Source organism: Nocardiopsis terrae (assembly GCF_014651695.1).
GTDB classification, from domain to species: domain Bacteria; phylum Actinomycetota; class Actinomycetes; order Streptosporangiales; family Streptosporangiaceae; genus Nocardiopsis; species Nocardiopsis terrae.
In genome coordinates this window covers 344,412-400,607 of the sequence record NZ_BMXJ01000006.1, presented here as the reverse complement: position 1 = coordinate 400,607, position 56,196 = coordinate 344,412, and the positions used below count along the sequence as shown (strand labels likewise).

52 protein-coding genes, 5 tRNA genes and 1 pseudogene (1 of these 58 cut by a window edge) are annotated in these 56,196 nt (G+C 71.3%); 26 read left to right on the top strand and 32 right to left on the bottom strand.

Features of this window, described 5'->3' with window-relative positions:
- The 6 genes from IE195_RS18960 to IE195_RS18935 form a co-directional block, all read right to left on the bottom strand.
- Positions 1-1,232, bottom strand: partial view of an ABC transporter ATP-binding protein gene (locus IE195_RS18960; protein ID WP_191273312.1) — the 5' portion only. Its footprint begins 376 nt before the window's first position; 1,232 of the gene's 1,608 nt are visible here — the first part of the coding sequence; the start codon lies at positions 1,230-1,232; its stop codon lies beyond the left edge, outside the window.
- 190 nt (positions 1,233-1,422) lie between these two features.
- Positions 1,423-2,478: a BMP family lipoprotein gene (locus tag IE195_RS18955; protein WP_191273310.1), complete on the bottom strand. Its 1,056-nt coding sequence runs from the start codon at positions 2,476-2,478 to the stop codon at positions 1,423-1,425.
- 313 nt (positions 2,479-2,791) lie between these two features.
- Positions 2,792-3,544 carry an alpha/beta fold hydrolase gene (locus IE195_RS18950; RefSeq protein ID WP_191273308.1) on the bottom strand — a complete coding sequence of 251 codons (753 nt, stop codon included), beginning with the start codon at positions 3,542-3,544 and terminating at the stop codon, positions 2,792-2,794.
- 148 nt (positions 3,545-3,692) lie between these two features.
- On the bottom strand, positions 3,693-4,037 hold the full coding sequence (locus IE195_RS18945; protein ID WP_191273306.1) for a biotin/lipoyl-containing protein: 345 nt from the start codon (positions 4,035-4,037) through the stop codon (positions 3,693-3,695).
- 5 nt (positions 4,038-4,042) lie between these two features.
- Positions 4,043-5,062, bottom strand: a complete 1,020-nt coding sequence (locus tag IE195_RS18940; protein ID WP_191273304.1) for an alpha-ketoacid dehydrogenase subunit beta — start codon at positions 5,060-5,062, stop codon at positions 4,043-4,045.
- The gene (locus IE195_RS18935; RefSeq protein WP_191273302.1) at positions 5,059-6,096 is read right to left on the bottom strand and encodes a thiamine pyrophosphate-dependent dehydrogenase E1 component subunit alpha; all 1,038 of its coding nucleotides are present in this window, start codon (positions 6,094-6,096) and stop codon (positions 5,059-5,061) included. The genes IE195_RS18940 and IE195_RS18935 overlap by 4 nt, the downstream gene beginning before the upstream one ends.
- Before the next feature lie 747 nt (positions 6,097-6,843).
- On the opposite strand from IE195_RS18935, the gene IE195_RS18930 reads away from it, so the two are divergent.
- Complete coding sequence (locus IE195_RS18930; protein ID WP_191273300.1) at positions 6,844-7,338, top strand: Lrp/AsnC family transcriptional regulator; 495 nt, start codon at positions 6,844-6,846, stop codon at positions 7,336-7,338.
- Between the two features lie 18 nt (positions 7,339-7,356).
- Here IE195_RS18930 and IE195_RS18925 read toward each other — a convergent pair whose 3' ends face one another.
- The 7 genes from IE195_RS18925 to deoC form a co-directional block, all read right to left on the bottom strand.
- Positions 7,357-9,030, bottom strand: a complete 1,674-nt coding sequence (locus tag IE195_RS18925) for a phospho-sugar mutase (RefSeq protein WP_191273298.1) — start codon at positions 9,028-9,030, stop codon at positions 7,357-7,359.
- Positions 9,031-9,352: 322 nt separating this feature from the next.
- On the bottom strand, positions 9,353-10,150 hold the full coding sequence (locus tag IE195_RS18920; RefSeq protein WP_191273296.1) for a purine-nucleoside phosphorylase: 798 nt from the start codon (positions 10,148-10,150) through the stop codon (positions 9,353-9,355).
- Positions 10,147-10,785 carry a GNAT family N-acetyltransferase gene (locus IE195_RS18915; protein WP_191273294.1) on the bottom strand — a complete coding sequence of 213 codons (639 nt, stop codon included), beginning with the start codon at positions 10,783-10,785 and terminating at the stop codon, positions 10,147-10,149. Before IE195_RS18915 ends, IE195_RS18920 begins: the two co-directional genes overlap by 4 nt.
- Positions 10,782-11,432 carry a GNAT family N-acetyltransferase gene (locus IE195_RS18910; RefSeq protein ID WP_191273292.1) on the bottom strand — a complete coding sequence of 217 codons (651 nt, stop codon included), beginning with the start codon at positions 11,430-11,432 and terminating at the stop codon, positions 10,782-10,784. Before IE195_RS18910 ends, IE195_RS18915 begins: the two co-directional genes overlap by 4 nt.
- Before the next feature lie 63 nt (positions 11,433-11,495).
- Positions 11,496-12,488: an aldehyde dehydrogenase family protein gene (locus IE195_RS18905; RefSeq protein ID WP_373295669.1), complete on the bottom strand. Its 993-nt coding sequence runs from the start codon at positions 12,486-12,488 to the stop codon at positions 11,496-11,498.
- Complete coding sequence (locus tag IE195_RS18900) at positions 12,481-13,911, bottom strand: aldehyde dehydrogenase family protein (RefSeq protein WP_191273290.1); 1,431 nt, start codon at positions 13,909-13,911, stop codon at positions 12,481-12,483. Before IE195_RS18900 ends, IE195_RS18905 begins: the two co-directional genes overlap by 8 nt.
- 3 nt (positions 13,912-13,914) lie before the next feature.
- A complete protein-coding gene (deoC, locus tag IE195_RS18895) occupies positions 13,915-14,862 on the bottom strand; it encodes a deoxyribose-phosphate aldolase (protein ID WP_191273288.1) in 948 nt (315 codons plus the stop codon).
- Positions 14,863-15,209: 347 nt separating this feature from the next.
- Here deoC and IE195_RS18890 point away from each other — a divergent pair, with 347 nt between their 5' ends.
- On the top strand, positions 15,210-15,908 hold the full coding sequence (locus tag IE195_RS18890) for a hypothetical protein (protein ID WP_191273285.1): 699 nt from the start codon (positions 15,210-15,212) through the stop codon (positions 15,906-15,908).
- A gap of 12 nt (positions 15,909-15,920) precedes the next feature.
- Here IE195_RS18890 and IE195_RS18885 read toward each other — a convergent pair whose 3' ends face one another.
- From IE195_RS18885 to IE195_RS18865, 5 genes are all read right to left on the bottom strand, one after another.
- Positions 15,921-17,183 carry a heparan-alpha-glucosaminide N-acetyltransferase domain-containing protein gene (locus tag IE195_RS18885; protein WP_191273283.1) on the bottom strand — a complete coding sequence of 421 codons (1,263 nt, stop codon included), beginning with the start codon at positions 17,181-17,183 and terminating at the stop codon, positions 15,921-15,923.
- Positions 17,184-17,299: 116 nt separating this feature from the next.
- Entirely contained in the window at positions 17,300-19,357 is a 2,058-nt protein-coding gene (locus tag IE195_RS18880) for an acetoacetate--CoA ligase (RefSeq protein WP_191273281.1), read from the bottom strand.
- A 310-nt stretch (positions 19,358-19,667) separates the two neighbouring features.
- Positions 19,668-20,345 (bottom strand): HAD family hydrolase, encoded by a 678-nt coding sequence (locus IE195_RS18875; protein WP_191273279.1) that lies wholly within the window; start codon positions 20,343-20,345, stop codon positions 19,668-19,670.
- 45 nt (positions 20,346-20,390) lie between these two features.
- On the bottom strand, positions 20,391-21,080 hold the full coding sequence (locus tag IE195_RS18870; protein ID WP_191273277.1) for a DUF4126 domain-containing protein: 690 nt from the start codon (positions 21,078-21,080) through the stop codon (positions 20,391-20,393).
- 131 nt (positions 21,081-21,211) lie between these two features.
- Complete coding sequence (locus tag IE195_RS18865; protein ID WP_191273275.1) at positions 21,212-21,457, bottom strand: DUF2630 family protein; 246 nt, start codon at positions 21,455-21,457, stop codon at positions 21,212-21,214.
- 305 nt (positions 21,458-21,762) lie between these two features.
- Here IE195_RS18865 and IE195_RS18860 point away from each other — a divergent pair, with 305 nt between their 5' ends.
- On the top strand, positions 21,763-22,053 hold the full coding sequence (locus IE195_RS18860) for a metal-sensitive transcriptional regulator (protein WP_191273738.1): 291 nt from the start codon (positions 21,763-21,765) through the stop codon (positions 22,051-22,053).
- A gap of 260 nt (positions 22,054-22,313) precedes the next feature.
- Positions 22,314-22,742, top strand: coding sequence for a hypothetical protein (locus IE195_RS18855; protein WP_308428440.1), 429 nt, complete (start codon positions 22,314-22,316; stop codon positions 22,740-22,742).
- Here IE195_RS18855 and IE195_RS18850 read toward each other — a convergent pair.
- Positions 22,727-24,103 (bottom strand): NAD(P)/FAD-dependent oxidoreductase, encoded by a 1,377-nt coding sequence (locus IE195_RS18850; protein WP_191273273.1) that lies wholly within the window; start codon positions 24,101-24,103, stop codon positions 22,727-22,729. The two genes, IE195_RS18855 and IE195_RS18850, sit on opposite strands and share 16 nt — an antisense overlap.
- A gap of 305 nt (positions 24,104-24,408) precedes the next feature.
- Between IE195_RS18850 and IE195_RS18845 the strand changes: the two genes are divergently transcribed.
- Positions 24,409-24,837 (top strand): hypothetical protein, encoded by a 429-nt coding sequence (locus tag IE195_RS18845; RefSeq protein ID WP_191273271.1) that lies wholly within the window; start codon positions 24,409-24,411, stop codon positions 24,835-24,837.
- Between the two features lie 108 nt (positions 24,838-24,945).
- On the opposite strand, the gene IE195_RS18840 is transcribed toward IE195_RS18845, so the two are convergent.
- A complete protein-coding gene (locus IE195_RS18840; RefSeq protein WP_191273269.1) occupies positions 24,946-25,572 on the bottom strand; it encodes an SACE_7040 family transcriptional regulator in 627 nt (208 codons plus the stop codon).
- A gap of 138 nt (positions 25,573-25,710) precedes the next feature.
- On the opposite strand from IE195_RS18840, the gene IE195_RS18835 reads away from it, so the two are divergent.
- The 6 genes from IE195_RS18835 (at position 25,711) to IE195_RS18810 (ending at position 33,358) form a co-directional block, all read left to right on the top strand.
- The gene (locus IE195_RS18835) at positions 25,711-27,321 is read left to right on the top strand and encodes a carboxyl transferase domain-containing protein (protein ID WP_191273735.1); all 1,611 of its coding nucleotides are present in this window, start codon (positions 25,711-25,713) and stop codon (positions 27,319-27,321) included.
- Between the two features lie 7 nt (positions 27,322-27,328).
- Positions 27,329-29,470, top strand: a complete 2,142-nt coding sequence (locus IE195_RS18830; protein ID WP_191273267.1) for an acetyl/propionyl/methylcrotonyl-CoA carboxylase subunit alpha — start codon at positions 27,329-27,331, stop codon at positions 29,468-29,470.
- Complete coding sequence (locus IE195_RS18825; RefSeq protein WP_191273265.1) at positions 29,470-30,627, top strand: acyl-CoA dehydrogenase family protein; 1,158 nt, start codon at positions 29,470-29,472, stop codon at positions 30,625-30,627. The genes IE195_RS18830 and IE195_RS18825 overlap by 1 nt, the downstream gene beginning before the upstream one ends.
- A gap of 580 nt (positions 30,628-31,207) precedes the next feature.
- Positions 31,208-32,149: a serine/threonine-protein kinase gene (locus IE195_RS18820; protein ID WP_191273262.1), complete on the top strand. Its 942-nt coding sequence runs from the start codon at positions 31,208-31,210 to the stop codon at positions 32,147-32,149.
- A gap of 240 nt (positions 32,150-32,389) precedes the next feature.
- The gene (locus IE195_RS18815) at positions 32,390-33,079 is read left to right on the top strand and encodes a hypothetical protein (protein WP_191273260.1); all 690 of its coding nucleotides are present in this window, start codon (positions 32,390-32,392) and stop codon (positions 33,077-33,079) included.
- A gap of 120 nt (positions 33,080-33,199) precedes the next feature.
- Positions 33,200-33,358, top strand: a complete 159-nt coding sequence (locus IE195_RS18810; RefSeq protein WP_191273258.1) for a hypothetical protein — start codon at positions 33,200-33,202, stop codon at positions 33,356-33,358.
- 116 nt (positions 33,359-33,474) lie between these two features.
- On the opposite strand, the gene thrS is transcribed toward IE195_RS18810, so the two are convergent.
- The gene (gene thrS / locus IE195_RS18805) at positions 33,475-35,448 is read right to left on the bottom strand and encodes a threonine--tRNA ligase (protein ID WP_191273256.1); all 1,974 of its coding nucleotides are present in this window, start codon (positions 35,446-35,448) and stop codon (positions 33,475-33,477) included.
- 578 nt (positions 35,449-36,026) lie between these two features.
- Here thrS and IE195_RS18800 point away from each other — a divergent pair.
- A complete protein-coding gene (locus IE195_RS18800) occupies positions 36,027-36,344 on the top strand; it encodes a PGPGW domain-containing protein (protein ID WP_191273254.1) in 318 nt (105 codons plus the stop codon).
- A gap of 137 nt (positions 36,345-36,481) precedes the next feature.
- Here the strand turns inward: IE195_RS18800 and IE195_RS18795 are convergent.
- Positions 36,482-36,555, bottom strand: a tRNA-Val gene (locus tag IE195_RS18795).
- A 477-nt stretch (positions 36,556-37,032) separates the two neighbouring features.
- Here IE195_RS18795 and IE195_RS18790 point away from each other — a divergent pair.
- Complete coding sequence (locus IE195_RS18790; RefSeq protein ID WP_191273252.1) at positions 37,033-37,455, top strand: SsgA family sporulation/cell division regulator; 423 nt, start codon at positions 37,033-37,035, stop codon at positions 37,453-37,455.
- A 138-nt stretch (positions 37,456-37,593) separates the two neighbouring features.
- Here IE195_RS18790 and IE195_RS18785 read toward each other — a convergent pair whose 3' ends face one another.
- A complete protein-coding gene (locus IE195_RS18785; protein ID WP_191273250.1) occupies positions 37,594-38,436 on the bottom strand; it encodes an aminotransferase class IV in 843 nt (280 codons plus the stop codon).
- A 400-nt stretch (positions 38,437-38,836) separates the two neighbouring features.
- Between IE195_RS18785 and IE195_RS18780 the strand changes: the two genes are divergently transcribed.
- The 9 genes and pseudogenes from IE195_RS18780 (at position 38,837) to IE195_RS18740 (ending at position 44,644) form a co-directional block, all read left to right on the top strand.
- Positions 38,837-39,268: a roadblock/LC7 domain-containing protein gene (locus IE195_RS18780; protein ID WP_191273248.1), complete on the top strand. Its 432-nt coding sequence runs from the start codon at positions 38,837-38,839 to the stop codon at positions 39,266-39,268.
- A gap of 159 nt (positions 39,269-39,427) precedes the next feature.
- A tRNA-Gly gene (locus tag IE195_RS18775) sits at positions 39,428-39,500 on the top strand.
- Between the two features lie 71 nt (positions 39,501-39,571).
- A tRNA-Gly gene (locus IE195_RS18770) sits at positions 39,572-39,644 on the top strand.
- A gap of 51 nt (positions 39,645-39,695) precedes the next feature.
- Positions 39,696-39,770 (top strand) — tRNA-Cys (locus tag IE195_RS18765).
- A 20-nt stretch (positions 39,771-39,790) separates the two neighbouring features.
- Positions 39,791-39,864, top strand: a tRNA-Val gene (locus IE195_RS18760).
- Positions 39,865-40,517: 653 nt separating this feature from the next.
- On the top strand, positions 40,518-42,101 hold the full coding sequence (locus tag IE195_RS18755; protein ID WP_191273246.1) for a BCCT family transporter: 1,584 nt from the start codon (positions 40,518-40,520) through the stop codon (positions 42,099-42,101).
- A gap of 100 nt (positions 42,102-42,201) precedes the next feature.
- Positions 42,202-43,317, top strand: a complete 1,116-nt coding sequence (locus IE195_RS18750; protein WP_191273244.1) for a winged helix DNA-binding domain-containing protein — start codon at positions 42,202-42,204, stop codon at positions 43,315-43,317.
- A 102-nt stretch (positions 43,318-43,419) separates the two neighbouring features.
- Positions 43,420-43,713, top strand: a complete 294-nt coding sequence (locus IE195_RS18745) for an Rdx family protein (RefSeq protein ID WP_191273242.1) — start codon at positions 43,420-43,422, stop codon at positions 43,711-43,713.
- Between the two features lie 134 nt (positions 43,714-43,847).
- Positions 43,848-44,644: pseudogene (locus tag IE195_RS18740) on the top strand (SAM-dependent methyltransferase).
- A 36-nt stretch (positions 44,645-44,680) separates the two neighbouring features.
- On the opposite strand, the gene IE195_RS18735 reads toward IE195_RS18740, so the two are convergent.
- Positions 44,681-45,448: an enoyl-CoA hydratase/isomerase family protein gene (locus IE195_RS18735; RefSeq protein ID WP_191273240.1), complete on the bottom strand. Its 768-nt coding sequence runs from the start codon at positions 45,446-45,448 to the stop codon at positions 44,681-44,683.
- A 137-nt stretch (positions 45,449-45,585) separates the two neighbouring features.
- Between IE195_RS18735 and IE195_RS18730 the strand changes: the two genes are divergently transcribed.
- Both IE195_RS18730 and IE195_RS18725 read left to right on the top strand, forming a co-directional pair.
- Positions 45,586-45,927, top strand: coding sequence for a UBP-type zinc finger domain-containing protein (locus IE195_RS18730; RefSeq protein ID WP_191273238.1), 342 nt, complete (start codon positions 45,586-45,588; stop codon positions 45,925-45,927).
- A gap of 173 nt (positions 45,928-46,100) precedes the next feature.
- Complete coding sequence (locus tag IE195_RS18725) at positions 46,101-47,342, top strand: cytochrome P450 (RefSeq protein ID WP_191273236.1); 1,242 nt, start codon at positions 46,101-46,103, stop codon at positions 47,340-47,342.
- A 45-nt stretch (positions 47,343-47,387) separates the two neighbouring features.
- On the opposite strand, the gene IE195_RS18720 is transcribed toward IE195_RS18725, so the two are convergent.
- From IE195_RS18720 to IE195_RS18695, 6 genes are all read right to left on the bottom strand, one after another.
- Complete coding sequence (locus tag IE195_RS18720) at positions 47,388-48,662, bottom strand: cytochrome P450 (protein WP_191273234.1); 1,275 nt, start codon at positions 48,660-48,662, stop codon at positions 47,388-47,390.
- Complete coding sequence (locus IE195_RS18715) at positions 48,659-49,333, bottom strand: GTP-binding protein (protein ID WP_191273232.1); 675 nt, start codon at positions 49,331-49,333, stop codon at positions 48,659-48,661. Before IE195_RS18715 ends, IE195_RS18720 begins: the two co-directional genes overlap by 4 nt.
- The gene (locus tag IE195_RS18710) at positions 49,314-49,685 is read right to left on the bottom strand and encodes a DUF742 domain-containing protein (protein WP_191273230.1); all 372 of its coding nucleotides are present in this window, start codon (positions 49,683-49,685) and stop codon (positions 49,314-49,316) included. Before IE195_RS18710 ends, IE195_RS18715 begins: the two co-directional genes overlap by 20 nt.
- On the bottom strand, positions 49,682-50,101 hold the full coding sequence (locus IE195_RS18705; RefSeq protein WP_191273228.1) for a roadblock/LC7 domain-containing protein: 420 nt from the start codon (positions 50,099-50,101) through the stop codon (positions 49,682-49,684). Before IE195_RS18705 ends, IE195_RS18710 begins: the two co-directional genes overlap by 4 nt.
- Before the next feature lie 98 nt (positions 50,102-50,199).
- On the bottom strand, positions 50,200-52,005 hold the full coding sequence (locus IE195_RS18700; protein ID WP_191273226.1) for a sensor histidine kinase: 1,806 nt from the start codon (positions 52,003-52,005) through the stop codon (positions 50,200-50,202).
- A 339-nt stretch (positions 52,006-52,344) separates the two neighbouring features.
- Positions 52,345-52,854, bottom strand: coding sequence for an ArsR/SmtB family transcription factor (locus tag IE195_RS18695; protein WP_191273224.1), 510 nt, complete (start codon positions 52,852-52,854; stop codon positions 52,345-52,347).
- 309 nt (positions 52,855-53,163) lie between these two features.
- On the opposite strand from IE195_RS18695, the gene IE195_RS18690 reads away from it, so the two are divergent.
- Positions 53,164-53,700: a DUF7144 family membrane protein gene (locus IE195_RS18690; RefSeq protein WP_191273222.1), complete on the top strand. Its 537-nt coding sequence runs from the start codon at positions 53,164-53,166 to the stop codon at positions 53,698-53,700.
- Between the two features lie 114 nt (positions 53,701-53,814).
- On the opposite strand, the gene IE195_RS18685 is transcribed toward IE195_RS18690, so the two are convergent.
- Positions 53,815-54,261 (bottom strand): carboxymuconolactone decarboxylase family protein, encoded by a 447-nt coding sequence (locus IE195_RS18685; RefSeq protein WP_191273220.1) that lies wholly within the window; start codon positions 54,259-54,261, stop codon positions 53,815-53,817.
- Between the two features lie 225 nt (positions 54,262-54,486).
- Between IE195_RS18685 and IE195_RS18680 the strand changes: the two genes are divergently transcribed.
- A complete protein-coding gene (locus tag IE195_RS18680; RefSeq protein ID WP_191273218.1) occupies positions 54,487-55,452 on the top strand; it encodes an SDR family NAD(P)-dependent oxidoreductase in 966 nt (321 codons plus the stop codon).
- Between the two features lie 45 nt (positions 55,453-55,497).
- On the opposite strand, the gene IE195_RS18675 is transcribed toward IE195_RS18680, so the two are convergent.
- Positions 55,498-56,115, bottom strand: a complete 618-nt coding sequence (locus tag IE195_RS18675) for a TetR/AcrR family transcriptional regulator (RefSeq protein WP_191273216.1) — start codon at positions 56,113-56,115, stop codon at positions 55,498-55,500.
- Between the last annotated feature and the right edge of the window lie 81 nt (positions 56,116-56,196).

Genomic DNA, 56,196 nt, shown 5'->3' with positions numbered 1-56,196 from the left:
GACAGCGCGTCGGCGATGACGTCGATGTTGGGGGTGCGCACGTCGTACTCGGTGACGATGCGCTCGGAGTCGGCGCGCGCCCCGGACCGGTTGATCCAGGGGCCGCGGACACTGGGTTCCCGGGTCTGGTGTCCCAGGATCCGGTTCTCCCACAGCGGGGAGTCCAGCAGCATGCCGTGCCGGTGCCGGTCCTCGGGGATGTAGCCGACCCCGGCCTCGCGGATGCGCAGCGTGGGCCAGTCGGTGATGTCCTGGCCCTCCAGGGCGATGCTGCCGGAGGCGGCCCGGCGCATGCCCATGATCGCCTCGATCAGCTCGGACTGGCCGTTGCCCTCGACCCCGGCGATACCGACGATCTCGCCCCTGCGGATGTCGAGGGTGACGTCGTCGACGACGGGCCGACCCTCCGACGAGAGCACGGTCACCCCGTTCAGGGACAGGATGACGTGGTCGGTGACGGTGGACTCGCGCAGCTCCGGTACGGGCAGTTCGCCGCCCACCATGAGGGTGGCCAGCTCCCGTGCGGTGGTGGTGCGCGGGTCGGCGGTGGCCACCGTGGTGCCGCGGCGGATCACGGTGATCTCGTCGGCGACGGACAGGACCTCGTCGAGCTTGTGCGAGATGAAGATGACCGTGAGGCCCTCGCGCTTGAGCTCGCGCAGGTTGTCGAAGAGCTCGTCGACCTCCTGCGGGACCAGGACGGCGGTGGGCTCGTCCAGGATGATCGTCTCGGCGCCGCGGTAGAGCACCTTGAGGATCTCCACGCGCTGGCGGTCTCCGACGCCCAGTTCCTCCATGAGGCGGTCCGGGTCGACGCCGAGCCCGTACTGGGCGGACAGCTCCTGGATACGGGCCCTGGCCCTGCGGCCGATGCCGTGCCTGCGCTCCGCGCCCAGGACCACGTTCTCCAGCACGGTGAGGTTGTCGGCGAGCATGAAGTGCTGGTGCACCATGCCGATGCCGTGCCTGATGGCGTCGGAGGGCGAGTGGAAGCGCACCTCCTCACCGCGGATACGGATATGGCCCTCGTCCGGCCGGTGCATGCCGTACAGGGTCTTCATCAGCGTGGACTTGCCCGCGCCGTTCTCGCCGACGATGGCGTGCACGGTACCGGGAGCCACGGTGATGTCGATGTCGTGGTTGGCCACGACGCCGGGAAAACGTTTGGTGATCCCGCGCAGCTCAACGGCGAAGGGCCCTGCGGCCCCTTCGCCCGATGGCGTGCTGCTCATCTTTCTCCTCGTGGAAACAGCAACGTGGCGCACGGGCCCCGAAGGGTTCGTGTCCGGACGCCATCGTCGCGGAAAACGGCAACCGGGGCGGCACCGGAAGGGGACTGCTCCCCCTGTCACCGGTGCCGCCCTGGGGCACTGTCACCGCGGGCCGTGCCCGCGGCGGGGCGAACCGTGTGGACCCGGCCGACTAGGGCTGGGTCGGAACCTCGATCTCGCCGTCGATGATCTCCTGCTTGAGTGCGTCGAGCTCCTCCTGGATCGGCTCGATGGCCTCCTCGTTGGACAGGGTGTAGTCCACACCGCCGTCGGCGAGCTCGAAGCGCTGGATGCCGGTCTGCGGGTCGCCCTCGACCACGGACTTGATCATCTCGAAGACGGCGACGTCGACCTGCTTGATGGCGGAGGTCAGCACGTACGGCTTCTGCTGCTCCTCGGCGTTCTCGTACTGGTCGCTGTCGACGCCGATGAAGGTGAACTCGTTGTCGACGGCGGACTGGAGGACACCGTTGCCGGAGGCGCCGGCGGCGTGGTAGATCACGTCGGCACCGCGGTCGTACTGGGCCTGGGCGGCCTCACGGCCCTGTGCCGGGTCGCTGAAGCCGCTCATGTCCGGCGGCTGGCTGAGGTAGTCGACCTCGACGTTGATGTCCTCGTTGACGTGCTCGACACCGGCGACGTACCCGGCCTCGAACTTGTGGATCAGCGGGGTCTCGACACCGCCGACGAAGCCGACGTGGTCCTCCTCGGTGGTCAGCGCCGCGGCGGCACCGGCCAGGAAGGAGGCCTGCTCCTCGGCGAAGACGAGGCTGGTGATGTTGTCGTGGCCCTCGACCTCGGAGTCGACGATCGCGAAGTTGGTGTCCGGGTAGTTCTCGGCGACGGCCTCCATCGGCTCCTGGTAGGCGAAGCCGACACCGATGACGACGTCGAAGCCCTCCTCGGCCATGTTGGCGAGGCGGTCCTGCTTGTCGGAGTCGGCCTCCCCGTCGGCCGGCTCGAAGTCGGCGGTCTCGACGCCGAGCTCGTCGGCGGCCTGCTGCAGGCCCCGGTAGGCGGAGTCGTTGAACGAGCGGTCGCCGCGACCGCCCACGTCGAAGGCCAGGCCGACCCGGATCTCGGAAGCCTCTTCGCCGCCGCCGTTTCCGCTGTCGCCGGTGTCTTCGGCCGCGTTGTCACACGCGGTGAGTGCCAACACGCCCGCCGCGGCGACCGCGGCGAACTTGGCTGCGTTGCTGCGCTTCACTTGAGTAACTCTCCCCTTCGCCCTCTCAGCGGCCCGCATTCAGCGCGGATCCGACCTGAGTTCTGTTGCCGGACGATATCCGCTGGTCGAAAGTACACCTAACCAACGGACGGAGTTGTTATGAAGGCGAGAGCAGAGCGACACGGCACCTTACCTGGAAGTTACCAAGAGCACACCGAACCGTGGCAACCAACGGCCTATTCCCCGTTTTTGACCTCCCGTTCCTCCGGAGGGGCCGTGCGCACGACCGGTTGTACCGTGACCTTCACCGGTGGTCACAGCCGCATGTCCGAGCCAACCGGTCTAGACCGGACTAACCCCCTGACCCGGACCCCCGGGCGCCGAGGAAGTCCGCCACGGCCTGCTTGAAGACCCTGGAGGAGACCGCGTTGGCGTGGTCCCGGCCGGGGATCTCCACGTACGAGCCGCCGCAGCGCCCGGCGAACGCCGCGGCACCCTCGGCGACCGCGTCCTTGGCCCCGGCGGCCACGAGCAGGGGGACGCCCTCGGGTCGCGGCTCCTCCCGGAAGGGGCGTGCGGCCTGACCGCGGACACAGGCGGCGAGCGCCTCCGCGTCGTTGCCCGGCAGACCGGCGACGGTGCGGTAGACGTGGTCGAAGGGGCTGTCGCCCTCTCCCGGGCGGGCCGTGTCCAGGCCGGCCAGGGCGTTGACCGGACCGAAGCCGCCCAGGACGAGGCTGCGGACCCGCTCCGGCGCGGTCAGGGCGAGCTCCCAGGCCAGCCGGGACCCCATGGAGTACCCGACGGCGTCCACGGCCCGGACGTCCAGCTCGTCGAGCATCGCCAGGATGTCGGCGACGAAGTGTTCGGGCAGGTAGAGCTGGGGGTCCGTGGGCTTGTCGCTGGCCCCGTGGCCGCGCAGGTCCGGGCCGATCGCCCGGCGCCCGGCCTCCTCGAGCACGCGCGGCCACCCCGTGGCGCGCCAATTCATGTCGAAGTCGGTGCCGAAACCGTGCAGCAGGAGCACCGGTACGTCGTCGGTCGGGTCCTGCGAAGGCAAATCCGCATAGCGCATTGTCACGTCTTCGACGGGATTCACGGTCATGAATCCTTCCTTCTTATGTCCGGGGCCGGATTTGGCCGGGAGAGCGAGGGCCAATTCAGATGTTTGCATAAACGGCCATCCCGGATCGGGTATGTCACTTGTGCTGACATCCGAACTGGCCCTCGGCGGAGATGGGACCTTTGACGCGTCAGTCCGTCGGGGGCTTCAGCCTCACTCTGCGTTTCGGTTTGGCTTCCTCCTCGGGGACCCGCCCGACGATGCCGGCCTGGGGGGCGCTCTCCTCGACCTCGACGGCGAAGGTCACCAGGGGCTCCCCGACCGGGACGACGTCCTCCTCCCGGGCGTGCAGCTCGACCACCCGGCCGGCCTTGGGCGAGGGGATGACCACGGCCGACTTGGTCGTCTCCACCTCGACCAGCGGATCGTTGCGGCCGATGGTGTCCCCGACCGCGACCTGCCACTCCAGCACGGTCGCCTCGACGAGCCCTTCGCCCAGGTCGGGGAGGGTGAAGGTGATGTTCTCTTCTGCCATGTCGGCTAGTACTCCAGGGTTCGCTGGACCGCGAGCAGGACGCGGTCGATCGTCGGCAGGTACTGCGGTTCCAGGGGGCCGGCCGGATAGGGGACGTCGAACCCGGTGACCCGCTGGACCGGGGCTGCCAGCTCACGGAAGCAGTTCTCGGTGATCAGCGCGGCCACCTCGGCGCCGAGTCCGGCGGTGAGCGGGGCCTCGTGGACGACCACGGCCCGCTTGGTGCGGGCGACGGAGGCGGCGAGCCCGGCGGCGTCGATGGGTTTGAGCCAGCGCAGGTCCAGCACCTCCAACTCGACGCCGTCCTCCGCGGCCAGCTCGGCCACCTGGACGCACCTGTGCACCATCGCACCCCAGGCGACGAGCGTGGCGTGGCGTCCGGGGCGGACGATTCGGCTGGTGCCGATGGGGTCGGTGGGTTCACTCAGCCGGACCGGTCGGCGGTCCCAGTAGCGGGCCTTGGGCTCCATGTAGACGACCGGGTCGTCGGAACGGACCGACTGCAACAGCAGGCTGTAGGCCTCGGCCGGGTCGGAGGGCGCGACGACCTTCAGTCCGGGGGTGTGCGCGAAGAGGGCCTCGAGGCTCTCCCCGTGGTGCTCGGGGGCCTGGATACCGCCGAAGGAGGGCAGGCGCAGGGTGATCGGCATGGGTGCGGCGCCGCGGGTGCGGTAGTTCATGCGTGCCACCTGGTTGACGATCTGGTCGACGGCCGGGTACGCGAAGCCGTCGAACTGGAGCTCGGGGACGGGCCGCCAGCCGTTCATGGCCAGTCCGACCGCCATGCCCATGATGGCGGACTCGGCGAGCGGGGTGTCGAAGACCCGCTGGTCGCCGAACTCCTTCTGGAGGCCGTCGGTGACCCGGAAGACCCCGCCGAGGGCACCGACGTCCTCACCGAAGACGAGGACGTCGGGGTCCTCGGTGAGCAGGACGCGCAGGGCCCGGTTGATGGCCTGCTGCATGGACAGCTCCACCACTGCGGACTCCACCGTCGTGTCGGCGCGTTCGATCAGCTCGGTCACAGCTCGACCTCTTCCTGCCAGGTGCGGTGCTGCCGGGTCAGCTCCTCGGTGGTCTCCCGGAAGACGTGGGTGAACAGTTCGGAGCCGTCGGGTTCGGGGGCGTCGGCGACGCCGTCCCTGACCTGTTCGGCCCGCCGCGCGGCCTCGGCGTCGACGGCGGCGAAGTGCTCCTCGTCGGCGTGCCCGGCTTCGAGCATGGCGGCGCGCAGCAGCACGACGGGGTCCCGCCGCCGCCAGTGCTCGGTGTCGGCCTCGTCCCGGTAGCGGCCGGGGTCGTCGGAGGTGGAGTGGGGTTCGATGCGGTAGGTGAGCGCCTCGATGACGGTGGGGCCGCCGCCGTTCCGGGCGCGTTCGACCGCTTCGGCGGTGGCGGTGTGCACGGCGCCGGCGTCGTTGCCGTCGACGAGGACCCCGGGCATGCCGTAGCCCTCGGCGCGCGCGGCGACGGATCCGCCGGCGACCTGGCGCTCGTTGGGCACCGACAGGGCCCACTGGTTGTTCTGGCAGAAGAAGATGACGGGCGCCGCGAGGACCCCGGCGAAGTTCATGGCCTCGTGGACGTCTCCCTCGGAGCTGGCCCCGTCCCCGAAGTAGGCCATGGCGACGCCGTCGTCACCGCGGAGCCGCTCACCGAGGGCCCACCCCACGGCGTGCGGGACGGGGCCGCCGACGACCGCGTTGATGGCGCCGAAGCGCGAGTCCATGACGTCGTAGAGGCCGCCGTGCCACAGGGCGCGGTGGGTGGCCATGTAGCCGACCATCTCGACGCCGTAGGCGAGGGCCGAGGCCATTTCCCGGTAGGTGGGGAAGACGAAGTCCCGGGCGGGGTCGAGCGCGGTGGCGCTGCCGACCTGTGCCGCCTCCTGGCCGCGGACGGAGACGTAGGCGGGGAAGACGCCCTGGCGCTGGAGGGCGATGGCCTCCGTGTCCAGGTCGCGCGCGGTGCGCATGTCGCGGTAGAGCCGGCGGGTGAGTTCGGGCGGCAGGTGCTCCACGGTGATGGCGCCCTGGCCCTTCGACTCTTGGGGTGGCATGTCGAGAGGCTCCCAACGTGGCCCTGCGCGCGTGGTGGCGCGACCGGGGCTCGGGGTGGTCACGGTCTGCCCTTGATTCTCCGGACAACTGGACAGTTACGCTAGATATGGCCGAATAGTCGATACACCTGAGAACGAATGTCCCGAGTACGTTCTTATGCGTCTAAGATTCAGCATCCCCAACACAGGAAAACGACACATCGTGCCAAACATCACGAATCACCATCGCCGCCCCGCATCCGGGGGTGACGCCCCCGCACCCGCGGGAGCCCCGCACGGAACACCCCCGAGGCGGACCGGCGAACACGGAGGGAGCACGCTCACACACGAAGAGCCATTGGTCCAGAGATGCGTCCACCCCGGAGCCACACCCAACGAGTTGTTGTCTGTACTTGCAGATACGACAGATATGGCCGAAATGAGACGATAGGTAAGAATTTCTGGCTGATTCCAGCCAGTTCGTTGTGGTTACTGGCCAGTCAGGGAAACCCTCGCCCCACTCCGTGCGTCAACCATGAGTACAGTCGGACTTCCCCGCCAGGCCCCCGCTTGGCGGTTCGCACAAGAGGTCGCCGCGCGAACCCCCGATCCCCCGCCCCCGACTCCGCCGCCCGGACGCGCGCCGTATCTCGCCGGCTGAGATTTCTATGGACGAAAACAACGTTTACCTGGTATTTCCTTAGCTCCCTGTCAACGATGACAGCAAGGAGTTGAGCACTGCGACAAGAGCACACGAGGAGCACGCACATGGCCATGGGCGACCAGCGTAGGAACGGCCGGCGGCCGGACACGACCGACCAGACCATCCTGAGTGCGCTCGCCAAGGACGCTCGAACCGGCATCACGGAGATCGCCGCACTGGCCAACGTCTCCCGGGCCACGGCCTACAACCGGATCAAGCGGCTCACCGACGAGGGCGTCATCCGCGGCTACTCCGTGGTGACCGACCACTCCAAGATGGGACTGGGCGTGACCGCGCTCGTACTCATCTCGGGGAGCCAACCCGACTGGCGGGCCAACCGGGAGATCCTCTCCTCCTACCCCGAGATCGAGTACTGCTGGTACGTGGTGGGGTCGGCGGACATCGTCCTGCTGGTCCGCGTCGCCAACACCAACCAGCTGCGCGACCTGATCCTGAGCCGTCTCCAATCGCTTCCCGGTGTGACGTCCACCCAGACGCTCACCGTCATCGACGAGGTCGTACACCGACCGGTCGTGGAGCCGAACGAGGAAGGCGGGTGAGCCCGCCCCGCCCCCGGATCATTCCGTGACCATCTCGGCGACCGAGGCCATCAGCTCGGACAGCAGCTCCGAGCCCCGCGCGCGGGCGGCCGCGACGTCGCCGTCGACCCCCGACACCACCTCGGCGTAGGCTTTCAGCTTGGGCTCGGTCCCCGAGGGGCGTAGCGTCACGCGCCCCCGCATCCCGCCCGTCAGTTCGAAGCGCAGTGCGTCGGTCGGCGGCAGCCCTGCGTGCCCGCCGGCGAAGTCGACGACCCCCGACACCCTCAGGGGGCCGAACGCGGCGGGCGGTTCGGCGCGCAACCGCCGCATCGCCGCGGAGATCTCCGCCAGGTCCTCCACCCGCACCGACAGCTGGTCGCTGAGGTGCAGGCCGTACTTCCTCGCCTGATCATCGAGGAGGTCGACCAGGGTGCGCCCGGTCCGCTTCGCGGCCGCGGCCAGGGAGAGCGCCATCAGCGCCGCGCTGATCCCGTCCTTGTCCGCCACCGGCCGCACCTCGTCACCGCCCACGCAGTACCCCAGGGCCTCCTCGTAGGAGAACACCCGGCGCTGCCCTGGTGCTCCCGCGCGGGCCAGCCACTTGAACCCCGTCAGGGTCTCCTCGTAGTGCACGCCCCGGTCCCGGGCGATCCTGCCGAGCAGGCTGGAGGAGACGATCGAGGTGGCGACCACCCGGTCCGCACCGCTCGTGTGGTCGAGCACGTACTCGGCGAGCAGCCCGCCCACCTCGTTCCCGGTGAGCAGCCCGTGCCCGGGGACCGCGAGCGCCAACCGGTCGGCGTCGGGGTCGTTGGCCACCACCAGGTCGGCCCCGAGGGCCTCACCCGCCGCGACGGCCAGGTCCATCGCCCCGGGCTCCTCCGGGTTGGGGAAGTCCACCGTGGGGAAGTCGGGGTCGGGGTCGAACTGTTCGGCGACCACCGCCGGACGGGCGAATCCGGCCCGTTCCACCGCCTCGACCAGTACCCGGCCGCCCACCCCGTGCATGGGGGTGTAGACCACCGACAGGTCCCGGTCCGCCTCCAACGGCAGCGCGGTGACGGCGGCCAGGTACCGCTCCACCGCCTCCTCGCCGAGCACGGTCCAGCCCTCACCCGAGGCAAGCGCCCCGACCGGGCCCACCGCGTCGATCGCGGCGGAGATCTCGGCGTCCACCGGGGAGACGATCTGGGTGCCCGCGTCGTCACCGGTCCCGCCGACGTACACCTTGTAGCCGTTGTCCTGGGGCGGGTTGTGGCTGGCGGTCACCACGATCCCGGCGTCCGCGCCCAGATCGCGCAGGGTGTACGCCAGGACCGGGGTGGGCAGGGGGCCGGGCAGCAGGGACACCCGGTGTCCGGCCCCGGTGAGGACCGCGGCGCTGTCCCGGGCGAAGTCGGCGGAGCGGTGCCGGGCGTCGTACCCGATGACCACGTGCTTGCCGCCCGCCCCGAGCCACGCACCGATCCCCGCGGCCGCACGCATGACCACGACCCGGTTCATCCGGTTGGGCCCGGCGCCCAGGGCTCCGCGCAGACCGGCCGTACCGAACTCCAGGCCGGTGGCGAACCTGTCGGTGAGGTCGGCCAGGGCGGCCGCCTCCCCGGTCTCCGCGCGGGCCAGCAGCGCACCCAGCTCTTCCCGCGTCACGGGATCGGGGTCCTGGTCGAGCCAGGCCCGCGCCCGGGTGAGGAGTTCGGTGTCGGTCATGCTGATCTCCTGTCTGGACGAATGACCACAGGGGTGTGTCGGCCCCCGGAGCAAGCGCTCAACCCCAGGGGTGTGCTGCCCACTTGCCTCCACCCCAAGGGGTGCCCCTGCCCACCCACCGTCACCTCAGGGGGTGTTCTTTCGTTCGGGCGCGGGAGTCTGGGTTTCAGCAAACACAGTGCAAGACGAGTCAAGCCGCCAGCGAGGAACGAGCAAGGCGCGGACGAGGATGCTGTGCCTGCTACAACCCGAACATCTCCCCTCAGGCGCCCGAACACGGTCCGAAGCGAAGCGGAGGACCCAAGCAAACACAGAGCAAGCACTAGAACCGCCTGACGATGTCCGCGAGCAGGCGGCCCACCGCGGCAGCGGAGTCGCGGCCGGTGGCGAGGACGTCCTCGTGGTCGAGGTTGGCGTCCTGGAGGCCCGCGGCGATGTTGGTGACCAGGGACATGCCCAGGACGCGCGCTCCGGCCGCGCGGGCGGCGATGGCCTCCAGCACGGTGGACATGCCGACGAGGTCGGCACCCATGGCTCGGAGCATGCGGATCTCGGCGGGGGTCTCGAAGTGCGGTCCGGGCATGGCCGCGTAGACGCCTTCGCGCAGGCCGGGGTCGACCTCGCGGGCGATCGCGCGCAGCTCGGGACTGTAGGTCTCGGTGAGGTCCACGAAGGTCGCCCCGGTCAGCGGCGACTTCGCGGTCATGTTGATGTGGTCGGCGATGAGCACGGGCGAGCCCACCGCGTAGTCGGCGTTGATGCCGCCCGCGGCGTTGGTGAGTACGACGGTCCGTGCGCCCGCGGCGACGGCGGTGCGCACGCCGTGCACGACCGCGTCGGTGCCGTGCCCCTCGTACAGGTGGGTGCGGCCGAGGAAGGCGAGCACGTTCCGGTCGCCGTCGGCGATACTGCGGACGGTACCGCTGTGGCCCTCCACCGCGGGGGGAAGGAAACCGGGCAGTTCGGCCGAGGCCAGCTCGTGTTGGGCGTCGCCGATCAGGTCGGCGGCGGGCGCCCAGCCCGAGCCCATCACCAGGGCGACGTCATAGCTGTCCACACCGGTGCGCGAACGCAGTTCGGTTGCGGCCTCCTCGGCGGCGGCCTGGGGTGTGCGAGTCACTGCGAGTTCTCCGTTCGTCGGTACCGCGGGTGCGGTTCGGGGTGGATCCCGGTGTACAGGGGGCGTGACATGACGTCCTGGGGGCCCGCCTCTCCGGGGACGGTGTTCCCGGTGAAGCCGAAACCGGCGGCCCGGTAGACGCGCTGAGCCGGGAGGTTGGACTGGTTGACGCAGAGCACGATCTCCTCGGCGTGCGGCGCGACCTCCGCGGCCAGGCGGTCCAGCAGGGGCGGTGAGCAGGAGGTCCGGCCGACCCCCCGGCCCTGCCATTGTGGCGTGACGTAGTAGGCGCGCAGCAGCACCGCGCGCTCCGGCGCGTCGACCAGCTGGGAGCGGACGGCCCGGTCCAGGACCCCGAAACCGGCGCAGGCGGCCCGGGCCGTGGCCGGGTCGGTCAGCGCCCCGGCCAGGGCCACGACCGCGTACGGGAACCGTTCGGGGTCCGAGTCCGCGTCGGGGAGCGTCTGCGCGGGAAGACCGGTGAAGCGCAGCTGCTCGGACGGCAGGCGGTGTTCGGGCAGGACCCGCCTGAGCAGGGCGCTCTCGCCGGTCTCCTCGTCCAGTCGGACCAGGCGTACCTGCGCGGCGTCCCAGCTCGCGGCGGCCCGCCTGCCCGAGCCTCGCCATCGGGTCATCGGGCCTCCGGCAACCGTGGGACGGGGCGGGACCCGGTGTCCACCGGGCGCGCGAAGACGCTCTGCACACCGTGTTCTCCCGCGTCGTACCTGCGGCCGGTGGGGACGAATCCGGCGGAGCGGTAGGTGCGCTCACCCGCGTCGTTGCCGTCGTTGACGCACAGCACGATCTCGGCGGCCCCGGGCGCGATCGCCGCGACCAGGAGGTCGAGCAGCGGCGCGGAGCAGGCGGCACGGCCGATCCCCCGGCCCTGGTGTTCGGGGGTGACGTAGAAGGCACGCAGCAGCACGGCGTGTTCGGGGTCCTCGACCAGGTCGCGCAGCGGGCCGACCCGGTCGATGATCCCGAAGCCGAGGCAGGCTTCGAGGACGGCCGCCCGGTCCGTCAGCGGGACGTCGTTGCGGACGACGGCGTAGGGGAAGCGGTGCGGGTCGTCGTCGGCGCGCGGCAGGGTGTGCACCGCCTCGTCGACGAAGCGGCGCTGTCCGGGGGCCACGCGCTGGCGCGGAAGGACCTCACGCAGCAGGGCCACCTCGGGGGTGGTGCGGTCCAGGCGCACGAGGCGCAGGCTGGGGACGCGCTGGTGTTCGGAAGCGCGGGGCTCCGGGATCCGGGGGTCGGCCTGTTCGGGGGTGTTCGCTGGCACCGTTCCTCCACTCGGCTGTCGGACCGGGCCGCCCCGGGGGCGGGACGGACCGGTCCGCCAGTCTTACACCCCGACCGGGTGCCAGACCGTCTTGGTCTCCAGGAAAGGGGTCATTCGGGAGGTACCGGGATCGGTGTCGAGCCAGGCTTCCTCTCCGTCCCCGCCACCGGGCCCGGGACGCAGCACCCGGGTGAGGGTGGTCGCCGCGGCCCTCTCGAACTCGACCGCCAGCCCGCCGGCTCCGGCCAGGTCCAGGGCGTTGACGTCGGCGTGCGACGCCAGGTGCGGACCGATCTCCTCGGCCCTGCCGGTGAGCAGGTTGACCACTCCTCCGGGCAGGTCGGAGGTGGCGAGCACCTCGGCGAGGTCGATCGCGGCCAGTGGCGCCCGCTCGGAGGTGACCACCACCGCGGTGTTACCGGTCGCGATGACCGGGGCGATGACCGAGGTGAGCCCGAGCAGCGGGGCGTCCTGGGGCGCGAACACCGCGACCACCCCGGTGGGTTCGGGCGCGGAGTGGTTGTAGAACGGTCCGGACACGGGGTTGGCCCCGCCCAGGACCTGGGCGAACTTGTCGGTCCATCCGGCGTAGTACACCCAGCGGTCCACGGCGGCGGACACGATCCGGTCGGCCTGGGCCCGGGGCAGTCCCTGGGCGTCCGCGATCTGGGCGGCGAACTGCTCGCGGCGCCCCTCCATGACCTCGGCGACCCGGTAGAGGATCTGGCCGCGGTTGTAGGCGGTGCGCCCGGACCAGCCGCCGAAGGCCTTGCGGGCCGCGGTGACGGCGTCGCGCGCGTCCTTTCGGGAGGCGAGCGAGGCGTTGGCCAGGTGGGTGCCGTCCGCTGAGGCCACGGGGTAACTCCTGCCCGATTCCGAACGCGGGAAGGCCCCGCCCAGGTAGAGCTTGTAGGTCTTGCGGACCGCCAGCCGTGCGGGGGGCCGGGGTTCGGTGGTGCCGTCCCGGGCCGTGCCCCCGTCGGCGCCCTCCGCTCCGGCCCCGCCGGTGGTGTCCGTGTTCTTCCTGCTCTTCTTGGTGCCGCGCCGCTCAGCCAAGGTAGGCCTCCAAACCGTGTCGCCCGCCCTCGCGGCCGTATCCCGACTCCTTGTAGCCGCCGAAGGGGCTCGTCGGATCGAACTTGTTGAACGTGTTGGACCAGATCACGCCGGCGCGCAGGCGCTCGGCGGTCCACAGCATGCGGGACCCCTTCTCGGTCCACACACCGGCGGACAGCCCGTAGGGGGTGTTGTTGGCCTTGGCGACGGCCTCCTCCGGGGTTCGGAAGGTCAGGACCGAGAGCACGGGGCCGAAGATCTCCTCGCGGGCCACCCGGTGCGCCTGGCTGACGCCGGTGAGCACGGTGGGCGCGAACCAGTAGCCGTGCTCGGGCAGCTCGCAGGCGGGCGACCAGCGCTCCACGTTCTCCTCGTCGGCGGTGGCGGTGAGCTCGCGGACCCGCTCCAGCTGGGCCGCGGAGTTGATCGCGCCGATGTCGGTGTTCTTGTCCAGCGGGTCGCCCAGGCGCAGCTTGGCGATGCGCTCCTTGAGCCGGGGCAGGAACTCGTCGGCTACGGACTCCTGGACGAGCAGCCGCGAACCGGCGCAGCAGACGTGGCCCTGGTTGAAGAAGATGCCCGAGACCACGCCCTCGACGGCCTGGTCGAGCGCGGCGTCGTCGTAGACGATGTTGGCGCCCTTGCCGCCCAGCTCCAGGGTGAGGCGTTTGTCGGTCCCCGCGACCGCGCGGGCGATCTGGCGGCCGACCTCGGTGGAGCCGGTGAAGGCGACCTTGTCGGTGCCCGGGTGCCCGACCAGGGCCCGGCCGGTCTCCCCCGCACCGGTGAGGATGTTGACCACGCCCGGGGGCAGGTCGGCCTCCTGGCAGATCTGCGCGAAGACCAGCGCGGTCAGCGGTGTGGTCTCGGCGGGTTTGAGCACGACGGTGTTGCCGGTGGCCAGGGCCGGGGCGATCTTCCACGCGAGCATGAGCAGCGGGAAGTTCCACGGGATGACCTGGGCGGCCACGCCGAGCGGCTTCGGGTCGGGGCCGAACCCGGCGTGGGCGAGCTTGTCGGCCCAACCCGCGTAGTAGAAGAAGTGCGCGGCGACCAGCGGCAGGTCGACGTCGCGGGTCTCCTTGACGGGCTTACCGTTGTCCATCGACTCCAGGACGGCCAGTTCGCGCGAGCGCTCCTGGATGATCCGGGCGATGCGGAACAGGTACTTGCCGCGTTCGGCGCCGCTCATGCGGCTCCACACGGTCTCGTGTGCGCGGCGGGCGGCGGTGACGGCGCGGTCGACGTCGGCCTCTCCGGCCACGGCCACCCGGGCGAGTTCGGTCTCGTCGGCCGGGTTGAGCACGGTGAGGTGGTCACCGCTCCGGGCCGGGGTGAACTCGCCGTCAATGAAGAGGTCGTAGGTCTCGCGCAGGCTGACGACGGAGCGGGACTCCGGTGCGGGCGCGTACTCGAAGATCACGGCTCAGTCCTGCGTGTAGTAGTCGGGGCCCGGGTAGGTGCCGGTGGACAGCCTGGTGCGCTGCATGAGCAGGTCGTTCAGGAGGCTGGAGGCACCGATCCGGAACAGGTCGGGGGTCAGCCAGTCGGGGCCGGCCGTCTCGTTGACCAGGACCAGGTTGCGGATGGCGTCCTTGGTGGTGCGGATGCCCCCGGCGGGTTTGACGCCCACGTGGCGGCCGGTGGCGGCGTGGTGGTCGCGCACCGCCTCCAGCATGACCAGGGTGACCGGCAGCGTGGCGGCCGGGGAGACCTTGCCGGTGGAGGTCTTGATGAAGTCTCCGCCGGCCTGGATGGCCAGGTGGGAGGCGCGGCGCACGTTGTCGTACGTGACGAGTTCGCCGGTCTCCAGGATGACTTTCAGGTGTGCGTCGCCGCAGGCCTCCTTGACCGCGACGATCTCGTCGAAGACCTTGCGGTAGTCCCCGGACAGGAAGGCGCCCCGGTCGATGACCATGTCGATCTCGCTGGCCCCGTCGGCGACGGCGCGCCTGGTGTCGGCCAGCTTGACCTCCATCGGCGCGCGCCCGGACGGGAAGGCGGTGGCGACCGAGGCCACGCCGATCCCGGTGCCCTGCAGCGCCCCGACGGCGGTGGCGACCATGTCGGGGTAGACGCACACGGCGCCCACGCGGGGCACGGTGCGGTCGGTCGGGTCGGGCAGGGCGGCCTTGGCGCACAGGGACCGGACCTTGCCGGGTGTGTCGGCGCCCTCCAGGGTGGTCAGGTCCACCATGGAGATGGCCAGGTCGATGGCGTTCGCCTTGGCGGTGGTCTTGATCGACCGGGTGGAGAGGTCCTGGGCGCGGGCCCGGGCTCCGACCTCGTCGACCCCGGGAAGGCCGTGCAGGTAGGCCCGGAGCGCGTGGTTGGTCCTCGCCTCGGGCTCGAATGCGGTGTGGGGCACGGGCACCTACAGCTCGTCGGTTCAACTGGGCCGTCCGCTGCGGCCAGCGGAAACGGCGTGTCCTGGGCTCGGCGCGGGGTGGATGTCCCCGCCGTCAGGCAGTCACCATAACCCCGGGCCGGGCCGGCGTCAGTCCCCCGCGGGTTCGTGCCACCCAAGGTTGGAGAAGACTCCAAGGCCAGAGCGGTCGGCGTGTCGTCCTTTCATCCAATCAGGGGGTGGGAAGGCCGGAAAAACACGGTTCTCCCCCGGTGGGCCGACCCTGCCGGGACGTGTGCGGTCTAGACCGGACTCGGCCTCTGCGGAGGCCGGCCCCTCCCCGCGCCACCGTTCGGGGGCCGTAACCTGGACCCATGGCGGAGTTCCGGATCAGTAGTGACGACAGGCAGGTCGACCTGCGCAGACTGGCCACCGCCCTGGCCGAGTCACAGGGGTGGGCGCGCGAGGACGTGAGCATCTGGGACAACCGGCAGGGCGAGGTGATCGTGACGATCGACGACGCCCTGCTGCGCAGACCCGACGCCGACCCGCTGCACCGGCCCCGGCACACCCCGCACGCGGTGCACGAGGCCTGCGAGCTGCTGCGCCGGGAGGACACGTCGCTGCGCGGGGTGGACTTCGCCTACCTCAAGGACGAGAGCGCCCGGTTCTTCTCCGCCGGGTGGACCCTGGCCGACCTCCAGCACGCGCTGGGCCACCGCCCGGACGGGGTGGCCTGGGAACGGGGCCCCGAGTACCGGGGCAGCGGATGGCTCGCCCACCGGCTGTCGGCGTGGAAGACCCCCGACGGCGACATCCGCCCCTCCCAGTCCCAGGAGTCGGCGCAGCTGCGGGTGATCGGCAGGGCCGGGCTGCCCATGCACATCGGCCTGCCCCAGGACACCGAACTGTCCGAGCGCCCGGTGGCCAGCCCCGCGGTGGCGCGCTCGGCCGCCGACGACGCCCGGCGCCTCATCCGGCAGAACACGCGCACCACCACGGACACGCTGGCGCACCGGGACCGCACCTCGGCGCACATCACCCGGCCCGACGAGCGTCCCGACCACCCCTGAACCGGCCCCGTGTCAGTCCGCGGCGCGCTCCCGGTTCTCCCGGGGCACCCCGACCAGGGAGACCACGCCGTCGGCGAAGGCCCCCAGCCCGGTCTCGAACGGCCCCCGGCCCACCCCGAAGCGCCACAGGCTCGCGAAGACCAGTGCCCCCAGGATGAACAGCTCCAGGTACCAGGGGCCGCCCGCTGCGTTCTCCGGGTGCAGGGCGACGATCACCGCCAGGACCAGGACGTGCCCGGAGTAGACGGTCAGGGGCATCCGGCCCACCGAGGTCAGCGGGTACGTCAGGCGCGGCAGCCGTTCGGCGAGCAGCATGCACACCACCAGTACCAGGAGCGCCTGGCCCACCGCCTCGAGGATCTCGAAGGTGGTGCCCGTGTGCGGCGTGTTCACGGCCAGCCACCACCAGGAGTCCGTGGGCACCTGGCCGCTGATGCTGTGCGCGGCGTCCGTCGTGTTGTAGCGCAACTCCTCGGCGGTCCGGGCGTCGACCGAGCTCAGCGGGGCGCCGTCGAGGAAGGTGCTGTGCGCCTCGGTCAGCCGGTCCAGCCCGCCCAGGGGGTTGAGCAGCACCCAGGACCCCAGGTAGCCGACCGCGGCCATGAGCGCCCCGGCGACCGCCGTCCGGACCCGTACCGCGGCGGCGGTCAGGTCGGTCCGGCCGACCGCCATACCCGCGAACACGAACGCCATGAACGTGATCGCCGGGTAGTAACCCGTCAGGAAGAACTCGGTGAACGAGGAGAGCGCGCTGGTCCGCACGCCCCCCGGGAACAGGTCCTGGCGCAGCAGGAAGGACACGGCCGGTCCCACGAGGGCCAGCGTCCCCGCGGCCGTCCACAGCAGGGCGGCACGGGCCCGGAGCAGTGGCAGGGCCAGGACGAAGAAACCGGCGTAGTAGGTGAGGATGATCGCGACCGGGACGGCGAGGGCGTCCAGGACGAAGCCCAGCAGCCCGATCAGGAACGAACGGGCCAGGATACGGACGGCGGCCCTGTGCAGGGAGTCGCCCCGGACGGGCCGGGTGCGTCCGGTCATCAGCGACAGGGACACGCCGGCGAGGAAGGCGAAGAGGGCCGAGGAGTTGCCGCGCACCAGGCTGTGCAGCTCCCAGCCCTGCTCCTCGGGCAACAGCCCGAAGGAGACCACCCCGAGGTGGACGGCGAACATCCCGAACACCGCGAGCGCACGCGCGGCGTCGACACCGTCGATCCGGCGTGCGGCGGGAGCGGCCCCGGCGGCGGAGGGCGTGTTGTCGGATCGGTTCTGTGGCACGTTGTCAGGCTACGCCCGGCTCTGTGCGCGGGCGAGCCGCGGCCGCACCCGGCCACCCGCCGGCCGGGCCCGCCCCCGGTGGGGTTCGGGGCGCGGGCCCGGAGGGTCCGAACGGGTCAGGAACCGTCGTCGGCCAGGTCGCTGAAGTAGTCCAGCGCCTCCGGGTTGGCGAGGGAGTCGCGGCTGGCCACCTTCTGCGGGCTCTCCCCCATGAGGATGCGCTTGACCGGGACCTCCAGCACCTTGCCGGACAGGGTGCGGGGTACGGCCCGGATGGCGCGGACCCGGTCGGGGACGTGCCGGGGCGAGCAGTCGGTGCGGATCCGGCGGGCGATCTCCTTGGGCAGGTCGCCCTCCAGGTCGGAGCCCTCGCGCAGCACGGTGAAGAGTTCGATCTTCGAGGATCCGTCGCCCTGGGGGACGTCCACGACCAGGGCGTCGATCACCTCGTCCAGGGCCAGGACCGCGCGGTAGATCTCGCTGGTGCCCATGCGCACTCCGCCGCGGTTGATGGTGGAGTCCGAGCGGCCGTAGATGATCGCGGTGCCGCGGTCGGTGATCTCGATCCAGTCGCCGTGCCGCCAGATCCCCGGATAGACGGAGAAGTAGCTGTCGCGCAGGCGTTCACCGTCGGTGTCGCCCCACAGGAACACCGGCATGGACGGGGCCGGTTCGGTGACGACGAGTTCGCCGACCTCACCGACGAGTTCCCTGCCTTCGGGGTCCCAGGCGGCCACGGCCATACCCAGGCCGCGGGACTGGATCTCGCCCTCGTACACCGGCAGGGTGGGGGTGCCGCCGACCAGGCAACTGCAGATGTCGGTGCCGCCGCTGGTGGAGAACAGCCACAGGTCGGATCCGAACTCCTCGTACACCCACGCGAACGCCTCGGGGCTGAGCGGGGAGCCGGTGGAGCCGATGGCCTTGAGCGCGGACAGGTCCCGTCCCTCGCGCGGGTGGACGCCCTCCTTCATGCAGGAGGACAGGTACCCGGCGCTGGTGCCGAACACGGTGACCCCGGCCTCGGCGGCCAGGTCCCACAGGGACCCGAGGTCCGGTGCGGGGGGCTCCGCGGACGGGGCCCGGTCGTCGGGGGCGGTGGAGGGCGAGGGGTGGGCGGGGCTTCCGTCGTACAGCACGATGGAGGCCTTGGTCAGCAGGACGCTGACCAGGAAGTTCCACATCATCCAGCCGGTGGTGGTGAACCACAGGACCCGGTCGTGCGCCTGGGCGTCCAGGTGCAGGTTCAGGTTCTTGAGCTGTTCGAGGAGGATGCCGCCGTGGCCCTGGACGATCGCCTTGGGCAGGCCGGTGGTGCCCGAGGAGTAGAGCACCCACAGGGGGTGGTCGAAGGGCACGGGGGTGAAGGCGAGTTCGGCCCCCGATCCGGAGGCGACGAACTCGTCCCAGGGCAGGGTGCCGTCGAGGGCGGCGCCGGGGGTGAGGTGGTCGAGGAGGACCGTGCGCTCGACGGTGGGCAGCGCGGCGCGCAGCTCCTCCACCACCGGACGACGGTCGAAGTCCTTGCCGGCGTAGCGGTAGCCGTCGACGGCGAGGAGGACCTTGGGTTCGATCTGCGCGAAGCGGTCGATCACGCTGCGCACGCCGAAGTCGGGAGAGCAGGAGGACCAGATCGCACCGAGGGAGGCGACGGCGTAGAAGGCGGCCGCCGTCTCGGGGAGGTTGGGCAGGTACGCGGCGACCCGGTCGCCCTCGCCCACCCCGAGTTCACGCAGCCCGGCAGCGATCGCGGCGGTGCGCTCGCGCAGGTCGCCCCAGGTCCAGGCGCCGAGCTCGCGGAGCTCGGTGGCGTGCCGGATGGCCACCTCGTCGGCGTCGCGGCCCTCGAACACGTGCTCGGCGTAGTTGAGGGTCGCTCCGGGGAACCACTGTGCGCCCGGCATGCTCCGGTCGGCGAGGACCTGCTCGTAGGGGGTCTGGGCCCGGACCCCGTGGTACTCCCAGATCGACGCCCAGAAGCCGTCGACGTCGGTTACCGACCAGCGCCACAGGGCGTCGTAGTCGAAGTCCGCGGCGGCGGTGGCTCCGCTTCCGCCGAAGGCCTCCACCCCCCTGTTCCGTGCGGCCCATCGGGCGAACGCGACGATGTTGGAGGACTCGATCCGTGCTTCGTCGGGCTCCCAGAGCACACGGGGCACGCTGCTCTCCGTCATTGGCCCGCCTTCCCAATCGCGTGGCTGTGTGTGGCTGTGCGACCCATCTAACAACACCGCATGATCGGGCCCACGGTCCGGTCCGGCGTAACGGTGCGCGGAGTCGGCTGGGAAGTGCGCAGGTCACCGTCGGACCGCGCGTACGTGGAACACCCGCCCCGGTCCGGATCCTCGGGGCGGGTGTGCGGCGCTGACCGCGACGGAGCGTCATGTTCCGCCTCGGCCAGACGGGATCAGCCCACCTCTCGGTCGGCAACGGACACCTGACGGTTGGTCGGCGGGCCCGGCCGCCGACCGGGCGGACCGGCTCTCAGCCCAGCCGGCGGACGGCGTCGACCGCCGCCACCGGTGAGTCCACGACAGGGGCGCCGGTGGCCTCCAGGCGCTCGCGGGCCATCAGGCCGCTGGTGACCAGGACGGCCTGGGCCCCGGCCTCGCGTGCCGCGCGCGCGTCGTCGTCGATGTCGCCGATGAGCACGACGCGGGAGGGGTCCAGCCCCTGGTTCTCCAGGTGGTGGACCAGGTGCTCGGCCTTGGAGTCGTGCTCGGTGTCGAACCTGCGGCCGTCGATCCGGGTGAAGTGCGCATTCAGGCCGCGCCCGGAGACGAGGGGCACCAGGTGGTCGTGCGAGGCCATGGACAGCAGCGACTGGGTACCGCCCGTTCCGGCCCACTCGTGCAGCACGTCGGGGACCCCCGAAGCCAGCTCACAGCTGGGCAGGTGCTCCAGGTAGCTGGTGTCGTAGAGCTTCTCGGCGTGCTCCCACTCGCCCTCGGCGAAGGCCCGGCCGAGGAGCTCCTCGTAACAGGGGACCAGGGGGCGGCGGAAGACGGAACGCCAGTACTCCATCTCGACCGGCTCACGGCCGAACTGGGAGCACACCGCGTTGACCGCCGCGAGGTTGGCGTGGTTGTCGTCGAGGAGGGTGCCGTTCCAGTCCCAGACGATGTGGTGGGTGTTCGGTTTCGGGGAAGTCATCTCAGCCATTGGGAGCACTTTACGACGCCTCGGCCCGGTTCCGGTATGCGTTTCTCACCACGGTCCGCGGCGGCCCCGTGCCTGGTGGGGGCCGGGACGGGGGCCGGGGCCCGGCACGGTCCCCGGGCCGGGGCGGGGGGCCGTGCTCCGCGCCCGCCTCCTGCGGCTCCTGCGCACGGCCCACACCACGGCCGCGACCATCAGCGGGAACACGATGAGGACGAGCAGGGGCAGCAGGACGGCGATCACCGAGGCGAGGAAGCTGGCCACGTCCTCGGCGAAGGAGGCCACGGGAGCGCCGGCACCGAGTGTGAGGGTGTTGATCACCGGCCGGGCCAGTGCTTTGGCCAGGTGGAAGAGGAGGGCGATGACCGTCCCCGCGATCACCGACCCCCAGGCGATCCCGCCCGTGGACGCGGCCGCGCCGGAGGCTTCGCCGGTGATCTCGGTGAGTCCGACCGCGGAGGTCCCGGCAGCGAAGGTGATCCCGCCCGAGGTGGGCCTGACGAGGGTCTGGAGGAGGTCGTTGGCGCTGTCGAGCGCGGGCACCTTGTCGGCCGCGAACTCCACGACGAGCAGCACGCCGAGACTGATGAGGGTGGCGGGGTGTTCGAGCCACGCCCAGGCCGGGCCCAGCGGAACGAGGTCGGTGTAGCGGGCCACGAGCCCGACCACGAGGAGGGGGACGTAGGCGTTGAGCCCCGCGGCCGAGGCCAGGCCGAGGCCGGTGAGGGAGGCGAGCATGGGGGGTCCTTCGTTGGCGCCGGGCAGGGGGTGGTGCCGGGCCGGGCGCGCGGCCGGACACCGGTCCCCGGGTTGACGCCCGTGAAGGGCGGTTGGTTCGCCCGCGCGGCGTTCTCAGCGCGGTCGGCGGGTCACTGCCGGTAGTTCTCGACCTCGGAGACGGGGCGGACCCTGGCCTCCTCCGGGTCCTGGCCGAACTCCCTGCGGGCCCGGCGCTGGCGGAGGAGGTCCCAGCACTGGTCCAGTGCCTCCTCGACCTCCTTCATCCGGCCGCGCTCCCCCGGTTCCAGCCCTCCCGGGGCGGAGCGGAGCGCGTGCTCCTCGTCCATCAGGCCGCGGATGGTCGTCATGATGTCCTGTTCGGCGCTGTCGCTCATACCGCCATGGTCGGTGCGGTGCCGGACCGGGACAAGGCCCCGGCCCCGGGATTGCCCGGTCCGGACCGAACGTTTACGCGGGGCCGCGGGCGCAGCGGTCGCCGCGCCCCCGTGGCACGCCCCGGCGGCGCGAACGGGGCGACCGCTCCCTGCTGTCTGGGAAACTTCTCTTAACGCCGGGTTGGTGACGAATCGTTCGCGTGGCGGGGGCCGGAAGGGCGGAATAGGCCTCGAAGCTCCGCACTTGAATACCTTGAGGGGGTATTGTTATGGCAGCTGAGCAGGAACAACACGGAAACGGTGGCATGGCCGCGACCCACGGTTACAGCAACGACAAACAGAGCCACATCAACCGGCTCCGACGTGTCGAGGGCCAGATCAGGGGCCTGCAGCGGATGGTCGAGGACGACCAGTACTGCATCGACATCCTCACCCAGACCTCGGCGGTGAACAAGGCGCTGCGTTCCTTCGCGTTGTCCATGCTCGACGAGCACCTCAAGCACTGCGTGGCGAACGCCGTCGCCAACGGCGGCGACGAGGCGGACGAGAAGGTGCGCGAGGCCTCGGAGGCGATCGCCCGGCTGGTGCGGTCCTGAGGGCCGTCGCCCCGTTCCGCCCTCCGGTCGGCCCCGGCCGCCCCACGGTCCGGCCGCCACACCCCGGCCGACGTACCGGCATGTCCCCCGAAGCGAACAGCCACGTCCGTGCCCTGGAAGCCCGTCTGGCCCTGCCCGTCCTGGCCAGCGCGATCGTCTCCGTCCCGGCGGTCTTCCTCGACCTGTGAATCCTGCTCATCGCCCCGGCCGAGAACAAACTCGACTGGCTGCGCGCGCACCGGTGGAGCACGTTCGTCGCCGTGGCGACCCTGCCCGCCGTCGTCTTCGCCCTCGGCCCCGCCCAGGTCCTGCGCCTGGTCCGGGTCGCCGGAACCCTGTGGCTGGTCCGCGTGAGCAGGACCGTCGAGGCGGGCGGTGTCCTGCGCCGCCGGATGGGGCTGACCGGGACGCGCGGGGCGGTGGTGGCCGCGGCCACCACCGCCCTGTCCGTCGTGTTCGCCGGCGTGATCCTGCTCGACCCGGACTCGCCCGGCCGACGCTTCCTCGCCGACCTCCCGGAGAACTTCGGGACCCGGCAGGTGCTGCTGTCCCTGGCGTTGGCCGCCGCCGCGACCGCCCTCACCCTCTACCTGCGCCGAGGCGGCGCGGACGGGGAGGCCGCCGCCCTCCCCGAGCGCTCCGGGTGCTCCGGAGGCGAAGGGGCCGGAGCGGATCAGTCCTCGCCGTAACGCTCCCGTTCGTTGTCGAGCAGTCGCGCGCCCTGCGACCGCGAGGCGTCCGGATCCAGGTAGTCCACTGACTCGTTGGCCACGAACGAGGACGGCCGTCCGTCGTCGGCGAACCCCAGCCGGGAGATCTCGCCGCCGGTGAAGGCGCGGATACCCCAGTTGGCGAGGATCCGGGCCCGCGCCGTCGAGGAGGGCACCGACGCCATGTGGTAGCCGCGGGTGGCCGCCAGCGCCGGGAGGCCGCTCAGCTCGAACTGGAGGATTCTGGCCAGGGCGTCCTTTCCGCTCAGGTCCACCACCAGCCCCATGTCCTTGTGTTTGAACTCGCGCAACGGCCTGCCGAGCACCGAGTTGACCACGTTGTGGGCGGCGGTGGCCGCCTGCCTGCTGGCGTACTGGGCCGTGGGCGGGCAGTAGTCGCTCTCGGGGTGCGAGAGGTTGGGCACGGCCGCGGCGTCCCCGAGCGCGAACACGTCCGGCAGTCCCGGCACGGACAGGTCCGCGCCGACCTCCAGACGGCCGCGCTGGGTCGGTTTGCCGAGGGTCTCCATCAACGGGCTGGGCGTGACGCCCGCGGTCCAGATGAGGGTGCGGCAGGGCAGGGCCCGCCCGTCGGTGAGCACCACCTTGTCGGCGGTCACCTCCCGCACGCTGACCTTCAGTTTCACCTCGATGCCCAGGTTGCGGAGCAGATCGAGGGCCTTACGGCCGAGCCGGTCGCCGAGTTCGGGCAGGACCTTCGGCGCGATGTCGACGAGGTGCCAGCGGATGACGGAACGGAGTTCGGGGTAGCGGCGGGCGGCCTCCTCGCAGAGCCGCATCAGCGATGCCGCCGTCTCCACACCGGTGTAGCCGCCGCCGACCACGATGAACCGGCAGCGCTCCTCCCGTTCGACCGGGTCGCGCGAGTCGTTGGCCAACTCCAGCTGGGCCAGCACGTGGTCGCGCAGCAGCACCGCCTCCGCCAGGGTCTTGGCCCCGTAGGCGTGTTCGGTGAGTCCCGGGATGTCGAAGCCCCGTGTCAGGCCGCCGGGCGCCAGGACGAGCCGGTCGTATCGGCAGGGCGCGAGTTCGCCGGTGGGTCGCCGCACGACGACCGTGCGGTCCCGGGTGTCCACACCGACCGCGTGGCCGGGGACGAGCTGGGTCTTGCGGGTGAGCCTGTGCACCGACATGGCGACCGACTGCGGGGTGAGCAGCCCCGAGGCCACCTGGGGCAGCAGCGGGCTGTAGAGCATGTAGTCGTGTGGTGCCACGAGGGCGAGGTCCGCCGCACCGTTGGGAATGCGTCGTTCCAGGTGACGCAGGGTGTGGAGGCCACCGAAACCCGCGCCGACCACTACGATCCGAGGCCGAGACATAAGTACACCGCTCCTTCTCCGTGTCGGGGGGAGGGACGTCCTTCGCGTCTGTTGGGCCGTCGGACGCGGGCGTACCCACTTCACCGGTGCCGAATGTACGGGGGAGGACATCGTTTTCGACCGCCCCCACACCAGCCGCCCCGAGGCCTTTGTCCGTTGTTGGCCCTCGCGGGGAAAGGCATGCGGGTTCTTCAGGAGGAGGAGACCCGCCCTTGGCGCCCCTGAAGCGACACTTGGTCACCATGTGTGGTCATGCACAAACGGAAAGTGCTGACCCGTGTTTCGGAGAGGGGCAAGGAACGAGTATGCGTGCGTTCACCAGGATCGCCGCCACCACCGTGTTGGCCACCGGAGTGACCGTGTCCGGTGCGGGGGCCGCCTTCGCGGACCCGCCGGAGGAGGTCACCGAGCCCGTGGACGGGGTCGCCGACACGGTGCAGGACCCCTCACCCGAAGCGGCGGCCCTGCTCGAGGACCCGCAGGTCCAGGAGATCCTTGCCGACGAGGAAGCGGTGGAGTTGCTCAGCGACCCCGAGGCGCTGGAACTGCTCCGGGGACTGCTGGAGTTCGAGGACCCGATGGGCGCCCTCGAGGAGCTCGACCCTCCCGTCAGCACCGACGACGTGCCGGTGGAGGGCGACGGCGTGACCGGCGGGCTTCCGGTCGACGGCGCCGACACCGGTGACGTCACCCAGCCGGTGGACGACGTGGCCGGCGGCGTCGGCCTGCCGTAGGGCACCGGGCACGAGGGGCGGGCGGCCGGGGCCGCCCGACCCCTCCCCTGTGTTCGTGCGCGCCCCGACCCGGTGCGCGTGCCCCGTCCACGGACGTTCGGCGGCGGTTCACCCCGGCCCCGGGACGGGGTCCCCGGCGAGCAGGGCCGCGGAGCCCATCCGGAGCAGCAGGGCGGCCATCTCGTCACGGGACAGCGCGCCCCGGCTGTGCGGGGTGGAGTTGAGCAGACCGAAGGCGGCGTGCACCGAGGCGCGCAGGGCGGCGGGCCGGCTCGCCGGGCGCAGTTCGGTGAGGACACCGACCCACTCCTCCACGTAGCCGCGTTGGAGGCGCCGCACCCGGCTGCGGTCCTCCTCGGTGAGGTTGCCCAGTTCCCGGTCGTGCACGGTGATCAGGTCGGGCTCGTCCAGGGAGAACTCGATGTGCCCGCGCAGCAGCGCCTCCAGGGCGTCCCGCGGACCCCCGGCACCGGCCACGAGCTCCCTCCCCCGCCGGGAGAGGCGGTCGCTGATGTCCACGAGGACCTCACCGAGCAGCGCCTCCTTGCCGGGGAAGTGCCGGTAGAGCGCGGGCCCGGTGGTACCGACCGCCCGCCCGAGGTCGTCGATGGTCACCCCGCGGTAGCCCCGCGCCGCGAACAGGCGTGCGGCCGCGCCCAGGATCGCCGTCCGCCGCTCACCCGTCGGCCGCTGCCCCGTCTGTCTGTGCCCCGCCGGCCCCTGCCCCGCGTCCATCCGTCCACCTCTCGTCGACCCGATCCGGTGATCCGGGCCGCTCCCGGCCCTGGACACCCATGTTAGTAGTTACTAACATCACTGTTGTTAGTGAGCATTAACATCCCTCCACGAGAGGACACCATGAGCAGGGCACCTGTGCTCGGTTCGGCGGTCGACACCGCCGGTCCCGCGTTCGCCGCCAACGACGCCGCGAACCGCGCGCTCGCACGGGAGCTGCGGGAGCGGATCGCCACCGCGGCCCTCGGCGGCCCCGAGAAGACCCGAGCGCGCCACGTCGAGCGCGGCAAACTCCTCCCCCGCGACCGCGTCGACCTCCTCCTCGACCCCGGTTCACCGTTTCTGGAGATCGCCCCGCTGGCCGCCTACGGCCTCTACGGCAGGGACGGCCAGGACGCACCCGGAGCCGGGATGATCGCCGGGATCGGCCGCGTGGCCGGACGGCCGACGGTCGTGGTCGCCAACGACGCCACGGTCAAGGGCGGCAGCTACTACCCGATGACGGTCAAGAAACACCTGCGCGCCCAGGAGGTGGCGCTGCACAACCGCCTCCCCTGCGTGTACCTGGCCGACTCAGGCGGCGCCTTCCTGCCCATGCAGGACGACGTCTTCCCCGACCGGGAGCACTTCGGCCGCATCTTCTACAACCAGGCCACCATGTCCCGGGCCGGCATCCCGCAGATCGCGGCGGTCCTGGGTTCCTGCACCGCCGGCGGCGCCTACGTTCCGGCGATGAGCGACGAGGCGGTCATCGTCCGCGAGCAGGGCACGGTCTTCCTCGGCGGCCCGCCCCTGGTCAAGGCCGCCACCGGCGAGGTCGTCACCGCCGAGGAACTGGGCGGCGGCGACCTGCACTCGCGGATCTCCGGGGTCACCGACCACCTCGCCGACGACGACGCCGACGCCCTCGCCAGGGTCCGGCGGATCGCCGACACCCTCGGGCCGCTCGACCCGCCCGCCTGGGAGGTCCGCGAACCGCGCCCGCCCGAGCTCGACCCCGAGGAGCTCTACGGGGTGGTGCCCGCCGACACCCGGACCCCCTACGACGTGCGCGAGGTCATCGGCCGGGTGGTCGACGGCAGCGAGTTCACCGAGTTCAAGTCCGAGTACGGCACCACCCTGGTCACCGGGTTCGCGCACGTCCAGGGCCACCCGGTCGGGATCATCGCCAACAACGGCATCCTGTTCGCCGAGTCCGCGCTCAAGGGCGCGCACTTCATCGAACTGTGCGACCGCCGGTCCATCCCCCTGGTGTTCCTGCAGAACATCTCCGGGTTCATGGTCGGCCGCGACTACGAGGCGGGCGGCATCGCCAAGCACGGGGCGAAGATGGTCACCGCGGTGGCCTGCGCCCGCGTCCCCAAGTTCACCGTGGTCATCGGCGGCTCCTTCGGGGCGGGCAACTACTCGATGTGCGGCCGCGCCTACTCGCCCCGCTTCCTGTGGATGTGGCCGAACGCCCGCATCTCCGTGATGGGCGGCGAACAGGCCGCCTCCGTGCTGTCCACCGTCCGCCGGGACCAGAAGGAGGCCCGCGGCGAGGAGTGGTCGGCCGAGGACGAGGAGGCCTTCAAGGCGCCCATCCGCGACCAGTACGAGGAACAGGGCAGCCCGTACTACTCCACCGCCCGCCTGTGGGACGACGGCGTCATCGACCCCGCCGACACCCGGGACGTACTCGCCATGGCCCTGTCCGCCGCCCGCCACGCGCCCCTGGACCCGGTGGGCTACGGCGTTTTCCGGATGTGAGGAACCCTTGACCACGACGCCAGACACAACACCTGCCAGCACCGGACCAGCCACCGTGCTGGTCGCCAACCGGGGTGAGATCGCGCTCCGCGTCATGCGCACCCTGCGTCGGACGGGACTGCGCTCGGTCGCGGTGTACACCGACGCCGACGCCGAATCGCCGCACACCCTCGCCGCTGACGAGGCGTTCAGGGTGGACCGCTACCTCGACGCCGAGGCCATCGTCGCTGCTGCCGCCGCGAGCGGTGCCACCATGGTCCACCCCGGGTACGGCTTCCTGTCCGAGAACGCCGGCTTCGCACGGGCCTGCGCCGAGGCCGGCCTGGTCTTCGTCGGCCCTCCCGCCTCCGCGATCGAGGCCATGGGCGACAAGATCCGCGCCAAGGACACTGTGGCCCGAGCCGGAGTACCCGTCCTGGGCGGGTTCACCGAGAAACCCGGGCAGCCCCTGTCCGACGACGAACTCCTGCACGCCGCCGAGGAGACCGGCTACCCGCTGCTGATCAAACCCTCCGCCGGCGGCGGCGGCAAGGGCATGCGGGCCGTCCACTCCCCCGACACCCTGCTCGCCGACGCCGCGGCCGCCCGCCGCGAGGCACTGGCCTCCTTCGGGGACTCCACCCTGCTCGTCGAGAAGCTGGTCCAACGGCCGCGCCACATCGAGGTGCAGGTCCTGGCCGACACCCACGGCAACGTCCTGCACCTGGGCGAACGCGAGTGCAGCCTGCAACGCCGCCACCAGAAGGTGGTGGAGGAGGCCCCGTCACCGCTGCTCGGCGCCGCACAGCGCGCCGCCATGGGTGAGGCCGCGGTGGCGGCCGCCCGCTCCTGCGGGTACGTGGGCGCGGGCACGGTCGAGTTCATCGCCGAGACCGGCCCCGGCGGCGAACTGTCCTTCTCCTTCCTGGAGATGAACACCCGCCTGCAGGTGGAGCACCCGGTCACCGAGGAGGTCGTGGCCGTCCGCGGCGAGCGCGGTGTCGACCTGGTGGAACTCCAGCTCCGGGTCGCGAACGGGGAACCGCTGCCCTTCACCCAGGAGGAGGTGTCGTGGGTCGGGCACGCGGTGGAGTCCCGTGTCTACGCCGAGGACGCCGACCGGGGCTTCCTGCCCTCGGGCGGACCGGTCCTGGCGCTGCGGGAGCCCTCCGGCCCGGGGGTGCGGGTGGACTCGGGTATCGCCGAGGGCGGGTCGGTGACCTCCGACTTCGACCCCATGCTGGCCAAGGTCATCACCTGGGGGGCGGACCGGTCCGAGGCACTGGCCCGGATGGACGCCGCACTCGGCTCCTACCTGTTGCTGGGCTGTGTCACCAACACCGCGTACCTGCGACGGCTGCTGCGCCACCCGCGGGTGGCGGCCGGCGACCTGAGCACCGACCTGATCGCCGCCGATCCCCCCGCCGCCGCGCCCGAGGGGGTACCCGCCGAGGTGTACGCCGCCGCCGCCCTGGACCACCAACTGGACCTGGAGGGGCCGCCGAGCGCCGACCGCTTCGCCGTACCCGACGGGTGGCGGATGGGCGGCCCGGCCTGGACCCCGTGGCGGCTGCGGGCGCCCGGGCACGACGCCGTCGTGGTCCGGGTCCGACGGGACGGGGGCGCCGGCCGGTACCTGGTGAGCGTGGCCGGGGACGGGGCCGAAAGGGTCGCCGGGGAAGCCGGGGAGAGCGAGGCCGTGGCGGTCCGCGCCCGGCGCTCCGCCGACGGTTCCCGGCTCACCGTCACCGCCCCCGACCGGACCCGCACCTACGTCCGCGCCGACGATCCGGCCACCGCGCACCGGTGGTTGGGGCTCGACGGCGCCGCCTGGACCCTGCACGAGGAACCGGTGGCCGCCGCTCTGCGCGCGGACGAGGCGGCCGCCGACGGGACGGTGCGCAGCCCCATGCCGGGCACGGTGCTCGACGTACCGGTCCGGGTGGGCCAGGAGGTCACCGCCGGAACCGCCCTGGCGGTGGTCGAGGCGATGAAGATGGAGCACTCCGTGCCCTCGCCCGTCGACGGCACCGTCACGGAGGTGGCGGTCCGCCCGGGTGCCTCGGTGCCCATGGACGCGGTCCTGGTCACCGTCGAACCGTTCCCCGTGTCGGCCGAGGACCCGGCCGACACCCCTTCCACCCCCGCCACCAGCGAGGAGCAGCAGTGATGAAGCGTCACGAACTCTCGACCGAGCACGCCGACCTGCGGGCCGCCGTGGAGACCTTCGCCCGGACCGAGGTCGCCCCGGTCATCGGGGACTTCTACGAGCGGGGCGCCTTCCCCTACGACATCATCGCCAAGATGGGGCAGATGGGCCTGTTCGGGCTGCCGTTCCCCGAGGAGCACGGCGGGATGGGCGGCGACTACTTCGCCCTGTGCCTGGCCCTGGAGGAGCTGGCCCGGGTGGACTCGTCGGTGGCCATCACCCTGGAGGCGGGGGTGTCGCTGGGTGCGATGCCGATCCACCGCTTCGGCACCGAGGAGCAGAAGAAGACCTACCTGCCCGGGCTGACCTCCGGCGAGGCGCTGGGGGCGTTCGGCCTGACCGAGCCGGACGGCGGTTCGGACGCGGGCGCGCCCAGGACCACGGCGCGCCTGGAGGACGGCGAGTGGGTGATCAACGGGACCAAGTCGTTCATCACCAACTCGGGCACCGACATCACCGCCCTGGTCACCGTGACCGCCGTGACCGGCACACGGGAGGACGGGCGTCCGGAGATCTCCTCGATCCTGGTCCCCAGGGGCACCCCGGGGTTCTCCCTCGGGCAGAAGTACTCGAAGGTGGGCTGGAACGCCTCGGACACCAACGAGCTGGTCTTCGAGGACTGCCGGGTCCCCGAGGCCAACCTCGTGGGCGAGCGCGGCCGCGGGTACGCCCAGTTCCTGCGCATCCTCGACGAGGGGCGGATCGCCATCGCGGCGCTGTCGGTGGGCCTGGCCCAGGGATGCGTGGACGAGAGCGTGCGCTACGCCCACGAACGGCAGGCCTTCGGCAACAGCATCGGCCGGTACCAGGCCATCCAGTTCAAGATCGCCGAGATGGAGGCCCGCACGTACAGCGCCCGCCTGGCCTACTACGACGCGGCCTCGCGGATGCTGGCGGGTGAGCCCTTCAAGAAGGAGGCGGCCATCGCCAAGCTCATCGCCTCCAACGCGGCGATGGACAACGCCCGCGACGCCACCCAGGTCTTCGGCGGCTACGGGTTCATGAACGACTACCCGGTGGGGCGCTTCTACCGGGACGCCAAGATCCTGGAGATCGGCGAGGGCACGAGCGAGGTCCAGAAGATGCTCATCGCCAGGGAGCTCGGGCTGCCGGCCTGACCCCCACGGTTACGCGGCCCCGAGGACAACGGAGTCCCCGGGGCCGCGGCCTCACTCGGGTCTATGTCGGCTCCGTCGAGAGGCGATCCCACCTGCTGGACGCCGGTCTCGTCTATGGGCACCTGTTCGGGAGAGGCTGGATCCTCAGCTCGGAGACGGATCTGCTCACTCCGCCCCACGGTCCCCCTTTCCCCGTGATCTTGCTACCAGGGGCAACTTCGGCGCCGAAGTTGCCCCTGGTAGCAAGATCACCGCGGTTCGGGCGGAGCACCCGCAGCGAGGCGGGGACGAAGATGTTCCCGGGCAGTGGCGGAAGGGCGGGAGCACACCCGCGTGCCAGATCCTCCGTCGCGGGGACTGAACCACCCCTCGGCCGAACTTTCCCGGGTCCTGGGGCGTCCACCGTGCTGGGACCATCGGTGACGGGCCCGTCACCGATGGGTCCCGCCTCCGAGCCCCCTAACCCCACGAGGTTCCGCCGCCGTGCTCCTCTCCCGCCCCGCCCCCGTGCCCTTCCCGCCCCGTCTCCACCACGGAACCCGCCCGCCGGCCCGCACCGCCCACACGACCGAGGAGCGGCATGGCTCGCCTGCGGCATGAGCGGAGGAAGAACGACAGCCCGCCGACCAGACCCCTGGGCGCGCACGACCCGGTCCGGTTGGGTCCGCACCGCCTGCTCGGGCGGCTCGGCTCCGGTGGCATGGGCACCGTCTACCTGGGCCGGTCCCGGTTCGGGAGGCTGGTGGCGGTCAAGGCCGTGCATCCGGAACTGGCCGACGAACCGGAGTTCCGCGCCCGCTTCGCCTGGGAGGTCGGGGCCCTGCGCCGGGTGCGAGGCCCCTTCGTGCCCCGCTTCGTCGGTGCCGACCCGCAGGCGGAGATGCCCTGGCTGGCCACCGCGTACGTGCCCGGACCGACCCTGCGCGGACAGGTCAAAGGCGTGGGCCGACTGCTCGGCGGCGCCCTGACCGGGGTGGCCACGGGGGTGGCCGCCGCCCTGGCCGACATCCATCGGGCCGGGGTCGTGCACAGCGACCTCAAACCGAGCAACGTCGTCCTCTCCCCCGGCGGCCCGCGAATCCTGGACTTCGGGATCGCCCGCACCCTGGACGGCACCGTGTACACCAGGACCGGCGGGGTGATGGGCACCCCCGGCTGGATCGCCCCCGAACGCCTCCGGGGAGCGCCCGCGACCGCGGCCTCGGACGTGTTCGCCTGGGGCCAGCTGACCGCCTACGCGGCCACCGGACGCAACCCCTTCGGCCGAGGGAACCCCGAGGCGCTGACCCAGCGGGTCCTGCGCGGCGAGGCCGACCTGACCGGGATACCCGAGGAACTGGTCGTCCCGGTCCGGGCGGCACTGGTCGAGCCGCCCGGGTACCGGCCCTCCCCGGCGCAGATCCTGCACCTGCTGCGGACGGGCGGGGGAACGACGGGCACCGGCAGGGCGACCGTTCCCGCGGCGCGTGCCGGCTGGTCGGCGGAGCGCGACCCCGGACGCTCACCGTGGCTCGGACGCTGAAAGCGCCTGTCCGCTTCCGGACAGCCCCCGCCGGTTTCCGCCTCCATTCGCGGGGTGTACTCCTCCCTGTGCCACCGCAGGGCGCCCCTGAGGGGTGACAAGCACCACCAATCGGCACAGAATGGACTCATACGGCCAGTGCGGGCCCCCTGATTTCCGGGTCCGCGGAGACCCGGCCCGCCTCGGTGGGCCCGTACCGGGTCCCTGGCTCCTCACGTTCCCCACCCGAGGAGACACCGGATGGAAGGCGCCCTGTCCCTGCTCGCCCTGGTCACCGTGGTGGTGTCGGCCGGGGTGATCACGGTCGCCGCGCACTTTCGCAAGGAGCGGGCCACCGAGCTCCAGGCATGGGCACGAGAACACGGTTGGCACTACACCGAGCACCACCCGAGCCCCTTGGAGGACGCGGTCCTGCCCCGGGCCGTCCAGGGGCCCGACACGCGTGCCCGCCACGTGCTCACCGGGCGCCGGGGCACGCACCTGACCACCATGTTCGAGGTCACCCGCAGCACCTCCCCCGTTTCGCGGCGCGGCTCCGGGCAGGAGCGGCAGACCTACCGGGTCGTCGCGGTGCGAACCCCGGGGCCCGGCGCGGACCTGGAGATCCACCGCCGCGACCTGGCCCGTATCGTGTCCCTCGACGGCCGGGGCGATCCGGAGGAAGTCGGCCGGGCCTTCTCCGAAGCCTTTCGCACCGTCGGCACCGATGACGACTTCACCCGCGCCGTCCTGGGCCAGGACACCGTCTCCTGGCTGCTGTCGGACTGCCGGTCACGCTCCCTGCCGGTACGCTTCACCGGCTCCCATGTCCTGACCTGGGCTGCCATGCACCTGGATCCGGACCGCGCCCTGACCGCGGCGGACTATCTGATCGACCTGGTGGACCGGATTCCGGCCCAGGCGTGGGAACGCGATACCACCGAGTGCTGATCGGTGGCCCCGGGTGCCCGCGGTCCCGCACCGGAAAGGGGGTGGGCACGAACATGCGGCCCCCCGTGCCGAGGACGGATAAAATCCGGCTTACCCCAAAGCACAAGGAGTAGAACCCCCATGAGCGACCCCAATGCCACACACCGCATCTCACGCGCGGACCTGTTCGGCGATGACGAGGAGGAGACCACGGCGGACCCCAACGCCACCGCGAAGATCTCCCGCGAGGACCTCTTCAAGGACGACAAGGAGCCCAAGGGCCAGAGTGAGCGCGGCTGACACGGCTCCTCCGGGAGAAGACGGAGCGCCCGCCCCCGAAAGGGGACGGGCGCTCTCCGCGTCTGCGGGACGGCCTCGGGACGGGCTCCGCCCCGAAATCGTCGGCGGGGCGTTCGTCAGCGGCGCTCACGGACCGCGGTGACGATCTCGGCGACCGCCTCCTCCACGGGGACACCGTTGTTCTGCGAACCGTCGCGGTAACGGAAGGACACCGCGTTCTTGCTGATGTCCTCGTCACCGGCCAGCAGCATGAAGGGCACCTTCTGCTTCTGGGCGTTGCGGATCTTCTTCTGCATCCGGTCGTCGCCGGCGTCGACCTCGACCCGGATCCCCTCAGCGCGCAGCTTGGCGGCGACCTCCTGCAGGTAGGGGACGTGCTCGTCGGCGATGGGGATGCCCACCGCCTGGACCGGGGCGAGCCACGCCGGGAAGGCTCCCGCGTAGTGCTCCAGCAGCACGGCGAAGAACCGCTCGATGGAACCGAAGAGGGCTCGGTGGATCATCACCGGGCGCTGGCGGGTGCCGTCGGCGGCGGTGTACTCCAGGTCGAAGCGCTCGGGCAGGTTGAAGTCCAGCTGGATGGTGGACATCTGCCAGGTACGGCCGATGGCGTCCTTGGCCTGCACGGAGATCTTCGGGCCGTAGAAGGCGGCGCCGCCCGGGTCCAGGACCAGTTCCAGCCCCTGCTTCTCGGCGGCCCGGCGCAGCGTGTCGGTGGCCTCGTCCCAGCTGGCGTCGTCACCGACGTACTTCTCCGGGTCCTTGGTGGACAGCTCCAGGTAGAAGTCCTCCAGGCCGTAGTCGCGCAGCAGCTCCAGCACGAAGGTCAGCAGCGAGTCGAGCTCGTCCGCCATCTGCTCGCGGGTGCAGTAGATGTGCGCGTCGTCCTGGGTGAAGCCGCGGGCGCGGGTCAGGCCGTGCACCACACCGGACTTCTCGTACCGGTACACGGTGCCGAACTCGAACATGCGCAGCGGCAGCTCACGGTAGGAGCGCCCGCGCGCGTCGAAGATCAGGTTGTGCATCGGGCAGTTCATCGGCTTCAGGTAGTAGTCCTGACCGCCGTCGAGCTGCATGGGGGGGTACATGCCGTCCGCGTACCAGTCGAGGTGCCCCGACTTCTCGAACAGGGCGCTCTTGGTGGCGTGCGGGGAGTAGACGAACTCGTAGCCGCTCTCCTCGTGCCGCTTGCGGGAGTAGTCCTCCATGACCCGGCGGATGATGCCGCCCCTGGGGTGGAAGACCGCCAGGCCGGAACCGATCTCGTCCGGGATGGAGAACAGGTCGAGTTCGGAGCCGAGCTTGCGGTGGTCGCGCTTCTCGGCCTCCTCCAGGAAGGCCAGGTACTCCTTGAGCCTGTCCTTGTTCTCCCAGGCGGTGCCGTAGACCCGCTGGAGCTGCGGGTTGGTCTCCTTGCCCCGCCAGTAGGCGGCGGCGGTGCGCATGAGCTTGAAGGCCGGGACCACCTTGGTGGTGGGAACGTGCGGCCCCCGGCACAGATCCTTCCAGCACTGCTCGCCGGTGCGCGGGTGGATGTTGTCGTAGATGGTGAGCTCACCGGTGCCGACCTCGGCGGAGGCACCCTCGGCCGCCTCGGCGGCGCCGCCCTTGAGACCGATCAGCTCCAGCTTGTAGGGCTCGGTGGCCAGCTCGGCGCGGGCGTCGTCATCGGAGACGACACGGCGGTCGAAGCGCTGCCCCTGCTTGATGATCTGCTGCATCTTCTTCTCGATGCTCTTGAGATCGGCGGGGGTGAAGGGCTCGGCCACGTCGAAGTCGTAGTAGAAACCGTTCTCGACGGGCGGGCCGATACCCAGCTTGGCCTCGGGGAAGAGCTCCTGCACGGCCTGGGCGAGGACGTGCGCGGTGGAGTGGCGCAGGATCGCCCGTCCCTGCTCCGAGTCGATCGCGATCGGTTCGACGGTGTCGCCGTCGGAGAGCTCCCGGGCAAGGTCTCGTGGTTCCCCGTTGACCAGGGCGGCGATCACGGTCCTGCCGTCCGCCTCCAGTGCCTGCCCCGCGGTAGTCGTGGCCGCCACCGCACGCGGGGTTCCGGCGAGGGTGATGTGCAGCTCAGACGCGGCGGACACGGTGACTCCTAGGGATACGTCGATGTCGTGGACGCGAACCGGCCGCCGGAGACGGCGGCCAGGGTTTTCGCACCCCGATGCTATCGGCTTCGGGGTGAGACCGCTTCTGGTTGTCCACAGGTCCGGCGACCGGCTGCCGCGGACACACCTGCCGCTCCTCCGGCCGGGGCCCGCACAGGAGGGAATCCTCCCGATTCGGACCGGGGATTCGGCCTGTCCCATCGCAGTACGGCGGCGTCCCCGCCCGGACGCCGGGACGCCGCCGGGGCGCGCCCCTGCGGGAATGAATCCGCCGACATCAGAGTGTTCTGTCAGTAATCGTCATGTTTTCCAGTGGTTCAACGCCACCGCCGAAGGAACCATTGATCCGATCAACGAGATCGGTGACAATCAGCAGACATCCGACCACGTGTCTCGCCTCCGTCCCGAACGCACCCGTCGTATCGACCGAATACTGTGAGCGCATGTCACCGAGCCCACCAAACGGGCCTTCCGCCCGGGAGACATCCCCCACTCACCACGCCCGAATCCGCCGGTGGAGGCGCCTGCGCGCACGGCTCCGCCTCTTCCGCAGACGCATGCACACCCACCCGGCCCTGCACCTTCCGTGGCGCATCCTGGTCGGCACGGTGGGCACCGTCGTCATTCTGGCCGGGATCGTCATGATGATCGTCCCCGGGCCGGGGATCGCCTCGGTTCTCCTGGGCATGCTCATCCTCAGCAGCGAGTTCCGCTGGGCCCACCGGCTGTTGAGGCCCGCCCGGGTGTGGTCCCGAAGGGGCGAGAGGTGGGCTATGCGGGTCAGGAACGAGTTGTTGTCGCGCCTGCGCTCGCGCAGGGCCGCCAGGGCCGAGCTCCGAGGACGCGCCTCCCCGCACGGCGCACCCGAGGAATAGGCGGGAACCTTTCCCACCCCGGGCAACTTCCGAAAACCACCCGCGGACGGATACGCGCACGTTGCCCGGGCCTTGCGGGACCAAAACCAAAAAAAGAGGGCCCACTCCGTGTGATACGGAGTGGGCCCTCCCGCCTGTGGGCGATACTGGACTCGAACCAGTGACCTCATCGGTGTGAACGATGCGCTCTAGCCAACTGAGCTAATCGCCCTCGGGCCTGTGCCCCGTCCGCCCTCTCGGCCGGACAAGAAAAACTCTAGCGCATGTTCGGGGGTGGTTGATGCACCCCCGGCCGCCCACGCGCCCACACAGGTGTGACCGAGGTCACATATCATGGCTGGCGGGGTCCCACAGGATTCCTTTGCCAGCCGCGATCCCCGCAGTGAGTAGGAGTTCCCGCCTCCGTGGACCCTCCCGAGACGACCGCGGATTGACCTCCGCGTGACACGGGCCACTCATCATGGGGAAATCTTTGGTTTCCCCTGGTCATTACAGTGACGAAGGATCGTGGTGCCGCCCCGCGGCGCGCTGGACCCGCTGGGCGGGCAGCGAGACCTCCGGTCCCATCGACCAAGAAAAGTCTCCGTACTCACGTCATGGTCCGCGGGTACCCGCGTTGGAGCGAGTGAGACGGCAACCGGCTCGCGCCCCAGGACGCCTGGGCCGGACGAGAAAAGGTTTGGCGAACATGAACAGTAGCGACACCACTGCCACCGCCGAGCTGGGCCTGCGACTCGTGGTCCCGGAGCGCACCGCGGTTCCACTGGTGGCACGACTCGACTACAGCTCTGAGGACCCGTACGCGATTCGCGTCGCCTTCCACACCGGCGAGGACAACCCCGTCGAGTGGATCTTCGCGCGCGAACTCCTCACTGTGGGCATCGTGCGCCCGGTCGGCGAGGGAGACGTCCGGGTGTGGCCCTCCAAGGACGACAGCGGGGACCGGTCGGTCAGCATCGCGCTCTCCTCGCCCTTCGGGCAGGCCGAGTTCGACACCCAGGTCGCCCCCCTGGCGGAGTTCCTCCACCGCACCTACGAGATCGTCCCGGCCGGGCAGGAAGCCCAGTTCGTCGACCTCGACGAGGAGATCCAGCAGCACCTCCACTCCTGACGCGAAGGCCCAGCGGCTCCTCCGCACCCGCGGGGTCCCGCATGTCCGCGGGGCGGCGGGAGAACCGACGACAGGGCAGGGACGGCGCCCGGGCGCCGTCCCTGCCCTGTCGCGTCCGGCGGCCCCGGACGGCGCCGGTCACGGGTCGAGGTCAGCCGCTGAACGCTCGGCGAACACGGCCCTGGCCTTCGCGGTGACCGGGCCCGCCTCGGCGGACACACGCTGGTCACCGATGTTCAGGATCGGCTGTACGTCGCGGCCGGTGGAGGTCAGGAAGGCCTCGGTGACCTCCGGGAGCAGCTCCATCGGAACGTCCTCCTCCTCACCGCCGAACCACTCCAGGACCAGTTCCCGGGTGATGCCCGCGAGCGGACCGGCCGAGAGCGGAGGGGTGAGGAGCCTGCCGTCGAGCACCACGAAGACGTTGCTGCCGGTTCCCTCGCAGAGGTTCCCGCTGATGTTGCGGAAGACCGCCTCGCTGGCCCCGCGTTCACGCGCGTAGGCGAGGGCGCGCACGTTGTCCGCGTAGGAGGTGGTCTTGAGCCCCGCCAGCGCGCCGAACTCGTTACGCGGCCAGGGCGCCAGAGCCACGTCGGTGGCGGGGGCGATGCCCGGGAAGGGCCCCAGGGCCACGATGGCGGTCTGCTCCCCCTGGCCCCGGTCCGAGCCGAGCGGTCCGGCCCCGTCCGTGACGGTGATGCGCACCCGCGCGTCCGGGAGTTCCGGGTTCGCGGCCACCGCCCGGGCCACGCCGTCCGCGATCAGCTCCAGGTCGGGCTCGGCCATGCCCAGCCCTCGGGCGGACCGGGCCAGCCGCCTCAGGTGGCGGGTGAGCGCGAACGGCCTGCCGCCCTGTGAGCGGACCGTCTCGAAGACCCCGTCCCCCACGGTGATCCCGTGGTCGGTCACGGGGATACGCGCGTCCTCGTCCTCCAGCACGGCGCCGCGGCCGTAACCGGCGCCGGCGATCCATACCCTCATTCCAACCCCCGAGTTCTCAAGGCCCCTGGTCGGGCCGGTCTCTCCCCGAATCCTCCCACCTGCGGCACCCGCCGTGCCCGGAGAATCCGCCGTACCCGCCCGTACCCGCCGGGTCCGCGCCTTGGCAAGTCCCCTGTCCGGCACCGGCCGCCGGTCCGGTTCCCACGTTCTGCACAGGGGAGTGTCCCCACTGGTCACGGAGTCGGCCTTCCCGTCCGGCCCACCCGGAACCGACGGCTGGAGCCGGACAGATAAGTTACGAATGACTATCATCTGGGCAACGCTTATGCGGGACCGGTGGCATCCGCCCCCGCCGCCTCCCAGACCGGTGTACGCGAAGCGTTCCGCAGCGCGCGTGCCCCTGTCACTCGCGACCACACCAGACACAGCAAAGAGAGACATGACCCCACCGAGCACCGCCCGCGGCGAACTCAGCTGGCTGCTGGACGACCTCCTCACCCGCGCCTCGGGCACACAGCACGCGATCGTCCTGTCCACCGACGGACTCCTGATGGCCACTTCCAGCGGCCTCGACCGCCCCGCCGCCGAGCACCTCTCGGCCATCGCCTCCGGTCTGCACAGTCTCGCGGGAGGAGCCAGCAAGCAGTTCTCCGCCGGGACGATCCGGCAGAGCATCATCGAGATGGACCGCGCCTTCCTGTTCGTGGCCGCCGCAGGCGAGGGCGCGTGCATGGCCCTGATGTCGGACGCCGACAGCGACGTGGGGCTCATCGCCTACGAGATGAACAAGGTGATCGAGCGGGTCGGTCAGTACCTGTCCGCCCCTCCCCGGCCCGATATGCCCTCCTCCCCCGCACACGTGGAGAAGTAGCCACTGCCGCCGCGGCGGGCCGGCCGGGCCTGCCACGGCAGGGCGCAGGGGTCCTCTGACGGAAGTCGATTTCGCACTTCCCCCAACTTCCGCTAGAGTTCCTAACGCAGCGAGGGACGCGGCGCCGGGAGGACCGGAGCCGCACCGAACACTCGCCGTGCGGACGTGGCTCAGCTGGTAGAGCATCACCTTGCCAAGGTGAGGGTCGCGGGTTCGAATCCCGTCGTCCGCTCGAACGATTCGCATAGTGCCGCTCCAGGTGGCACAATCGGATCAGGCCCGGGAGAACATCCTGGACCGCACGCGGACGTGGCTCAGCTGGTAGAGCATCACCTTGCCAAGGTGAGGGTCGCGGGTTCGAATCCCGTCGTCCGCTCGGAGAAAAGGCACGCATGGGTGCCGCTCGGCACCCTCGTGCTTCCTGTAAGCCGGAGTGGCCGAGTGGTTGAGGCAAGGGACTGCAAATCCCTGCACACGGGTTCGATTCCCGTCTCCGGCTCCATGCGAACCTCATTCCCATGAGGGCGATTAGCTCAGTTGGCTAGAGCACTACCTCGACACGGTAGGGGTCACAGGTTCGAGTCCTGTATCGCCCACAAGCAGCGCGAAAGGCCAGATCTTCGGATCTGGCCTTTCGTCGTGTACGGGACCGCCGGGCGCCTGCCCCGGGCCGCCCCGAAGGGGAGGGTGCGGGCCGGGCCCTGCCCGTCCGGCGGCCGCCCGGGCAGTGAGACGGGCGGCACAGGATTCCGGAGCCAGGGCGGCGAAACCCGCTCCCACATGCGAGTACGCTCGTTCGGAGGCTCCGCCGGTTCCTCGGACCAACCGGTCCAGCGACACCCCGTGGGGGTCGGTGCCCGGGGCCGACACGCGACCGTTTCCCGGTCGGACCGTCAGCCGGAACCGTGTGCGGAGACCCCTGAGCGAGTGCGCGGCCGTGCTGTCGACCGCGGCAGGCGCCGGCCCGGACGGGGCCTGCCGCCGATGTCGAACGGGGTCCTCTTCACCGCCACCGGTGTCCTCACGCTCACCTCGGCCCCGATCCTTCCTGATTCTCCGCTCGGCACGCCCCGCACGCCCCGGAAGGGCTCCCGAGGTCTCGATCATCCACCGACGAACAGGCGGCCCGTTTCCGTGCAACCCATCCTTGGCCCCAGACCGGACGAACGCGACGGCCCACAGCCGTGCGAACCCTCGTGCCGTGTGTCACCACCGAAGGTGGCCGACGTCGCGGGAGAGGAGTCGACCCATGAATGACACCACCGAACGAAGAACCGTCGGGGTGGTCTTCTGGGCCTCCCTCTCCATCTCGGCGCTGTTCGTGGTCTGGGGCGTAGCTGCCCCGGAGCACCAGACGGCCACCATGGACTCCGCCCTGAACTGGATCACCAGCAGCTTCGGCTGGGCGTACCTGCTGCTTCCCCTCCTTCTCCTGGCACTCCTGACCGGGCTGGCCTGCAGCCGGTACGGGCGCATCCGGCTGGGCTCGGACGAGGACCGCCCCGAGTTCGCCACCCACACCTGGATCGCCATGATCCTGTGCACGGTGATGGGCATCGGCCTGGTCTCCTACGGCATCGCCGAGCCGATCTCGCACTTCACCACCCCTCCCCACGGCCTGGCAGAGGCGGGGACCCCCGGGGCGGCGGTCCTGGCCCTGCAGTACTCCTTCTACGACTGGGGGCTGCACGCCTGGGCGATCTTCGCGATCTTCGGTCTGGCCCTGGCCTACTCGATGCACCGCAAGAAGCGCCCCGGCCTGGTCAGCGCCCTGTTCCGGCCGCTCCTGGGGCGGCACGCCGACGGTCCCCTCGGCAAGGCCATCGACGTCTTCACGGTCTTCGCCACCCTGTTCGGCACCACCACCTCCCTCGGTCTGGGAGCCCTGCAGATCGACAACGGGCTGAACCGGCTCCTGGGCACCCCCACCGGGATCACCACCCAGGTCGTCATCGTGGTCGTGGTCACGGCGCTGTTCAGCCTCTCCGCCGCCTCCGGAATCAAGCGCGGTATCCGCTACATCAGCGAGATCAACCTCTCGGTCGCCGCGGTGCTCTTCCTGTTCGTGCTCCTCCTCGGCCCGACCGCGTTCCTGATCTCGCTCCTCCTGGAGTCCTTCGGCCAGTACGGCGGTGACTTCCTGCTGATGAGCCTGCGGGGCCCGGCCTTCGGCGACACCGAGTGGCTCCAGGGCTGGACGTACTTCATGATGGCCTGGTGGGTGTCCTGGGGCGCCTTCGTCGGCCTGTTCCTCGCCCGTATCTCGCGCGGCCGCACGATCCGCCAGTTCGTCCTGGTCGTCCTCGGCATGCCCAGCCTGGCCTTCTTCGCCTGGTTCTCCGTCTTCGGCGGTTCGGCCATCGACCTGGACCTGAACCACGGCACGGACATCGCAGGCGCCACCGCGGCCGACCTCAACAGCGCCTTCTTCGCCACCCTGGCCGAGTTCCCGATCCCCTCGGTCACGACGGCGCTGGTGGTGATCCTGGCGGTGCTCTTCTTCGTCTCGGGAGCCGACGCCAACACCTACGTGCTGGGCATGCTCACCACACACGGTTCCATCCGGCCCCGGACGCCGATCCTGCTGCTGTGGGGGGCGATGACCGGAGCCCTGGCGATCATCCTGCTGTTCTCGGGCGGGCTCAACGCACTGCAACAGACCGTCATCGTGGCCTCGGCGCCCTTCCTGGTCATCATCGTGGGCGTGGTCGTCAGCTTCTGCCGCGACCTGAGAAGCGAGGAACGGGCGGAGTCCGTCGGCGCGCCGACCGCGCACCCCGCGGCGGACGACGAACCCGCGGTGGAGGCGAGCGCGCCGCTCCGGTCGGACTGACCGTCCGGAGCGGGCCAGGCACCGGGAGGTGGCGGACACGATCCGACCTCCACCTGTGGGACCGTTCTCCTGGAGACCACGAGGACCTCAGGAGCAGGCGATGCCCACCGGAACCGAGCCCGTCCTGGACGACCGGGCACTCAACCGCGCCGCGCTGGCCCGGCAGGCGCTACTCGCCCCGACCGGAATGTCGGCCCTGGAGACCGTGGCCCACCTCGGCGGACTCCAGGCACAGGAGCCGCAGGAGCCGTTCGTGGGGCTCTGGTCGCGGCTGCGCTCCTTCGACCCGTCGGAGCTGTCGGAGCTGCTGACCGAACGCCGCGTGGTGCGGGTCCACCTCATGCGGCGCACCGTGCACCTGGTCACCGCCGAGGACGCCCTCGCCTGGCGGAGCCGGTTCGACGCCATGCTGCGCCAGAAGGTCATGGGCGTCTACCGGAACGAACTCCGGGAGGTGGACCTGGCGGAGCTCGCCGAGGCGGGCCGAGCGGTGATGTCCGACGGTGAGCCCCGCACCATGCGCGAACTCGTGGCGGCGCTCGCCCACCGCTGGCCCGAACCGGGTAGACGCCCCCTGGGCGAGATGCTGGTCTCGGCGCTGCTCCCCGTCGTGCAGACCCCGCCGCGCGGCCTGTGGCGGACCAGGGGCGGAGTACGCAACGTCCTGCTCTCCTCCTGGCTCGGGAGAGAGCCCGCCCCGCCCGCCCCGGAGGGCTCCGACCCGGTCGGCCGGGCCCTGGTCCGGCGCTACCTCGCCGCCTACGGGCCCGCGACCTCCACCGACCTGCGTTCCTGGTGCGGGCTGGCCGGACTGCCCGCTGCGGTGGCCGCCACCCGCGAGGAGCTGGTCTCCTTCCGCGACGAACGCGGCCGGGAACTGCTGGACCTGCCCGACGCCCCGCGCCCGGACCCCGCCACGGAAGCCCCGGTGCGGTTCCTGCCCGCGTTCGACAACGCGGTCCTCGGCTACCACCACCGCGGGCGGATCATCGACGACCGGCACCGGGGCCTGTCGGTCGCCGGTGAACGCGTGGTGCTGGTGGACGGCCGCGTCGCCGCGACCTGGCGGGCCGAGGACGGCACCGTGGCCGTCACCCCGTTGCGGCCGCTGACCCGGGCCGAGCGGACGGAGGTCGGTGAACGGGCCGAGCTGCTGGCCCTGTTCCTGTCCGACGGCGGGACCGACCGGGTCCGGATCGACGCCCCCGCCGGCTGAACGGGCCGGGTCGGGGTGCGCGGAGCGATCACCGCGGCCAGCGGGAAGCCCGCGGTGGAGACGGTGAAGGTGCCGGTGCCGGCACCGTGCATACTGGGGACCGTGTCAGAACAGGTGCGAAACCCCCGGCTGGAAATCGAGTACTGCACGCGCTGCAGGTGGCTGCCGCGCGCGACGTGGATGGCGCAGGAACTGCTCACCACCTTCGAGGCCGAACTCGGCGAGGTCGCCCTGGTGCCCGGCACCGGCGGTGTCTTCGAGGTCCGTGTCGGCGGCGAGGCCGTCTGGTCCCGCAGCAGCGACGCCGCCTTCACCGACGCGGCCGACATCAAGAGGCTGGTCCGGGACCGGATCGCCCCCGAGCGGCCTCTGGGCCACTCCGAGCGGCAGCCCTGAGAGGTCCGGTCCGCGTCGCCGACGGTGACCGGCCCTATGGGGAGTCCCTCGTCCCCGGGTCCGGCGCGCCCTCCCGCGCGCCGGGCCAGCACTCTATTCCGTGCGCGGAACCCCACGAGAGGCGCACATGTCGAATACCCCCAGCCCCCCGGGACTCCCTGAACACCGCCGAGCCCCACTCGGCGCGAATCCACAACCACTGGCTCGGCGGCAAGGACAACTATCCGGCGGACCGGGCCGTGGGCGACCAGATCCTGTCGCTGCTCCCGATGATCGGTGAGATGACCGTGCAGAACCGTGCCTTCCTCAAGCGGACGGTCCGGTACCTGGCCGGGAGAGGGGACTGCGCCAGTTCCTGGACATCGGTACCGGACTGCCCACCGCGAACAACACCCACGAGGTGGCCCAGCAGGCGGCCCCGGCGTCAGGAATCGTGTACGTCGACCACGACCCGCTGGTCCTGGCCCACGCGCGGGCGCTGCTGACCAGCTCCCCCGAGGGGCACACCGCCTACGTGGACGCGGACCTGCGCGACCCGTGAAGCATCCTGCGTGCGGCCGCCGAGCACCTGGACCTGTCCCGGCCGGTCGCCCTCACCCTGCTCGGTCTGCTCTTCCACATCCCCGACGACTCGGTCCACGACATCGTCCGGGAACTGGTGGCGGCCCTGCCCTCCGGTAGCCACGTGGTGATCACACACTCCACCAACGCCGCTACCGGCGAGGCCATGGAGGAAGCGGTACGCCAGTGGAACGAGGCCTCGTCCACGCCCGTCGTCCTGCGTGCGCCCGAGCAGATCGAGCGGTTCTTCGAGGGTCTTGAACTGGTGGAACCGGGCCTGGTGTCGATCCCGATGTGGCGTCCCGAGCCCACCGGGATCGGCGAACCCCAGTTCATGGACGAGTTCGGCGCGGTCGCCCGCAAGCCCTGATCCACCGGGAGTCTCCGAAGGGCCCTCCGGAGCGGATCACTCCCCGGTGAAGGTCGCACCGGTGCGGTCGAGCGAGGCGGCGACCCCGGCCTCGTTGTCCTTGGTGCCGAGCAGTTTGGTCTGTTCGACGACCTCCCGGTCCAGCGCGGCGGGCAGCGCGGCGAGCAGGTCGGCCCGCATGGTGGCCTTCATCGAACGCACCGCCAGCGGCGCGGAGGCGGCGATCCGGTGCGCGTACTCCAGCGCTCCCTCACGGACGGCTCCGTCGGCGACCAGCTGGTCGGCCAGTCCGATGGTGTGCGCCTCGTGGCCGTGGACCCGGCGGGCGGTGTAGAGCATGTCGGCGGCCCGCTGCTCCCCCACGATGCGGGGCAGGGAGACGGTCAGCCCGAAGCCCTGGTGCAGGCCGAGCAGTCCGAAGTTGGCGTGGAAGCGGGTGGAGGGCGCGGCCACCCGGAAGTCCGCCGCGCACGCCAGGCCGAGCCCGCCGCCCACGGCCGCGCCCTGGACCGCGGCGATCACGGGCACCGGCAGGGAGAACAGGCGCAGCCCCTGGCCGTAGATGGCGTCGAGGGTCCGGACGGGGGTGTCGCCGACCCCGCCGGAGGCGAAGTCCACCCCGGCACAGAAGTTCCTGCCCTCCGAGCACAGCACGAGGGCACGGCAGCCGCCGGGGGCGCTGAGCTCCTCGGCGGTGTCCGCGAGCTCCGTGAGGACGTCGAGGTCGAAGTGGTTGTTCGGGGGGCGGTGGATCTCCAGGACGCCGACGTGACCGTCGACGCGCACGGACAGCTCCTCGCTCATGGGAGTGCCTTCCAGGTTGTTCGGGGCGACGGCGACGAGGTTATCGGCCGGCTTTCCCGGCCCGGCACACCGGGCGCCGGTGTGCGGCCCGGGCGTGGTTCACCCTCCGTGCCCGCCGCGGTGGGTAGCGTGGTGCCATGAGCAACGGGATCGACCCGGCCGTCCCACCCGGCGGCGACGGCTGCCAGGAGTGTCTCGCCGGCGACGGATGGTGGGTGCACCTGCGCCGCTGCGCGGAGTGCGGGCACGTGGGCTGCTGCGACAGTTCACCCGCCCAGCACGGCACCCGCCACTTCGAGGCCACCGGCCATCCGATCGTGCAGAGCTTCGAACCGGGCGAGGAGTGGTTCTACGACTTCCGTACCCGCGAGGTCGGCCGGGGCCCGGAACTGGCTGCGCCGACCTCGCACCCGCGGGACCAGCCGGTGCCCGCTCCCGCCGACCGGGTTCCGGCCGACTGGCGGAAACTCGTCCGCTGAGGTCGGGAGCCGTGACGGCCCCGACCGGGGCGGTCGTGGTGTTCGGGCCCGGCACCCTTTCCGCCCGGGCACCGGGTTCACGGCACGGGCATCGGGGGCAGGGACGGACTGTGACCGGGCACCCGCCCCCCGCGGACGCCCCCTTGCCATCCCGTGACCTGGAGCGTGATCGTGTGACCACCGCCCATGGCATCCCGGACCTGCTCTCCCCCGAGTTCCTCGCCGACCCCTACCCCGCCTACTCCCTGCTGCGCGAGCGCTCCCCGCTCCTGTGGCACGAGCCCACCTCCAGCTACGTCCTCTCCCGCTACGACGACGTGCGGCGCGTCTTCCAGGACCGGGAAGGGGACTTCTGCACGGACAACTACGGCTGGCAGCTGGAACCGGTCCACGGGCGGACCATCCTCCAGCTCGACGGGCGCGACCACTCGGTGCGCCGGGCCCTGGTCGCCCCCGCCTTCCGCGGCCGGGACCTGCGCGAGAGGTTCCTCCCGGTGATCGAGCGCAACAGCCGCGCCCTCATCGACGCCTTCCGCACCACCGGCCGCGTCGACCTCGTCTCCCAGTACGCGACCCGGTTCCCGATCAACGTCATCGTGGACGTGCTCGGTCTGGACCAGGCCGACCACGACCGCTTCCACGACTGGTACACCTCGATCATCGCCTTCCTCGGCAACCTGTCCCAGGACCCCGGGGTCGCCGAGGCCGGGCTGCGGACCAGGGACGAGTTCGCGGAGTACATGCTCCCGATCATCGCCGAACGCCGGGAGAACCCCGGCGACGACCTGCTCTCCCGGCTCTGCCTGGCCGAGGTGGACGGCACCCGGATGACCGACGGGGAGGTCAAGGCCTTCTGCAGCCTCCTGCTGGCAGCCGGCGGGGAGACCACGGACAAGGCCCTGGCCAGCCTGTTCGCCAACCTGATCGCGTCCCCCGACCAGCTCGCGGCCCTGCGCGAGGACCGTTCCCTGATCCCCCGCGCCTTCGCCGAGTCGTTGCGGTTCACCCCGCCCGTGCAGATGATCATGCGCCAGGCCGTCCGGGACGTACGGATCGGCGGCGGCACGGTACCCGCGGGGGCGACCGTCACCTGCCTGATCGGGGCTGCCAACCGTGACCCCGACCGCTTCGCCGCCCCCGACACCTTCGACCTGTTCCGCACGGAACTGGCGGAGGCCACGTCCTTCTCCGCCGCGGCCGAACACCTCTCCTTCGCCCTGGGCCGACACTTCTGCGTGGGCGCCCTGTTGGCCGAGGCCGAGGTCCGGGTGGGGGTGAACGACCTGCTCGACGCCATGCCGGACGTTCGGCTGGCCGAGGGAGCCGAACTGGTCGAGCAGGGCCTGTTCACCCGGGGCCTGCGCGAACTCCCGGTGGAGTTCTCACCGGTGCCCCGCCCCCGTCCCACCCGCTGAGGGCACCCGGTAGCGGGCGGGGGCGCGCCGGGCGGGGCAGAGCTCTCAGCCGGTGATCGGGCTGAATCTCGCGGGCAGTTCGAACAGACCGCGCATCCACACCGAGGGCCGCCAGCGCAGTTGCTCGGGACGCACGGCCATCCGCACGTCCGGCAGCCGGTCCAGCAGGGTTTCCACCGCGGTGCGGGCGATCACCTCCGCCGTTTCGGGTGCGGGGAACGGGCAGCCGTGTTCCCCGTGCCCGAACGACATCTGCGCCCGGTTGGTTCCGTGGATGCCCAGGTCCCCGGTGTTGAGCCGGGGGTCGCAGTTGGCCGCGGCCAGCCCCAGCACCAACAGGTCGCCCCGGTTGATCCGGCGCCCGCCCAGTTCACAGGCCTGTACCGCCCAGCGGCCGATGAAGTTCTGGGTGGGGGTGTTCTTCCACAGCACCTCGTTGAGCGCCTCGCCCGCGCTGCTGCGCCCGCCCTGGAGGGTCAGGGAGAAATCGTCGTCGAGCAGCATGAGCCGCAGTGTGTTGCCGATCCAGTTCCCCGTGGGCGCCTGGGCCGCCGACATGATCACGAGCAGGTCGATGACCACCTCCTCGTCGGTGAGCCCCGCCGGGTGCAGGAGCAGCCGGGAGGGGACGTCGTCGCGAGGGCGGGCCCGCCGCTCGCCGACGATCCGCCGCATCCGCTCCTGCACCCGCTGGTGGGCCCGGGCGGCGTCGGCCGTGACGTCCAGGGAGAGGAGGATGTCCCGGACCATGCCGGGGACCTCCGGTTCGGGGAGGCCGTACAGCCGGGCGACCACCGCGGCCGGGATCTGGTGGGCGTACTGGCTGACCAGGTCGGCCTCACCGTCACCGGCGAACTGGTCGACGAGCCGGTCGGAGACCCGCCGGCACAGCGCGTGCAGGTCGGCGCGGTCCGTGGCGTCGAGGGCGTCACCGATCGCCCCGGCCCTGCGCTGGTGTTCGGCGCCCTCGGTGAACATCACCGACGGGGTCCACATCACGTACGGCAGGAGGGGCCAGCTGTCGTGGACGTGGTCCCACAGGTTCCAGCGGCGGCAGTCCCTGGCGAACCACTCGGGCCTGCCGGTGACGTGGTGCAGCTCCCGGTAGCCGAGGACGAACCACGCGGGGATGTCGCCGTCGAGGAGGATGGGGGCGACCGGGCCGAAGCGTCTGCGCACCTCCTCGTACAGCGGTACCGGGTCCCGGGCGATGTCGGGCCCGTAGAACCGCATGGCGTTCTCGTGTTCGGGTGACAGGGGCGCCGTCCCCCGCCCCGGTGGGCGGACGGCGGTCCCCGGTGTTCCCGCGGTGTTGTTCATGAGGGCCCCTCCGGGGTGGACGCGTGCCCGGCCTCGGGCGCGGTCGGGCGGTGTCTGGCCAGGTGGTGGACGAGGGCGATGAGGACGTCGCGGCTGGACTCGCGGCGGCGCGCGTCGCACTCCAGCAGCGGGACGTCGTCGGACAGGTCCAGGGCGGTGCGCACGTCGGCCAGGCTCGGACCCGGGCCGAAGCGGTTGACCGCGACGACGAACGGCGTCCGGTGGTGTTCGAGGCGGTCGATGGCGTACCAGGACTCCTCCACCCGGTCGGTGTCGACGAGGACGACCGCGCCGAGGCTGCCGACGAAGAGCTGCTCCCACAGGAACCAGAAGCGTTTCTGGCCGGGGGCGCCGAAGAGGTAGAGGACCCGGATGGCGTCGACCGTGATCCGGCCGAAGTCGAACGCGGCCGTCGTGGTGCGTTTGTCGCGGACGGCACTGAGGTCGTCGACCCCGGCGCTGGCCCGCGTCATGATCTCCTCGGTGCTCAGCGGGCGCATCTCACTGACCGCACCGACCATGCTCGTCTTCCCCACGCCGAACCCGCCCACGATGACGATCTTGAGGGCGTTGCTCGCCGTGCTGGCGAGGGGCGACCGTCCCTTGGCCGTCGTCCCCCGGTCTGCTGCCGTGGCCGTCCCGGTCGTCTGTTCAGAGGCGTTGGAGGGCAAGGAGCACCTGCTTCAGGGTGTCGGGGTCGTGCCGCGGCCCCTCCTGGGGGGTGGAGGGGACGGGGTGCCGGGCCACCACCGCCCCGGTGTCCAGCAGGTCGACGAGGAGGATCCGCACGACGCTCACCGGGAGCCCGAGTTCGGCGGAGATCTCGACCACGGCGGTGGGGCGTGTGCACAGCCGGAGGATGTCGGCGTGCTCGGACTGCATGTGCGGCGCGGGTTCGGACTCGGCCACGAGGAGGGTGACGGAGTCGAGGGCGGGATCACCGGGACCGCCGGGGTCGCCGCGCCCTCCGGTGACCGTGTACAGCCGGTCCGGCACCTCACTGTCGAGATGGTCCGTGTTCATCGGGACGAAGCCGCCTCTTGGGGCCTGCGGCGGGGTTCGGTCGGCAGGTGGACGGCGATCTGTTCGACGAGTTCGTTCATGCGGCGGGCGACCGCGCCGACGTCCGCCTCGTATCCGGCGACGACGGCCAGGTGGGCGCCCTCGCCGACGCCGACGATGAGCAGGAGTCCACCGCCGTACTCCAGCATGGCCTGGCCCGCGCCGGTCGCGTCGCCGAACTCGGCGGAGGCGCTGAGGGACAGGCTCTGGATCCCGGCGCAGATCGCGGCGAGCTGATCGGCCCGGTCCGTGTCCAGCTCCCGGCTGTGGCACATCCTGAGCCCGTCCCTGGACAGCACCAGGACGTGTCGGATGCCCGGTGTCCGGTGCCTCAGGTTCTCCAACAGCCAGTCGAGGCTGGTGTCCGTGGTCGTCATCGGGTTCTTGGGGCGGTGGTCCGGACCCGGTGCGGCCCGGTGCCCCTCCCTCCGTTCCTCTTCGATCGGTTTCGGTTGGTACGCGGCGGGGACCGTGTTCATCGGCCGCCCTCCCGGGTGGTGTCCCGGCCGTTCTCCTCGGGCGGGGCACCGGCGTCCCGGAAGGCCGCGAACCGGGTGGGGATCCCGTTGCGCGACTGGGGGTCGAGGTGCCTGCGCGCGGTGGGGAAGAGCTGTTCGGGGTTCTCCCGGACCGCTTCGGCCAGGGTGTGGCCGCGTCGGCGCCGGGGCAGGTTGACGGGTCCGGTCGGCTGTCCGGGGGCGGTGCCGGACGGTTCCGGGCCGGCGGGGCCGGGGCGGGCGTCGCGTCGGGGCAGGGGCGGGCGGTCCGCAGCGTCCCGTGCCGGGGGCGGCGGGCCGGCCGGGGTCCCGGCTGACGGCGTCCCGACTGCCGGAATCCCGGCGGCGGGGGTGTCGGCCGAAGGCACACCGGCTGGCGGCGTACCGGTCCCGGGGGTGCCGGACCCGGGTACGACGACCACAGGGGTACCGGCGGTGGCCGCGCGCGGTCGCCGTACCCGGGCACGGGGTTCGGTGATGAGGTTGGGCGGGATGAGGACGACCACCCCGACGCCGCCCCTGGCCGAGGGCCGGAAACTCACCTTCAGGCCGTACTTGTCCGCCAGGCAGCCCACGACCGCCAGCCCGGTCCGGATGCCGGGGAGGGTGGCCAGGGTTCGGGGTTCGGCGATGAGGTTCTCGGCGATGCGGCGTTCGCGTTTGCGCATCCCCATACCGCTGTCCTCGACGGTGATGGTGACCCCGGTGTCCTCCTCCTGCACGTAGACGTGGACGTCGGTACCGTGCGCGGAGAAGTTGGCGGCGTTGTCCATGAGTTCGGCGAGCGCCTGCATGACGCCCTCCGCCGCGTAACCGACCACCGCGACCCTGCTGGTGTAGTGCAGGCGGACCCGCCGGTAGGCGGTGATCCGGCCCATGGCCCCGCGGAGGATGCTCTCCATGATGATGGGCCGGGTCCAACGGCGCCCGGAGCGCCCCTGGGCCAGGACCACGAACGCGTCCGCGAGACGGCCGGTGCGGGAGACGTTGTGATCGACCCTCAGGAGGTCGGAGAAGATGTCGGCGCGGTCGCCGTAACGGTCCTCCAGGTCACGGAGCTGGGCGAGCAGGGTGGTGAGGTGGGCCTGGATGCGCGCACCGGAGTTGGCGGCCGAGACCAGCGCCGTGGCGGAGCGGCGTTCGGCGGCCAGGATCTCGTCCAGGACGCGGCGGCGCAGTCTCGCGACGGGTTCGCGGACGTCCTGGAACTCCTGGGCGAGGGTCTCGGCGGCGCTGGTGCGGTCCGCGCGGACCCGGTGGACGATCAGCGGCAGGACGGAGTCGGCCAGGTCGGTGACCTCGTCCTCGATCTCCGCACGGGCTTCCCGGTCCTGGGCGGAGCGGCGTTCGGCGCTGGCGACCTGGGTGGTGACGGCGTGGGCGAGCCGGTCGATCGTGGGGTGGCCGGGGCGGGGGTACCGGGCGAGCACGCTCTGGGCCGAGCGCCCCTCGCGGGCGGCCTGGGAGACGGCGGGCAGGAGCGCGTCGACGACCCGCCCCGCCTCCTCCTCCAGGATCCGTGCGCCAACGCTGACCCGGGTGCTGTGGGCACGGGCGATGCGTGCGGCCGCCGCCTGGTGGGCCGCGGTGGCCACGGCCGCGCACAGCAGGATCCCGGCCACGCCGCCGACCAGGGCGATGAGGGTACGGACCGGTGCCGGGCTCTCGAACACCACCCAGGACCAGGCCGGGGCGGTCAGTGCGGATGCGGCCAGGAGAGCGACGAGTGCCTGTTGGCCGGGGCGCGGAAGGGGGCGTTTCCGGTCGGACAGGTGTACTGCCATGAATGGATTCCTCACGGCGTTCGTGCGGCTGGCGGAGTCGTTGTTCGTTCCACGGTCCCGTAATTCGAGCAGGGAACATCCCGCCCCGGAACCGAGTTCTTCCGAGGCGGGTGGATTTCACGGTAGTCCACCACCGGAAGGAACGTGGACTTTCTGCCGATCAGGCCCGACAGCCAGCACAGAAAAACTTATCGACACCACACGGAACACTAACAAAAGGGAGATGACCGGTTCTCCCCTTTTGTCAATAAAGGGAGGACACCTGGGATTCAGGCGGCCGAAACGCCTTCACGGAGAACGGTTCGGGGAAGGGGTGTGAGGGGGGATTCCCGGAGGGGGTCAGCCCCTGGCCGCGGCGAGGATCACCAGGAGGGGGACCAGCCGCTCCGGAGGGATGACGTAGTGGCCCCGCCTGCGGGTGGTGAGCCAGCCCGCCGCGGCCAACAGGTTGACGTGGTGGTAGATCTGGCCGCTGGTGCCGAACTCCGCGCGTTCCTTGAGTTCGGCGACGGTGCCGACTCCGGACCAGACAGCGTGGAGGAGGCTGAGCCGAACGGGGTTGCCCAGGGCGTCGAGACTGCCTGCCAGCAGGGACCAGTCGAGGCCTTCGAGCCGGTCGACCGGGATTCCGCTCTGCCATTCGACCGGCTGCCCCTCGACCGGCACGACTCCCGCGAAGACCACGGCTCCCTCTTCGGGAACGCGTTCCCTGAGTGCCTCCAGGGCGAAGAAGCGCTCCGCGTAGCCCGGATCCGCGCGCCGGTCCTCCCGCACCCGGTCCCGCTGCTCCAGTTCGGCGACCCGGGCCTCCAGGTCGGCGAGGCGTTCCTGCGTGGTTCGTTCTGGCACGGTCCCACGGTACAGGATTATACGTTGTTACGTAAAAGCAAATAGGAGACCGTGGGTCCGACCGGGACCGAGCCCCGCCGACCGCTGACACGCTCCGCTCCGCTGTGCGCCTCGCCCCTTCCCTCCTCCCCGAGAGCAGACCGGAAAGGCGCGTCCGGGCTTTGCCGGATCCGGGCGAAGCGGTTTCCTCCCCCTTACCCCGTGTGGCTGATGATGAAGGTGCGGCGTACGGACCGCCTGCTCGTCACACCCGAGGGGTCGGCCCCGTCGGACCATTCGGTCCGCGGATCGACCGGCAAAGGAGCACCTATGCGGACACAGGCCAACGGTTGGCAGTACTTCGTCTCGACGCTGCTCATCGTCACCGGCGCGATCAACGTCATCCAGGGCCTCGCGGCGTTCTTCACCCCGGGCTTCTACGTGGCCGCCGAGTCACAGATGCTGATCCTGGAGTACGAGGCCTGGGGCCTCCTGCTCGGCCTGTGGGGTGTGGTGCTGGTCGTGGCAGGTCTGGCGGTCCTCTCCGGCAGTACCTGGGCCCGGGCCTTCGGCATCGTCCTGGCATCCCTGAACGCCATCGCCCAACTGACCTTCCTGGTCGCCATGCCGTTGTGGTCGGTGGTGGTCATCGCCGTCGACCTCCTGGTCGTCTACGGCCTGACCGCCGGCTGGCCCGCCGCGATCCGCGGCGAGGGGGGCGAGGCCTCCGAGGACCCCCGCGAGTCCGGCTACCGCGCCGGGTACCGGGCCGCCCACGAACGGCCCGCCTCGACGCCCCACCCCACCCGCTCCCCCGAACAGGGCCAGGAGCAGGGGCCGGGCCAGCGTCAGCAGCACACCGGCTGACCTCAGCGCGGCCGAGCGCCGCTGCCGCCCCGTCCCGCGGTTCCGGGACGGGGCGGCCTTCGTGCGCGCCCCGCCCCGGAACGGCCGCCCGGGGCAGGTCGGCCGAGGGGCCGGTCAGTGCTCCCTGGGGTGCAACCGGCTGGTGACGGCGAGCCGGTTGTAGAGGTTGATCATGGCGATGGCGGACATCAGCGCGGCGAGCTCCGTCTCGTCGAAGTGCTCGGCGGCCTCTTCGTAGACCTCGTCGGACACGCCGTGGCCGCCCAGCTCGGTCATCTCGTCGGTCAGGGCGAGGGCGGCGCGCTCCCGTTCGGTGAAGCGGTCCCCGGCCTCGTACCAGGTGGACACGAGGAAGAGCCGCTGCTGGGACTCGCCCTCGCCGAGGGCCTTCCGGGTGTGCAGGTCCACGCAGAACGCGCAGCCGTTGAGCACGGAGGCGCGGAGTTTGACCAGTTCCAGCAGCCGGACGTCCAGGTGCTCGGCGATCACCAGGTCGACCTCGTCGAGCTTCTTGTAGACCTGCGGCAGTTTCTTCGCCCAGACCACGCGCTTCTCAGCCATGAGTACCGTCTTCTCCTCGTGGGACACCGTGTCAAAGCAGATGCTACGTTCCCCTCACTCCGGGAAACGCGCAGCGCCGGGGGGTCCTTCCCCCGCATGTCGGGGCCGCCCTCCCGCACAGGCCACCGGGGGTACGTGTGCCGCCTCCGCGGGCCCCGGCGGACGTCCCGGATCCGGGGCACGGTCCTTGACCTGGAGCGCGCTCCAGCTCCTAGCGTGAGCCGCATGAGCACACGACAGAGCAGGATCGGCTCCGGCCACGGCATGCGCAGCACCGCGGCCGAGGTCCTCGACGGCACCGACCTGACCGGGAAGGTCGCCCTGGTGACCGGCGGCCACTCGGGGATCGGACTGGAGACCACACGGGCCCTCGCGGGGGCGGGCGCCCGCGTGGTCGTCCCGGCACGCAGGCCCGACCAGGCGGAGGAGGCTCTCGCACGGATCCCGGGCACGGAGGTCGGCGAGCTGGACCTGGCCGACCTGCAGAGCGTTCGCGCGTTCGCGGACGCCTTCCCGCACGAGCGGATCGACCTGGTGGTCAACAGCGCGGGGATCATGGGCTGCCCGCACACCGTGGTCGGCCCCGGCTGGGAGGCCCAGTTCGCCGTCAACCACCTGGGGCACTTCGCCCTGGTCAACCGGTTGTGGCCGAGGATCGCTAACGGCGGCGGGCGGGTGGTCTCGGTGGCCTCCTCCGGTCACCACGCCTCCGGTGTCCGCTGGGACGACCCGTGGTTCGCGCGGGGCTACGACCGCTGGACGGCCTACGGCCAGGCCAAGACCGCGAACGTCCTCTTCGCCGTGCACCTGGACCGGCTCGGCAGCGGCCACGGGGTCCGGGCCTTCTCCCTGCACCCCGGCGCGATCCTCACCCGGTTGCAGCGGCACATGACCACCGGGGAGATGGTCGAACGCGGGTGGATCGACGAGCAGGGCAACACGGTCAACCCCACCTTCAAGACCCCCGAGCAGGGCGCGGCCACCCAGGTGTGGGCGGCCACCTCCGCCCGGCTCGCGGGGATGGGCGGCCTGTACTGCGAGAACGCCGACATCGCCGAACTCCCGGAGCGGGCGGACCCGGAGCGGGGCGAGCGAGGGGTCGCCGCCCACGCCACCGACCCCGAACAGGCCGAACGGCTGTGGGCCTGGTCGGCCGAGCTGACCGGCGAGGACGCCTTCGCCCGCGGCTGAGCCCGCCCGGGGCGTCCCCACGGGCGGGGCGCCACTGCCCGTCCGTCACCTCTCCGGGAGCCCCAGCAGGCGGAGGTACATCGCTGTCAGTTCCCGGGCGGCCCGGTCCCGGTCTCCCGGGCAGGAGGCGAGGCCGCCGGCGAAGGCCGCGACCATGCCTCCGGCCGCCCGGGCGACCGCCTCCGGGGAGGCCGCCGGGTCCGCCGCCCCCCGCTCCACCAGGCGCCGGGTGTAGCGGGCGGAGCGACGGCGGGGCAGACCGTGGATCTCCTCCCACAGCTCCCCCATCGCCGGGTCGGACAGCGACTGGTGCTGGAGCACGGTGACGAACGCGAGGTTCTCCGTGTAGGCGTCCAGGAAGGCGGTGACGGTCGCCCGGACCACCGCGTACGGGTCGTCGGCGTCGATCCCGTCGAGTTCCTGGCTGGCCAGGAACCGGTCCCGCACCCCCTCGGCCAGGACCGCGAACACCTCCTCCTTGGAGGCGAAGTACACGTAGAAGGTGGCCCGGCCGACCCCGGCCCCGGCGGTGATCCCCGCGACGGTCGTGCGCGCGTAGCCGTTGCGTTCGAACACCCTCCGCGCCGCCGTGAGCAGGGCCGCGCGGGTGGCGCTGTCGGCTCGGTCGTGCTTGACGCGGGTCGCCCACTCCTTCTTCTCCATGGGGGCGAGTATCCCAGAACCACAATCGTTGACATCAATGTCAACAGGGGTGCAGACTCGGTTCACCCACCGGCCGAGGAA

Bases quoted from the DNA above. Each gene is read 5' to 3' on its own strand.
- IE195_RS18950 (WP_191273308.1), bottom strand. From the start codon at position 3,544: ATGACCGTGAATCCCGTCGAAGACGTGACAATGCGCTATGCGGATTTG.
- IE195_RS18945 (WP_191273306.1), bottom strand. From the start codon at position 4,037: ATGGCAGAAGAGAACATCACCTTCACCCTCCCCGACCTGGGCGAAGGG.
- IE195_RS18935 (WP_191273302.1), bottom strand. From the start codon at position 6,096: ATGCCACCCCAAGAGTCGAAGGGCCAGGGCGCCATCACCGTGGAGCAC.
- IE195_RS18930 (WP_191273300.1), top strand. From the start codon at position 6,844: ATGGCCATGGGCGACCAGCGTAGGAACGGCCGGCGGCCGGACACGACC.
- IE195_RS18925 (WP_191273298.1), bottom strand. From the start codon at position 9,030: ATGACCGACACCGAACTCCTCACCCGGGCGCGGGCCTGGCTCGACCAG.
- IE195_RS18915 (WP_191273294.1), bottom strand. From the start codon at position 10,785: ATGACCCGATGGCGAGGCTCGGGCAGGCGGGCCGCCGCGAGCTGGGAC.
- IE195_RS18890 (WP_191273285.1), top strand. From the start codon at position 15,210: ATGGCGGAGTTCCGGATCAGTAGTGACGACAGGCAGGTCGACCTGCGC.
- IE195_RS18880 (WP_191273281.1), bottom strand. From the start codon at position 19,357: ATGACGGAGAGCAGCGTGCCCCGTGTGCTCTGGGAGCCCGACGAAGCA.
- IE195_RS18875 (WP_191273279.1), bottom strand. From the start codon at position 20,345: ATGGCTGAGATGACTTCCCCGAAACCGAACACCCACCACATCGTCTGG.
- IE195_RS18870 (WP_191273277.1), bottom strand. From the start codon at position 21,080: ATGCTCGCCTCCCTCACCGGCCTCGGCCTGGCCTCGGCCGCGGGGCTC.
- IE195_RS18865 (WP_191273275.1), bottom strand. From the start codon at position 21,457: ATGAGCGACAGCGCCGAACAGGACATCATGACGACCATCCGCGGCCTG.
- IE195_RS18860 (WP_191273738.1), top strand. From the start codon at position 21,763: ATGGCCGCGACCCACGGTTACAGCAACGACAAACAGAGCCACATCAAC.
- IE195_RS18850 (WP_191273273.1), bottom strand. From the start codon at position 24,103: ATGTCTCGGCCTCGGATCGTAGTGGTCGGCGCGGGTTTCGGTGGCCTC.
- IE195_RS18845 (WP_191273271.1), top strand. From the start codon at position 24,409: ATGCGTGCGTTCACCAGGATCGCCGCCACCACCGTGTTGGCCACCGGA.
- IE195_RS18840 (WP_191273269.1), bottom strand. From the start codon at position 25,572: ATGGACGCGGGGCAGGGGCCGGCGGGGCACAGACAGACGGGGCAGCGG.
- IE195_RS18825 (WP_191273265.1), top strand. From the start codon at position 29,470: ATGAAGCGTCACGAACTCTCGACCGAGCACGCCGACCTGCGGGCCGCC.
- IE195_RS18820 (WP_191273262.1), top strand. From the start codon at position 31,208: ATGGCTCGCCTGCGGCATGAGCGGAGGAAGAACGACAGCCCGCCGACC.
- IE195_RS18815 (WP_191273260.1), top strand. From the start codon at position 32,390: ATGGAAGGCGCCCTGTCCCTGCTCGCCCTGGTCACCGTGGTGGTGTCG.
- IE195_RS18810 (WP_191273258.1), top strand. From the start codon at position 33,200: ATGAGCGACCCCAATGCCACACACCGCATCTCACGCGCGGACCTGTTC.
- IE195_RS18800 (WP_191273254.1), top strand. From the start codon at position 36,027: ATGCACACCCACCCGGCCCTGCACCTTCCGTGGCGCATCCTGGTCGGC.
- IE195_RS18790 (WP_191273252.1), top strand. From the start codon at position 37,033: ATGAACAGTAGCGACACCACTGCCACCGCCGAGCTGGGCCTGCGACTC.
- IE195_RS18785 (WP_191273250.1), bottom strand. From the start codon at position 38,436: ATGAGGGTATGGATCGCCGGCGCCGGTTACGGCCGCGGCGCCGTGCTG.
- IE195_RS18780 (WP_191273248.1), top strand. From the start codon at position 38,837: ATGACCCCACCGAGCACCGCCCGCGGCGAACTCAGCTGGCTGCTGGAC.
- IE195_RS18755 (WP_191273246.1), top strand. From the start codon at position 40,518: ATGAATGACACCACCGAACGAAGAACCGTCGGGGTGGTCTTCTGGGCC.
- IE195_RS18750 (WP_191273244.1), top strand. From the start codon at position 42,202: ATGCCCACCGGAACCGAGCCCGTCCTGGACGACCGGGCACTCAACCGC.
- IE195_RS18735 (WP_191273240.1), bottom strand. From the start codon at position 45,448: ATGAGCGAGGAGCTGTCCGTGCGCGTCGACGGTCACGTCGGCGTCCTG.
- IE195_RS18730 (WP_191273238.1), top strand. From the start codon at position 45,586: ATGAGCAACGGGATCGACCCGGCCGTCCCACCCGGCGGCGACGGCTGC.
- IE195_RS18720 (WP_191273234.1), bottom strand. From the start codon at position 48,662: ATGAACAACACCGCGGGAACACCGGGGACCGCCGTCCGCCCACCGGGG.
- IE195_RS18710 (WP_191273230.1), bottom strand. From the start codon at position 49,685: ATGAACACGGACCATCTCGACAGTGAGGTGCCGGACCGGCTGTACACG.
- IE195_RS18705 (WP_191273228.1), bottom strand. From the start codon at position 50,101: ATGACGACCACGGACACCAGCCTCGACTGGCTGTTGGAGAACCTGAGG.
- IE195_RS18700 (WP_191273226.1), bottom strand. From the start codon at position 52,005: ATGGCAGTACACCTGTCCGACCGGAAACGCCCCCTTCCGCGCCCCGGC.
- IE195_RS18690 (WP_191273222.1), top strand. From the start codon at position 53,164: ATGCGGACACAGGCCAACGGTTGGCAGTACTTCGTCTCGACGCTGCTC.
- IE195_RS18685 (WP_191273220.1), bottom strand. From the start codon at position 54,261: ATGGCTGAGAAGCGCGTGGTCTGGGCGAAGAAACTGCCGCAGGTCTAC.
- IE195_RS18680 (WP_191273218.1), top strand. From the start codon at position 54,487: ATGAGCACACGACAGAGCAGGATCGGCTCCGGCCACGGCATGCGCAGC.
- IE195_RS18675 (WP_191273216.1), bottom strand. From the start codon at position 56,115: ATGGAGAAGAAGGAGTGGGCGACCCGCGTCAAGCACGACCGAGCCGAC.